Origin of the sequence: Mesorhizobium sp. LMG17149 (genome assembly GCF_024518695.1) — a bacterium.
Taxonomy (GTDB): Bacteria; Pseudomonadota; Alphaproteobacteria; order Rhizobiales; family Rhizobiaceae; genus Mesorhizobium.
The window spans coordinates 223,350-278,513 of the sequence record NZ_JANIFL010000006.1; the positions used below are offsets into that span (position 1 = coordinate 223,350).

General features: G+C 63.5%; 59 protein-coding genes and 1 riboswitch (2 of these 60 running past the window's edge). Of the genes, 50 read left to right on the forward strand and 9 right to left on the reverse strand.

The window, feature by feature from the left end:
- The 6 genes from NP945_RS15925 to NP945_RS15950 all read left to right on the forward strand — a co-directional run.
- Window positions 1–193 carry the final stretch of an EpsG family protein gene (locus NP945_RS15925; protein ID WP_256746888.1) on the forward strand. 812 nt of this gene lie to the left of the window's left edge, so 193 of the gene's 1,005 nt are visible here — the last part of the coding sequence; the start codon falls outside the window, past its left edge; the stop codon is at window positions 191–193.
- A gap of 548 nt (window positions 194–741) precedes the next feature.
- Entirely contained in the window at window positions 742–1,452 is a 711-nt protein-coding gene (locus NP945_RS15930) for a glycoside hydrolase family 108 protein (protein WP_256746889.1), read from the forward strand.
- Window positions 1,449–1,667: a hypothetical protein gene (locus tag NP945_RS15935; RefSeq protein WP_027035106.1), complete on the forward strand. Its 219-nt coding sequence runs from the start codon at window positions 1,449–1,451 to the stop codon at window positions 1,665–1,667. Before NP945_RS15930 ends, NP945_RS15935 begins: the two co-directional genes overlap by 4 nt.
- 1 nt (window position 1,668) lies before the next feature.
- Window positions 1,669–1,902 carry a hypothetical protein gene (locus NP945_RS15940; RefSeq protein ID WP_256746890.1) on the forward strand — a complete coding sequence of 78 codons (234 nt, stop codon included), beginning with the start codon at window positions 1,669–1,671 and terminating at the stop codon, window positions 1,900–1,902.
- Entirely contained in the window at window positions 1,887–2,072 is a 186-nt protein-coding gene (locus NP945_RS15945) for a hypothetical protein (protein ID WP_127271123.1), read from the forward strand. The genes NP945_RS15940 and NP945_RS15945 overlap by 16 nt, the downstream gene beginning before the upstream one ends.
- Window positions 2,072–2,395, forward strand: a complete 324-nt coding sequence (locus tag NP945_RS15950) for a hypothetical protein (RefSeq protein WP_127271121.1) — start codon at window positions 2,072–2,074, stop codon at window positions 2,393–2,395. The genes NP945_RS15945 and NP945_RS15950 overlap by 1 nt, the downstream gene beginning before the upstream one ends.
- A 126-nt stretch (window positions 2,396–2,521) precedes the next feature.
- On the opposite strand, the gene NP945_RS15955 is transcribed toward NP945_RS15950, so the two are convergent.
- Both NP945_RS15955 and NP945_RS15960 read right to left on the reverse strand, forming a co-directional pair.
- A complete protein-coding gene (locus NP945_RS15955; protein ID WP_127270889.1) occupies window positions 2,522–3,229 on the reverse strand; it encodes a hypothetical protein in 708 nt (235 codons plus the stop codon).
- A 38-nt stretch (window positions 3,230–3,267) separates the two neighbouring features.
- On the reverse strand, window positions 3,268–3,438 hold the full coding sequence (locus NP945_RS15960) for a hypothetical protein (RefSeq protein WP_256746891.1): 171 nt from the start codon (window positions 3,436–3,438) through the stop codon (window positions 3,268–3,270).
- A gap of 68 nt (window positions 3,439–3,506) precedes the next feature.
- On the opposite strand from NP945_RS15960, the gene NP945_RS15965 reads away from it, so the two are divergent.
- The 3 genes from NP945_RS15965 to NP945_RS15975 all read left to right on the forward strand — a co-directional run bounded on the left by NP945_RS15965 (window position 3,507) and on the right by NP945_RS15975 (window position 7,136).
- Window positions 3,507–5,072, forward strand: coding sequence for a glycosyltransferase family 39 protein (locus tag NP945_RS15965; RefSeq protein WP_256746892.1), 1,566 nt, complete (start codon window positions 3,507–3,509; stop codon window positions 5,070–5,072).
- Window positions 5,073–5,204: 132 nt separating this feature from the next.
- Complete coding sequence (msrA, locus tag NP945_RS15970) at window positions 5,205–5,723, forward strand: peptide-methionine (S)-S-oxide reductase MsrA (RefSeq protein WP_127272383.1); 519 nt, start codon at window positions 5,205–5,207, stop codon at window positions 5,721–5,723.
- 381 nt (window positions 5,724–6,104) lie between these two features.
- Window positions 6,105–7,136 (forward strand): formyltransferase family protein, encoded by a 1,032-nt coding sequence (locus tag NP945_RS15975; RefSeq protein WP_256746893.1) that lies wholly within the window; start codon window positions 6,105–6,107, stop codon window positions 7,134–7,136.
- 39 nt (window positions 7,137–7,175) lie between these two features.
- On the opposite strand, the gene NP945_RS15980 is transcribed toward NP945_RS15975, so the two are convergent.
- Window positions 7,176–7,496 carry a hypothetical protein gene (locus tag NP945_RS15980; RefSeq protein ID WP_127272385.1) on the reverse strand — a complete coding sequence of 107 codons (321 nt, stop codon included), beginning with the start codon at window positions 7,494–7,496 and terminating at the stop codon, window positions 7,176–7,178.
- Window positions 7,497–7,691: 195 nt separating this feature from the next.
- Window positions 7,692–7,805: riboswitch (TPP riboswitch) on the forward strand.
- Between NP945_RS15980 and NP945_RS15985 the strand changes: the two genes are divergently transcribed.
- From NP945_RS15985 to NP945_RS16015, 7 genes are all read left to right on the forward strand, one after another.
- Complete coding sequence (locus NP945_RS15985; RefSeq protein ID WP_127271736.1) at window positions 7,796–8,404, forward strand: YkoF family thiamine/hydroxymethylpyrimidine-binding protein; 609 nt, start codon at window positions 7,796–7,798, stop codon at window positions 8,402–8,404. Its footprint overlaps the riboswitch before it by 10 nt.
- A 103-nt stretch (window positions 8,405–8,507) precedes the next feature.
- The gene (locus tag NP945_RS15990; RefSeq protein WP_256747047.1) at window positions 8,508–9,260 is read left to right on the forward strand and encodes an ABC transporter permease; all 753 of its coding nucleotides are present in this window, start codon (window positions 8,508–8,510) and stop codon (window positions 9,258–9,260) included.
- A complete protein-coding gene (locus NP945_RS15995; RefSeq protein WP_127398783.1) occupies window positions 9,257–10,024 on the forward strand; it encodes an ABC transporter ATP-binding protein in 768 nt (255 codons plus the stop codon). Before NP945_RS15990 ends, NP945_RS15995 begins: the two co-directional genes overlap by 4 nt.
- Window positions 10,017–11,036, forward strand: coding sequence for an ABC transporter substrate-binding protein (locus NP945_RS16000; protein ID WP_256746894.1), 1,020 nt, complete (start codon window positions 10,017–10,019; stop codon window positions 11,034–11,036). The genes NP945_RS15995 and NP945_RS16000 overlap by 8 nt, the downstream gene beginning before the upstream one ends.
- A gap of 172 nt (window positions 11,037–11,208) precedes the next feature.
- Window positions 11,209–11,904 (forward strand): isoprenylcysteine carboxylmethyltransferase family protein, encoded by a 696-nt coding sequence (locus tag NP945_RS16005; RefSeq protein ID WP_127331094.1) that lies wholly within the window; start codon window positions 11,209–11,211, stop codon window positions 11,902–11,904.
- Window positions 11,905–12,283: 379 nt separating this feature from the next.
- Window positions 12,284–12,910: a hypothetical protein gene (locus NP945_RS16010; RefSeq protein WP_256746895.1), complete on the forward strand. Its 627-nt coding sequence runs from the start codon at window positions 12,284–12,286 to the stop codon at window positions 12,908–12,910.
- A 272-nt stretch (window positions 12,911–13,182) separates the two neighbouring features.
- On the forward strand, window positions 13,183–13,347 hold the full coding sequence (locus NP945_RS16015) for a DUF3309 family protein (RefSeq protein WP_127268780.1): 165 nt from the start codon (window positions 13,183–13,185) through the stop codon (window positions 13,345–13,347).
- 334 nt (window positions 13,348–13,681) lie between these two features.
- Here NP945_RS16015 and NP945_RS16020 read toward each other — a convergent pair whose 3' ends face one another.
- Window positions 13,682–13,939, reverse strand: coding sequence for a hypothetical protein (locus NP945_RS16020; RefSeq protein ID WP_127268781.1), 258 nt, complete (start codon window positions 13,937–13,939; stop codon window positions 13,682–13,684).
- Between the two features lie 84 nt (window positions 13,940–14,023).
- Here NP945_RS16020 and NP945_RS16025 point away from each other — a divergent pair, with 84 nt between their 5' ends.
- The 10 genes from NP945_RS16025 to NP945_RS16070 all read left to right on the forward strand — a co-directional run bounded on the left by NP945_RS16025 (window position 14,024) and on the right by NP945_RS16070 (window position 23,043).
- Window positions 14,024–14,293, forward strand: a complete 270-nt coding sequence (locus NP945_RS16025; protein WP_027035091.1) for a DUF982 domain-containing protein — start codon at window positions 14,024–14,026, stop codon at window positions 14,291–14,293.
- A gap of 229 nt (window positions 14,294–14,522) precedes the next feature.
- Complete coding sequence (locus NP945_RS16030; RefSeq protein ID WP_127268782.1) at window positions 14,523–15,248, forward strand: GntR family transcriptional regulator; 726 nt, start codon at window positions 14,523–14,525, stop codon at window positions 15,246–15,248.
- 3 nt (window positions 15,249–15,251) lie between these two features.
- On the forward strand, window positions 15,252–16,292 hold the full coding sequence (locus NP945_RS16035) for an ADP-ribosylglycohydrolase family protein (protein WP_256746896.1): 1,041 nt from the start codon (window positions 15,252–15,254) through the stop codon (window positions 16,290–16,292).
- A complete protein-coding gene (locus tag NP945_RS16040; RefSeq protein WP_256746897.1) occupies window positions 16,289–17,260 on the forward strand; it encodes a PfkB family carbohydrate kinase in 972 nt (323 codons plus the stop codon). Before NP945_RS16035 ends, NP945_RS16040 begins: the two co-directional genes overlap by 4 nt.
- Before the next feature lie 58 nt (window positions 17,261–17,318).
- Window positions 17,319–18,380 (forward strand): ABC transporter substrate-binding protein, encoded by a 1,062-nt coding sequence (locus tag NP945_RS16045; protein ID WP_127273265.1) that lies wholly within the window; start codon window positions 17,319–17,321, stop codon window positions 18,378–18,380.
- A gap of 65 nt (window positions 18,381–18,445) precedes the next feature.
- Window positions 18,446–19,309 carry an ABC transporter permease gene (locus NP945_RS16050; protein WP_256746898.1) on the forward strand — a complete coding sequence of 288 codons (864 nt, stop codon included), beginning with the start codon at window positions 18,446–18,448 and terminating at the stop codon, window positions 19,307–19,309.
- A complete protein-coding gene (locus tag NP945_RS16055) occupies window positions 19,309–20,097 on the forward strand; it encodes an ABC transporter permease (RefSeq protein ID WP_256746899.1) in 789 nt (262 codons plus the stop codon). The genes NP945_RS16050 and NP945_RS16055 overlap by 1 nt, the downstream gene beginning before the upstream one ends.
- Complete coding sequence (locus NP945_RS16060) at window positions 20,097–21,161, forward strand: ABC transporter ATP-binding protein (protein ID WP_127317865.1); 1,065 nt, start codon at window positions 20,097–20,099, stop codon at window positions 21,159–21,161. Before NP945_RS16055 ends, NP945_RS16060 begins: the two co-directional genes overlap by 1 nt.
- 209 nt (window positions 21,162–21,370) lie before the next feature.
- Window positions 21,371–22,621 carry an aconitase X gene (locus tag NP945_RS16065; RefSeq protein WP_256746900.1) on the forward strand — a complete coding sequence of 417 codons (1,251 nt, stop codon included), beginning with the start codon at window positions 21,371–21,373 and terminating at the stop codon, window positions 22,619–22,621.
- Complete coding sequence (locus tag NP945_RS16070; protein ID WP_256746901.1) at window positions 22,618–23,043, forward strand: aconitase X swivel domain-containing protein; 426 nt, start codon at window positions 22,618–22,620, stop codon at window positions 23,041–23,043. The genes NP945_RS16065 and NP945_RS16070 overlap by 4 nt, the downstream gene beginning before the upstream one ends.
- 242 nt (window positions 23,044–23,285) lie before the next feature.
- On the opposite strand, the gene NP945_RS16075 is transcribed toward NP945_RS16070, so the two are convergent.
- Both NP945_RS16075 and NP945_RS16080 read right to left on the reverse strand, forming a co-directional pair.
- Window positions 23,286–24,371, reverse strand: coding sequence for a siderophore-interacting protein (locus tag NP945_RS16075; protein WP_256746902.1), 1,086 nt, complete (start codon window positions 24,369–24,371; stop codon window positions 23,286–23,288).
- Between the two features lie 2 nt (window positions 24,372–24,373).
- Complete coding sequence (locus tag NP945_RS16080; RefSeq protein ID WP_256746903.1) at window positions 24,374–26,503, reverse strand: TonB-dependent hemoglobin/transferrin/lactoferrin family receptor; 2,130 nt, start codon at window positions 26,501–26,503, stop codon at window positions 24,374–24,376.
- Window positions 26,504–26,689: 186 nt separating this feature from the next.
- Here NP945_RS16080 and NP945_RS16085 point away from each other — a divergent pair, with 186 nt between their 5' ends.
- The 7 genes from NP945_RS16085 to NP945_RS16115 all read left to right on the forward strand — a co-directional run bounded on the left by NP945_RS16085 (window position 26,690) and on the right by NP945_RS16115 (window position 33,327).
- On the forward strand, window positions 26,690–27,634 hold the full coding sequence (locus tag NP945_RS16085; protein ID WP_127268612.1) for a hemin ABC transporter substrate-binding protein: 945 nt from the start codon (window positions 26,690–26,692) through the stop codon (window positions 27,632–27,634).
- Between the two features lie 283 nt (window positions 27,635–27,917).
- Entirely contained in the window at window positions 27,918–28,463 is a 546-nt protein-coding gene (locus NP945_RS16090) for a thioredoxin family protein (protein ID WP_256746904.1), read from the forward strand.
- 81 nt (window positions 28,464–28,544) lie between these two features.
- Window positions 28,545–30,170, forward strand: a complete 1,626-nt coding sequence (locus tag NP945_RS16095) for an FAD-binding protein (protein ID WP_256746905.1) — start codon at window positions 28,545–28,547, stop codon at window positions 30,168–30,170.
- Window positions 30,167–30,493, forward strand: a complete 327-nt coding sequence (locus NP945_RS16100; RefSeq protein ID WP_127255510.1) for a ferredoxin family protein — start codon at window positions 30,167–30,169, stop codon at window positions 30,491–30,493. Before NP945_RS16095 ends, NP945_RS16100 begins: the two co-directional genes overlap by 4 nt.
- 32 nt (window positions 30,494–30,525) lie before the next feature.
- Entirely contained in the window at window positions 30,526–31,362 is an 837-nt protein-coding gene (locus tag NP945_RS16105) for an ABC transporter ATP-binding protein (RefSeq protein WP_256747048.1), read from the forward strand.
- A 12-nt stretch (window positions 31,363–31,374) separates the two neighbouring features.
- Window positions 31,375–32,271, forward strand: coding sequence for an ABC transporter permease (locus NP945_RS16110; RefSeq protein WP_256746906.1), 897 nt, complete (start codon window positions 31,375–31,377; stop codon window positions 32,269–32,271).
- A 36-nt stretch (window positions 32,272–32,307) separates the two neighbouring features.
- Complete coding sequence (locus NP945_RS16115; protein ID WP_256746907.1) at window positions 32,308–33,327, forward strand: aliphatic sulfonate ABC transporter substrate-binding protein; 1,020 nt, start codon at window positions 32,308–32,310, stop codon at window positions 33,325–33,327.
- A 49-nt stretch (window positions 33,328–33,376) separates the two neighbouring features.
- Here NP945_RS16115 and NP945_RS16120 read toward each other — a convergent pair whose 3' ends face one another.
- The gene (locus NP945_RS16120; RefSeq protein WP_127269506.1) at window positions 33,377–34,405 is read right to left on the reverse strand and encodes a LacI family DNA-binding transcriptional regulator; all 1,029 of its coding nucleotides are present in this window, start codon (window positions 34,403–34,405) and stop codon (window positions 33,377–33,379) included.
- A 336-nt stretch (window positions 34,406–34,741) separates the two neighbouring features.
- Here NP945_RS16120 and NP945_RS16125 point away from each other — a divergent pair, with 336 nt between their 5' ends.
- From NP945_RS16125 to purU, 15 genes are all read left to right on the forward strand, one after another.
- On the forward strand, window positions 34,742–36,355 hold the full coding sequence (locus tag NP945_RS16125; protein ID WP_127331050.1) for an extracellular solute-binding protein: 1,614 nt from the start codon (window positions 34,742–34,744) through the stop codon (window positions 36,353–36,355).
- A gap of 81 nt (window positions 36,356–36,436) precedes the next feature.
- Window positions 36,437–37,297, forward strand: coding sequence for a carbohydrate ABC transporter permease (locus tag NP945_RS16130; RefSeq protein WP_127269508.1), 861 nt, complete (start codon window positions 36,437–36,439; stop codon window positions 37,295–37,297).
- The gene (locus NP945_RS16135; protein ID WP_256746908.1) at window positions 37,294–38,253 is read left to right on the forward strand and encodes a carbohydrate ABC transporter permease; all 960 of its coding nucleotides are present in this window, start codon (window positions 37,294–37,296) and stop codon (window positions 38,251–38,253) included. Before NP945_RS16130 ends, NP945_RS16135 begins: the two co-directional genes overlap by 4 nt.
- Window positions 38,250–39,344, forward strand: a complete 1,095-nt coding sequence (locus tag NP945_RS16140; RefSeq protein WP_256746909.1) for an ABC transporter ATP-binding protein — start codon at window positions 38,250–38,252, stop codon at window positions 39,342–39,344. The genes NP945_RS16135 and NP945_RS16140 overlap by 4 nt, the downstream gene beginning before the upstream one ends.
- A 202-nt stretch (window positions 39,345–39,546) precedes the next feature.
- Complete coding sequence (locus NP945_RS16145) at window positions 39,547–40,608, forward strand: ABC transporter ATP-binding protein (RefSeq protein ID WP_256746910.1); 1,062 nt, start codon at window positions 39,547–39,549, stop codon at window positions 40,606–40,608.
- Between the two features lie 35 nt (window positions 40,609–40,643).
- Window positions 40,644–41,729, forward strand: a complete 1,086-nt coding sequence (locus NP945_RS16150; RefSeq protein ID WP_256746911.1) for a Gfo/Idh/MocA family protein — start codon at window positions 40,644–40,646, stop codon at window positions 41,727–41,729.
- 55 nt (window positions 41,730–41,784) lie between these two features.
- Complete coding sequence (locus NP945_RS16155; RefSeq protein ID WP_127317901.1) at window positions 41,785–42,699, forward strand: sugar phosphate isomerase/epimerase; 915 nt, start codon at window positions 41,785–41,787, stop codon at window positions 42,697–42,699.
- 67 nt (window positions 42,700–42,766) lie between these two features.
- The gene (locus NP945_RS16160) at window positions 42,767–43,711 is read left to right on the forward strand and encodes a substrate-binding domain-containing protein (RefSeq protein WP_127382086.1); all 945 of its coding nucleotides are present in this window, start codon (window positions 42,767–42,769) and stop codon (window positions 43,709–43,711) included.
- Between the two features lie 82 nt (window positions 43,712–43,793).
- On the forward strand, window positions 43,794–44,774 hold the full coding sequence (locus NP945_RS16165; protein ID WP_245465924.1) for an ABC transporter permease: 981 nt from the start codon (window positions 43,794–43,796) through the stop codon (window positions 44,772–44,774).
- Window positions 44,771–45,553, forward strand: coding sequence for an ATP-binding cassette domain-containing protein (locus NP945_RS16170; protein ID WP_164761550.1), 783 nt, complete (start codon window positions 44,771–44,773; stop codon window positions 45,551–45,553). Before NP945_RS16165 ends, NP945_RS16170 begins: the two co-directional genes overlap by 4 nt.
- Window positions 45,554–45,569: 16 nt before the next feature.
- On the forward strand, window positions 45,570–46,751 hold the full coding sequence (locus NP945_RS16175; RefSeq protein ID WP_256746912.1) for an aldose 1-epimerase family protein: 1,182 nt from the start codon (window positions 45,570–45,572) through the stop codon (window positions 46,749–46,751).
- Window positions 46,752–46,800: 49 nt separating this feature from the next.
- A complete protein-coding gene (locus NP945_RS16180) occupies window positions 46,801–47,883 on the forward strand; it encodes a fatty acid desaturase family protein (protein ID WP_256747049.1) in 1,083 nt (360 codons plus the stop codon).
- A gap of 11 nt (window positions 47,884–47,894) precedes the next feature.
- Window positions 47,895–48,209, forward strand: coding sequence for a MocE family 2Fe-2S type ferredoxin (locus NP945_RS16185; protein WP_013530832.1), 315 nt, complete (start codon window positions 47,895–47,897; stop codon window positions 48,207–48,209).
- Window positions 48,210–48,243: 34 nt separating this feature from the next.
- On the forward strand, window positions 48,244–49,044 hold the full coding sequence (locus tag NP945_RS16190) for a 3-methyl-2-oxobutanoate hydroxymethyltransferase (protein ID WP_256746913.1): 801 nt from the start codon (window positions 48,244–48,246) through the stop codon (window positions 49,042–49,044).
- Window positions 49,041–49,922 carry a formyltetrahydrofolate deformylase gene (purU, locus tag NP945_RS16195; RefSeq protein WP_256746914.1) on the forward strand — a complete coding sequence of 294 codons (882 nt, stop codon included), beginning with the start codon at window positions 49,041–49,043 and terminating at the stop codon, window positions 49,920–49,922. The genes NP945_RS16190 and purU overlap by 4 nt, the downstream gene beginning before the upstream one ends.
- A gap of 11 nt (window positions 49,923–49,933) precedes the next feature.
- Here purU and hutH read toward each other — a convergent pair whose 3' ends face one another.
- Both hutH and NP945_RS16205 read right to left on the reverse strand, forming a co-directional pair.
- The gene (hutH, locus tag NP945_RS16200; RefSeq protein WP_256746915.1) at window positions 49,934–51,415 is read right to left on the reverse strand and encodes a histidine ammonia-lyase; all 1,482 of its coding nucleotides are present in this window, start codon (window positions 51,413–51,415) and stop codon (window positions 49,934–49,936) included.
- The gene (locus tag NP945_RS16205) at window positions 51,412–52,413 is read right to left on the reverse strand and encodes an ornithine cyclodeaminase family protein (RefSeq protein WP_256746916.1); all 1,002 of its coding nucleotides are present in this window, start codon (window positions 52,411–52,413) and stop codon (window positions 51,412–51,414) included. The genes hutH and NP945_RS16205 overlap by 4 nt, the downstream gene beginning before the upstream one ends.
- A gap of 121 nt (window positions 52,414–52,534) precedes the next feature.
- Here NP945_RS16205 and NP945_RS16210 point away from each other — a divergent pair, with 121 nt between their 5' ends.
- Both NP945_RS16210 and NP945_RS16215 read left to right on the forward strand, forming a co-directional pair.
- On the forward strand, window positions 52,535–53,968 hold the full coding sequence (locus NP945_RS16210) for a DHA2 family efflux MFS transporter permease subunit (protein WP_256746917.1): 1,434 nt from the start codon (window positions 52,535–52,537) through the stop codon (window positions 53,966–53,968).
- A gap of 270 nt (window positions 53,969–54,238) precedes the next feature.
- Window positions 54,239–55,164, forward strand: the 5' portion of a protein-coding gene (locus NP945_RS16215; protein WP_256746918.1) for an ABC transporter permease. The gene runs 61 nt beyond the window's last position; 926 of the gene's 987 nt are visible here — the first part of the coding sequence; the start codon lies at window positions 54,239–54,241; its stop codon lies off the right edge, out of view.

Genomic DNA, 55,164 nt, shown 5'->3' on the forward strand with positions numbered 1-55,164 from the left:
ATACTGCATTGTCATGACCGTGATCTACATGGCAGCGAGCGGCCTGCCTTATTACAATCGAGTGGCGATGATGCCGATGCTGCTGCTGCCGGTGGTGGTCGTGACCCTGTGTTCCCGAATAACTTTGCCTCGCTGGGGGCTGAGATCAATGCTTGATCCCGGGAACTATCCGTTCTTGCGGCGCGTCGGGTAAAGACGATCTCGCCAACCCTTCTTCGCAGGCCGGTTCATCGGCCATCGGCTATAGCCGTTCCGCAAGAATTGCCGGAATTTTCGCAACCAACCGAAGAACCGTCGCGGCTCGCTACCAAGGGCCAAATAGTGCGAGCGCCATCGTCAACCTTATGTAGGCTGCGCCGCTCGGCATGGGTATGCAGCCTCAGAGGGTCGTACCTGTTCCAGGCAAACCAGACAAACCAGACAAACCAGACAGTCTGAGAGCAATGGGACGTTCCCCGTCCCGTAAGCCGGCAGGGACGGCGGGCGCTCGGGTTGTGTCAGCCAGTTTCCGCGTTGCTGTCGCCGGGTCGAATGACTTCCCACCCGCCGTCGTAGGGAAGCAAGAGCCCGCCGTCTTGGGTTCTGATTTCGCCAGCCTTCGCCGCTGCGTTCGCACGAAACTTAGCGTTGTGCTTAGCCCACGGCGCGGCGAGTATCACTAGGTCCTTGCGTCGCTCATCATCCATCAGCCCGCTCCCCGGCGCCGACCATAGCCAAATCATCCGAAGAAGGAAAACCACCATGGACCGCAACTTCGCGCGGGCGCTTGCGCTTGTTCTCAAATCGGAAGGCGGGTGGTCGGACAATCCGGCTGATCCCGGCGGCGCCACCATGAAGGGCGTGACGCTTGCCAGCTTCCGCCGCTATGTGAAGGCCGACGCGACGAAGGCGGATCTGCGTGCGATCAGCGACGCGCAGGTCGCCACCGTTTATCGCCGCTTCTACTGGGACGCTGTGCTCGGCGCCGAATTGCCCGATGGCGTCGACCACGCTGTGTTCGATTTCGCCGTCAACAGCGGGCCTGGCCGGGCGGCCAAATATTTGCAGGCGGCCATCGGCGTTGCGCAGGACGGGCGGATCGGACCGGTCACCGTCGCGGCGGCCAAGGCAAAGCCGGCCGGTGTGACCATCGATGCGCTTTGCGATGCGCGGCTGGCGTTCCTCAAGCGGTTGCCGACATGGGCAACATTCGGGCGCGGCTGGTCGGATCGGGTCAGGTCGGTGCGGGTTCAGGCCCTGCTGATGTCGGCGCAGCGCCCCGCGGCACCGGTGACCGCGTCGCCGCCGGCCAGGGTCGAAACATCGCCCAATGGGGCGTCGTCGATCCAGCCCGTGCCGCCGGCGCCCGGCGGCAAGGCGGCTGCCGCGGCCGGCATCCTCGTTCTCCTGGCCGGAGCGCTCGCGGCTTTCCGGCATCACGTCGCCGATTTTTTCGGGAGCCTGTTTCGATGAGATGGTTCAACACCAATGCGCTGCACAATCTCCTCAACACGCTGATCGCCATCATCTGCGGCGGCGCGCTCGCCGGCTTCGACTGGACGCTGCTCGGCGTGAGCGACCGCACCGCGCTTCAGATCAGCGGCGCCATTGCCCTTGCCAAGATCATCATCAACGCGGTGCGTGACGGGCCGCGCGGCATGGTCGCGCCGCCGGCCAAGGAGACATGAGATGGGAACACTCACCCTCGCGCTGCTTGGCCAGGCCTGGCCGTATCTTCTGGCAATGGGCGCCGCGCTTGCCGGTGCCTGGACAGCCTATGCCAAGGGCAAGGCCAGCCAGAAGGCCAGGCAGGATGCCGCCGACGCCGCGGCGCGCACCGAAGCCCAGAAGATCGACGATGCCGTCGCCGGCCGGGCGCCGGACGACAACAGGGGGAGGCTGGCCAGATGGTCAAAATCATAGCGCTCTCGCTGCTGCTGGCCGGCTGCACCACATCAGGCGGGTCGTTCTGCGCGGCCGGGCATCCCCTCCGGCCGACAAGGGCGGAGGCGGCGACCCTTTCCGACGCGTCGGTGGCGGCGATCCTGGCTCACAACGAAAAGGGCCAGAAGCTTTGCGGCTGGAGGCCATGATGAACGATCTTTTCGACCTGCTCGGCATCAAGGGACCGGTCGTGGCGGCGGGCCTCGCCGGCGGCGTTCTGCGCGCGCTGTCGCGGCATCGCTACAAGCTGCGCGAAATGGTGGCCTCGCCGATCTGCGGCGCGCTTGCGGCGGCCTATCTGACGCTGCCGGCGGTTTCCTACGCCAGGATCGCCGGCCTGCCGATGCCCGATCCCGCCGACGACACCACCACGCTGGCGGCCGCCTTCCTGATCGGCGTCTGCGCCATGTGGATTTCGGACGTCCTGTTCGAGTTCGTGGTGCGGAGAGTCAGCCGCGCGCGGGACGAATAGCTGGTGCGGCGGCGATTGCTTGGCGGAATTGCCGAGGCACGTTTCCCGCGGCATCGAACCATCGAAGACAACCCAAAATAGCCCGTTCCGGTTCGCCGGGCGGGCCATTTTTGCGTTTTGGCCTGATCAAGCCAGAATGTTGACCGCGCGTGCCGCGACCAGCGCGATGGTCAGCAGCGAGATCATGGCCTCGGCCATCATCAGCAGCTTGGCGCGCTGGGAGAGTGGCAAGGTATCGGTCGGCGAAAATGCGGTCGCATTGGTGAAGGCGAGGAAGAAATAATCGACGAAGCCGGGCAGCCAATCTCGAAGCTCACGGTCGTTCAACGTCATCTGCGCGAACAGGAAATCGGCCTGTGCGAGCTTGACGAGGCCGCAGGTCGGCGGACCGCCGCGGTCGGTGCTCCAGAACCACAAGGCAAAAACGATGACGTTGGTGACCCAGATGTTGAGCGCGTCGATCAGCAGCGTCGTACCGCTACTGCCGGCATGGCCCTCCAGCAAGGCACGCACCAGCAGGACCAGCGAACCGCAATTGATGATGCTGATGATGGCGGTCATGGTCAGGGCTGTTCTGCGGATCATGACCCGAAACTGGCCGATCGCATGCCACTCGTGGTCCTCGACCGCCTTTCGGGTGGCGGCCTGCGTCCAGGCGGTGGCCACAGACAAGGGCAGCAGCAGGGCCGCCTCCAGCGCGGGCGCCACCCAGCGCGGCCCGAATGAGAGATTGTTGATGACCAGAAGCTGCAGGCAGATGATGACGAGAACGGCCGCACGGGCCATCCAGAAATCGAGCGCACGGTAGTGAATGACGGCATGGTGGTGGCGCATTTTTCAAATCCTGGATGCTTTTTGGGGACGGCAACCGGTCAGGCGTAGGCGACGCCTGCCGCGATCACGCCCAAGGCGCCATGCCCGGCATGTTCAGGGTGCTGCGCGATGGCGTGTTCCATTGTTGTCTTGCTGGCATGTGATGACGGGAGAGGCGGCATGGTGGCGCGAAACTCTGCCTCAATCTTGGTTTTGCCATGGTTGGCCAAGTATACATTTTCGTAAGCTTCAAGTTCTGGGCTGTTCGTAAAACCGTCCGGTGTGATTTATCCACCGCATGACGCGAATCGACGAAACCATGAACGGTTGGCTGCCGGTCGGCAGTTCTGTTCCAGGCGACTGGTGGCAGTCGTCGATCTGGCCGGGGCTGACGCGCTATCCAGAAGCCGGCCTAGCGCTTTTATGCCTGACGCAGATCCTGTGCTGGACCGTGATGCCGGCGCTTGTCGATGCCGCCCCGCCCGGCGATGTCGTCGAGAGCTTCATGTGGGGCCGCGAATGGGTGCTTTTGACCTACAAGCATCCGCAGCTCCCCGGCTGGCTGCTCGAGATCAGCCATCTTCTGACCGGATCGTTCCGCTGGCCGCAATATCTGCTCGCCCAGCTTGTCGTCTCGGCGACCTTCGTCTTCGTCTACCTGCTGGCCCGCGACATGCTCGGGAGAACCCGCGCGCTGGCCGCCGTGCTTTTGATGCCGTCATTGTATTTCTTCGGCTGGCCGACACCGCAGTTCAATCATGATTACGCGCAGATGCCCTTCTGGGCCGCAATCTGCTGGCTGCTGTGGCGTGCGGGCCGTGGCGGTGGGCCGGGCTGGTGGCTGGCGCTCGGACTGGTGTCGGGCGTCGGGCTCTATGCCAAGTTTTCCACCGGGCTGCTGTTGCTCTTCGGGGCGATCTGGCTGTTGTCGGACACGCGGGCACGCAATCGGCTCGCCACGCCCTGGCCCTGGCTTGGGCTCGCGGTTTTCCTCGCCGTCGCCGCGCCACTGGCCATCCAGCTCTACCGCATCGATTTCCTGCCGCTGACCTATGTCGCCGGCCGCGATGAATGGGTGTTGGTCCACCGCGCCCGCCTTTACTATATCGGTGTCCAAATGGCGGGGCTCTGCGGCTTATTGCTGGTGCTGTCGATATCGGGGCTGTTGCGGCGTTCGCCCGCGCCGGAACAGCCCATTGAGCGCGGCGCGCTGGCCTATCTCGTGTGGATGGGGCTTGGTCCGGCGGTGCTTGTCATGGTGGCCTCGCTGTTTACCGGCGCCGGCGAGGCGTGGGGCGCGCCGATGTACAATCTGATCGGCGTTGTGGCGATCGCCTTGCTGGGTCATCGGCTTGGCGCCGTCGAACTGCGACGGCTGGCGATCTGCGCGTTCGCCTGCATCCTCGGCATGTCCGGTGCCTATGCGGGCATCCGCTGGACGAGTTGCAATTTGCGCGGGCGCATGGATGCCGTCTGCTGGCCAGCGCGGCAGATTTCGGACGAAGCCGAGGCGGTCTGGCACGCGGCGGTGCCCGGTCGGCTCGACATCGTCGGCGGCGATACCCGCATCGCGTTGCTGGCGGGCCTCAACGCCTATGACAAGCCGTCGATCTTCACAGACCTCGACATGCGGCTCGCCCCCTGGATCACCAGCCAGCGGCTGCGCGATCACGGCATGCTCCTGGTCTGGCCCGGGAGCGGCGTGCCACCTCGGCTGCTGGCGTGGCTGGGAAACATCCCGGTCAAGACCGTTCTTTTCGACTGGTCGCTCAGGGCACCACCGGTGGCGATCAGCTTTGCCGCCATTCCGCCTGGCATGAAGCTACCGGGTTTGATCGACAGCCTCACCCAACCGAGCAATTGAGGTAGATCCACCGCGTCCGCTGGACGAAGCAGGTGACAATGCCCATTTATGGCGAGACCACTTGCTTTCACGCAATTCCAGACGGAAAACCGCTACACACTTTTCCTGGAATTGCTTTTGAGGAGACGTGACATGGCGACTTCGACCGAACGTGCAGTCCTTGCCGGCGGCTGTTTCTGGGGCATGCAGGATTTGATACGGCGCTATCCCGGCGTCATCTCCACCCGTGTCGGCTACAGCGGCGGCGACGTGCCCAACGCCACCTACCGCAACCACGGCACCCACGCCGAAGCCATCGAGATCAATTTCGATCCGGCCATCATAAGCTATCGCACGCTGCTGGAACGCTTTTTCCAGATCCACGATCCGACGACCCGCAACCGCCAGGGCAACGATGTCGGGACGAGTTATCGCTCGGCGATCTATTACACCAGCGACGAACAGAAGCGCGTCGCCGAGGACACCATCGCCGATGTCGATGCCTCGGGCCTGTGGCCGGGCAAGGTCATCACCGAAGTCGCACCCGTTGGTCCGTTCTGGGAAGCCGAGCCCGAGCATCAGGACTATCTGGAGAAATATCCCAACGGATACACCTGCCACTTCGTCAGGCCAGGCTGGAAGCTGCCGGTTCGCGAGACGGCGGTTTCGTAGATTCGCAACTGCGATTTGCCCTGCATTGCTGCTCGACGGTGTCGTCGAGCAGGTCATCGCATCCAAACCCCTTTCAGTCAGCGCACCGTGTCGCGTCGGCCATTGAGCTTTCACAATATCCGAGCGCTCTTCGAACGCCTTCGTCAACGACGAATGCGGATGCGGTAGGCAAACACGGTCAGGTGGTTGACAGCCTGCCGTATCGCAGTCCAATTGCGCAGGAAGAGCTGATTTCGGGAGACGGGCCGTGAAGAAAATCTGCGAAAAGCCAGTGTTTGTAAAACGCGAGCGTCTTTCGGTTGTCACTGCCTTGGCATCGCCTTCCACTCAGCCGACCTGACAAGCTCGCCCTGATCTGTCGGCCCGTTTGAGCCGCCGAAGATGAGGCCGATCGCATCGACCGATCACTCGGAGCCGATCACAGCCGTTTTTGTCCTCGATATCTCTAACCATACGGGGCCTCTGCTCGCCGGCTGGCTAGAGGCTGGAAATGCAATTGGCGCGATCATCGTGCCCGGGTTCCGGCGTCGTCCCACCGGTTTCAGCATCGGCAATTTCCGACGAAGGCTTCAACGCAAGCTACTGCTCAGGCGGTTTGTCGGTAACACGCCTGTCAAGTTGATCGAATTTGGCCGCCCTTACGATTGGAATGCGCTTGGTCGCCAATTGTCTGACCTCCGCGCCGATGTGCTGGTCTGCTACACTTTGCCTGTCTTGATCCCTCAAGAGGTTCTTGGCCATTTTTCCAAAGGCGGGGTCAACCTCCACCCGGCGCTGCTCCCCGACTATCGAGGGCCACATCCGACCCAGCGCTTGGCCGTGGACGGCCGGTGTGCGGCTCATGGCGGCGTCACGCTCCACAAGATGTCCGCCGGTTTTGACGAGGGTGACATTCTCGGGCAGGTGCCGTTTTCCGAAGCTGACTGGACCTCGAGAGAAGCCTTGGCCGACAGCACGGCAACCGCTATGCGGATCCTGGTGAGCGAGGCGGTGCCGGCCTACTGCCGGGGGCTGTTGTCAGGAATGCCGCAGCCGAAAGGCGACTTCGTCTGGGCACGGCTTCAGCCCAGCCACCTGATAATCTCGCCGGCCATGGCGGTCGAGCATGTTGTACGGCTATGGCATGTGCTCGGCCTTCTGCCAGGCATCTATCTTGAAATCGGAACGCGCAAAGTCAGACTGGGATTCCAGATCAGAAGGCTGGGGCCTTGCACAGGAAAGGCTCCGGTCAGGCGGTGGGGAACAGTGGAATTCGATCTCGCCAACGGTCGGGTCCTGTATTTTACCTACGGTAGAGTGCTCAAACGGCTGCTCAATTCAAAACACCTGTTTTTGCGCCCGCCCGCCGGAAAACCCGCTCCACAAATCCGGCTGTTCGGTAAAACGAGTGCTGCGGACCAGAGAAACGGATGAAGCCGCTGGGCGATGCCCAGCGGCTTCATCCGTGTGCGGTTACTTGCCACAATTATTATCGTTTACCGTTGGCGCCGTCGCGTTACCATCGGCGTCCGTCTGCGCGCCTTGCGGGTTGGTCGGGCAATTCTGATCCGCGTTCGAATTCATGTCCCCTACCGTGCCAGTCGTGCTGTTGGTCGTGCCCGGGTCGACAGTGTCCGGCTCGACCGTATTCGGTGAAGCCGGCGTGTTCGGCTCAACCGTCACCGATTTGCCGCTGCCGCTTCCATTTGCGTTGTTGCTGCCGGCGCTTTGCGCCATGGCTGACGTGGCCAGACCAATGGTGAGAACCGAAGCTGCGAGGATTTTCATGAACATGGTTTGTCTCCATTTCTGTGAAGTCGTCGCTTGTTTTCTACGAAAGTGATCGCGTTGCGACTGTGGGGACAACCGGTCGCGGCGGCGAAGGTTCCCGACAAAATTCCGCTCAGGCGCACCGTGACTGGCGCAATGCTTTTGGCGCAGTGCTCTGAAAAAACGGCTTTCCCTTGAACTCGAATGATGCTTTAAGGCGCACATCCACAGGGGTGCTCCGTACGGTCGGGGCTGAGACGGGGGCGGCAAGCCCACAGACCCTAGAAGCTGATCTGGGTAATACCAGCGGAGCGAGGCGGGCGATGTTTTCAGGCGCACAGATTTCCCTATACCCCATGACCGACGAATTCGTCGGTGTCATTCTTGGCGCGCTCGGTGCGCTCGATCCCTGGCGCGACAAGCTCAGGATCGAGACCGACGACATCTCGACCTTGCTGGTCGGGCCGCCCGAAGTGCTGTTTCCCGCCATGCGCGACCTCTTCGTGGCGGCGGCACGCAGCGGCAAACATTGCGTGTTGTCGGCCGCCATCTCGCGCGGGTGCCCTGGCGAGCCGGATGACCCGATCTGCCGCTCCGATGCACTTGGCGGGCCTGTCGGGCCACTCGGCCCGCGCAAGGATGCGGCCATTGCGGCGGTGCGCAATGCTGCTGCCACCGGCCAGCCGGCGGCGGCGCAGTTCTCGCTCTATGTGATGGGCACCGACGACCACATGGACGAGATCTACGGCTGCATCGATTTTCTCAAGCAGTCCGGCGTCTATGAGCGTTCCAAGCATTTCTGCACGAAACTGCGCGGTGATGCCGGTGCGATCTTTTCGGCGCTGGACGAGGCCTTCTGCCGCTTCGGACCAGGCGCCGGCCACGTAACCCTCGACGTCACGGTCTCGGCCAACAGCCCGTCGGCTGTCTGAACCAGCCGCGCTTTCGCGCTGCCGTCAAAGGTTGTCTCCCGTGGCCACATCATCAGTCGCTTCGCGCCCGATCGCGAGCCTTCTTGTCAAGGCAATGCCGGCCATGATCTCGGTCGGTTTGCTCCTGCTGGCGTGGGAGCTTTATGCCACCTATGCCGGCATCAGGCCGACGACACTGCCGGCGCCGTCGCGCGTTTTCGAACAAGCGCTGCTCAATCGCCAGGCGCTGGCCGACAACGCCATTCCGACCATCGGCGCCACGCTGCTCGGCTTTGCCTGTTCGCTCAGCGCTGCCTTCGTGCTGTCGATGCTGGTCGACTTCTTCCAGCCGCTGCGGCGTGCGCTGTTTCCTGTCTTAATCGTCAGCCAGACCTTGCCGCTGGTGGCGATCGCGCCGCTGGTGGTGCTCTGGTTCGGCTTCGGGCTGGCGCCCAAGATCATGCTGGTGGCGCTGGTTACCTTCTTTCCGATGCTGGTTGCATTGGTCGAGGGTTATGAGTCGACCGAGGCCGAGATCGGGCAAATGCTGCGCGCCATGGGGGCAGGGCGCTGGCGCATCTTCGTGCTGGCACGGCTGCCTTCGGCGCTGCCCTATTTCTTCGCTGGCTTGAGGATCTCCATCACCTACGCCGTGGTCGGCGCGATCTTCGCCGAATATGCGGGGGCCGCGAAGGGGCTGGGCATCTACATGCTCAACGCCAAGAACAATTTCCGCCCCGATCTGGTGCTGGCCGCCGTCGGTGTCAGCGCTGCCCTGACCCTTGTCCTGTTCGGGTTGACTGTACTGCTGCAGCGCCTTGCGATGCCCTGGGAGCGGGCCGGACAGGAGACCGCAGGGAAGAGGCCGCGGCGATGAACCGGCTCGAGCTGCGGCATGTGCGCAAGGCGTTCGGTGGGCTCGACGTGCTGGCCGATATTTCGCTTAGCGTCGGCGCTGGTGAATTCGTCTCGATCCTTGGACCCTCGGGCGCCGGCAAATCGACACTCTTCCAGCTCCTGACCGGCGCCGAGCATGGCGAGGGCGAGATGTTGTTCGACGGCGCGCCGCTCGACGACCACGGCAGGCATTTCGCCTTCATGCCGCAGCGTGACGCGCTGATGCCGTGGCGGCGCATCCTCGAAAACGCGACGCTCGGGCTCGAAGTGCAAGGCATGAGGAGACAGGCGGCGCGGGCGCGCGTTGCGCCGTTGTTTGCCGAATTCGGGCTTGCCGGCTTCGAGCGGCATTTTCCAGCGCAACTGTCCGGTGGTATGCGCCAGCGCGCGGCCTTGCTGCGCACGGTGGTGCAGCAACGCGACATGCTTTTGCTCGACGAGCCGTTCGGCGCGCTCGACGCGCTGACCCGCACGGCCATGCAGCGCTGGCTGGAACAGATGTGGCGGCATCATCGCTGGACGGCGCTCCTGATCACCCATGACGTGCGCGAAGCCGTGTTCCTGTCCGACCGCATCTATGTGCTGTCGGCGCGCCCGGCCCGCATCGTGCGTGAAATCAAGGTGCCGCTGCCGCGCCCGCGCAGCCTTGGCGGCGATGCCGCGCGCCAGGCAAGTACGCTCGAGGCCGAGATTCTCGACATCATCCTCAACGCCACCCCATCCAAAGGACACGATCATGACTGACTTGACGCGCCGGCAGGCCTTGTTGCTGACCCTTGCCACGGGCTTTCCGCTCGTTGCCGGATCGGGGCGAGCCCAAGCACAATCGGCACAAAAGGTCACCGTTGCCCTCGACTGGACTGTCAACACCAACCACATCGGACTGTTCGTCGCCCGCGACAAGGGCTTCTATCGCGAGGCCGGGCTCGAGGTCGACATCCTGCCTTACAGCGATACCGGTGCGGGCACGCTGGTTGCAAATCGCGTCGCCGATTTCGGCATCAACGGCACCATCAGCCTGTTCACCCAGAGAACCGCCGGAGCGGACCTGAAGGGCGTCTATGCGGTGGTGCAATCGGAAACCGGCCGCGTGGTCTTCAATGCGGCCCGCAGCGAGATCGTAAGCCCGAGAAACCTCGACGGCCTGACCTATGGCGGCTTCGGCAGCGCCTGGGAAAACGCCCTGATATCGACCATCATCCGCCATGATGGCGGCAAGGGCAATTTCGAGACGGTGACGCTCGGCACCTCAGCCTATGAGGCGCTGGCCAATGGTTCGGTCGATTTCACGCTCGAAGTCTCGACCTGGGAGGGTGTCGACGCCGAGCTCAAGGGCGTCAAACAACGCAGCTTCGTCTATGCCGATTACGGCGTGCCTGACGAGCACACGACACTGATCTCTTCGAGCGAAGCCTATCTCCAGGCAAACCCCAAGCCTGCGGCCGCCTTTGTCCAGGCGACGCGGCGCGGCTACCAGTTCGCGGTCGATCACCCCGAAGATGCGGCAGCCCTGCTGATCGCGGCCAACAAGGATGCGTTGACCAATCCGGCGCTGATCCACGCCTCACTGAAGGCGCTGATCGACGGCCATTATCTGCGCAGCCAAAGCGGCGCCATCGGGACGATGGATCCGGCCAAGATGGGAGCGATCGGCGGCTATCTCTTCGCGTCCGGCATTTTGCGTGATGCCGACGGCAAGCTGGTTGCTCAACGCCCGGATTTCGGGAGCTATTTCCGCAACGACTATCTGAGCTAGTCTGGCAAAACCAAATGAGATGGGTCGCCAGTCTTTCTGGGCGACCGCGTGGAGCAGGTCGTCTGGGAGTGGCGCCCTGGCTCCCCGATAGCCAGTTTAATGCCGATCTGATCTTGTTGATTAACTGCCCGGCAATGGTTGCGTGCAAAGGTCGCCCTGAGGGATCATTGGGGTGTTTGCATTGCTCATATCAAAAAGCGAGGCGCTTTCGCACATCAGTGACGGCAGGATTTTGTCCGCAGCCCGAACGCGCGAAATCCTGGTGGATTTGCGCGAAGGTTTCTTTCGGATCTGCGCGTTGGCCTTCGCGGGCATGTTCGTCTACCGCGGCGTATCTCACCTGATGCTCGACCCGACCCGCATCAATGTGGCGCTGGTGGCAATTTCCGAGATCCTGACCTTTACCTGGCTGCTTCTGTCGCGGCGACCACAGGTACGCGACTGGAACCCGCTGACGGTGGTTGTTTCGGTGGTCGCCAGCTTCGGTGTCGGCTTCATCGACCTGGAACCGGGCGTGGCCATCATCCCGATCTATGCCGCCGCGCCGCTGCAAGTCCTGGCGTTGGGGTTCGTGATCTGGGGGAAGATATCGCTAGGGCGTTCTTTCGCCATTCTGCCGGGCAATCGCGGCGTGATGACCGACGGTGCCTACCGCCTGGTGCGGCACCCGATCTATGCCGGATACCTTGCCGGTCATGTCCTGTTCCTGCTGTCGGCCTTTTCCTTCTACAATCTTGCTGTCTACGCCGCGATCACCTTCTTCCAGGTTCATCGCATCCTGCGCGAAGAGGCGCTGTTAGCCGCGACGCCGGAATACCGGGACTATATGAAGCGCGTCCACTACAGGCTGTTCTACGGGATCGTCTGACAAGCGGGCCAGCGCAGAATCGTTCGGCCTGCACTCACGCTTGCACTCTCTCGCTCCCGCATCCGCCGACAGACTCTGGCCACTTGCAATCATCGTGGCGGTCTTGCTGATCTTGCGAGAGGCTCATGCGCTGTCCGGTGTACGGCCTCGCAGTAAGACGAGCAGAGTAACGTCCGATTATCAATGGTCTTACGCACTGTTAGTGTAAAGAGAAATTATTCCAACTTTATTACAATTTTATTTCAGAAATTTTGTTGATGTATACCACGCTTCAGATCGAGTATTCTCTCTCTGAAACTGAAATTCATCACCTCGCGTAGTTGATCTTGCAATCGGCCTCTCGCCAATTGCTTTAGCGCAACGACAACAGGAGAGTGTTATGGCTCACACCATCAAGACAGTCGCCAACATGTTGGCGGGTAGTGCGGTAATCTTAGCCCTTTCCCTGCCCGCCAATGCTGCGGGAATCGGCCTTGGCGTTGGTGCCTCGGTGGGTGGTAGCGGCGGCGTCAATGCCGGCGTCGGGGCTTCCGTTGGCGGCAGTGGCGGCATCAGCGCCGGCGTGGGCGCCTCGGTGGGCGGCAGCGGTGGTGTAAAGGCCGGGGCCGGTGCCAATGTCGGCGGCTCGAGCGGTGTCAATGCTGGTCTCGGCGCTTCGGTCGGCGGCAGCAATGGCATCAATGCCGGCGCGGGCGCCAATGTTGGAGGATCTGGCGGCATTGCTGCCGGCCTCGGCGCCAATGTGGGCGGGACGAGCGGCGTCGGCGTCGGTCTCGGCGTGGGTATTGGGGGCGGCATCAATCCGTCCAATCCGTCGAACCCGAGCAATCCGTCCAATCCGTCCAATCCGTCAAACCCCAGCAGGCCGAGCCTGCCGGGTGTCGTGGCCCAGATGTCGGATAGCAACGTGGCGCGAATGAAGAAGCGCTGCGTCGACGTGCTCGGCAGCGAAGGCGCTTACGACCGCGACCTCCGGCAACTCTGCCTCCTGATCGCGCGCCGCTGATGCTGGAGGTGCCGGGACTGGAGGTGCCGAACCGGCCCTGAGGCCCGGCCGCATGTTCCTGGCCTCCGGCCGGTCGGAAGGCCCGCCACACTGGTGGGCTTTCCGCGTTCATTGGCGTGCCGGTATCAAAGTTCTGGCTTCCATCACGTTGGATGGCCGTTTCCGTTGCCACGATCGCACGGAACGGTAGAGCCTTGGGAACGTTCTCGTCCTCGAACATCGCGGCCGCGATGTTCGACCCAATGCGTCAGCGCTAACGGGAGCTGAAAGCCATGAGCCTTGGAACCATACTGATCATCATTCTTATCCTTGCCCTGCTTGGCGGCTTCAGCGGCCTCGGCGGAGGTCCTTTTTATGGCGCCGGCTACTATGGCGGCGGCGGCCTCGGGCTCGTGCTGCTCATCGTCATCGTGCTTGTCGTGCTCGGGCGCATCTAGCCAGGCCCGCCCGGTTGTCGTCGACAGATCGCAATCTCGTGAGCGCCCCCAATGTCGGCGCGCACCGGATTGTGATGCAGGCAAGCCGGCTTGTGATCCTGCACTCTGCAAAACTTTCGTATGGTCATTGCGGTCCACACCCCCCCCGTGGAAACAAGAGGAGAGGGTCCCACCCCTTATCCTCCTCCAAGGCCCGCTCCGGTTCACCGTGGCGGGCTTTTGCTTGATGGGCGAGGGAACCGGCTTGCATCAAGCTTCAAGGAAAGGCGGGTGTTTTCTGAGAAGTCTCCGTTCTGGCTGCGGCGTTGAGCGCAGGCCAGATCCTGACGCCAGATTACTCCATGTCAGGTACGTCGCCGCTGACGAAGAGCGTGTTCGGCGGGCCGTATTCGCCTAGCGTCGGATCGGCCTCACGGCTCCAGGCGATGACGCCGGCATGCTTTGCCGCCAGAGCCTTGGCGGTGCGTATAGCGCGGTCTTCGCTTTGCTGGTCGGCGGGTCCAAAGGCTGGGAACAGCTCGCCATCCTCACCGCGATCGAAGGCGACCACGACGATCAGCCTGGGATTTTTCTGGCCACTGGAATCGGACATCTTGCACCTTTGGCGCGGAACCTATCACATTGCTCGGGGTTGAAGGCCGCGAATCGATGAATGCCGACTTTGGGGAGTGGCATCGTGCAAGATCAGCGTTTCGATGAGCCGGTCAGGATTGCGCTCGGCCGATCGCGAAACTCGATCTTCAACGTGGAGCGGGTCGCTCAGGCTGCAGACATCCTGCTGAACCGCTGGCCGGTTGCGACCGGGCAAAAGCATATGGTTGCCCGCAAGGTCTGTCTGGCCGTGCTCGAGGGAAAGAAAGAAGTCTCGGCGGCAAGGGCGGCGTTCATCAACGCGGCGATCGAGGCGGACATCCTCGTCGAACCGCGTGAGGTGTCGATCCCGTAGCCTGCTCCGGTGAAATTGAATCAGGGTCTGGCTCCATCCCCTTGATGTATGCCTCTTTTTTGGCGATCGCCGACCGGCTTTTCGGGGGCCATATTGACCTGCCTCTCGGCGCGCCTTGCACGGTATTCCGCATATTCGCTGCCTTTTGGGCAGTCTTCAGTACCCGTTGACATAGCATCCCGGTCTCTATATTGAACAGGATTATACAGGTTCACTGAACAGGTACTATATGAAGCGGCGCGCGGTTCAGCTGTCTCCCGGCACGGGCAAACCCGAGCAGATCGCCACCGTTCTCGAACATGAAATCCGCTCCGGTGTTCTCGGCTTCGGCGACCGCCTGCAAAGCGAGAATGAACTTGTCCAGCGCTTCTCCGTCAGTCGCAATACGGTCCGCAAGGGCCTCGAGGAATTGTCCAGCCGGGGGCTGATCACGACCAGGGTTGGTATCGGCTCGTTCGTCACCTTCGACGGCAAGCCGGTCGATGACTCCATCGGCTGGTCGCGCGCGCTGGCCGATGCCGGCGCCAATGCCGAGACGCGGACGCTGCGGCTGGAGGTCATCGAAGACCCCGATCTGGCTGCGCTGCTTGCTATCGAAAGCCCGTTCTTCATTGCCGTTGACCGGGTGCGCACCAACGCCAGCGACGGCCATGCGATCTCCATCGAGCGCAGCCGGCTGCCATTGTCCTCCGAGCTTGAGGACGTACCGTTGCGCGGACTGCGCGAGGGCTCGCTGCACCAGACGCTGCGCGCCGCCGGCCTCATTCCCGACCATGGCGAGGAATGGGTCGAGATCGAGATGCTCAATGCCGAGGATGCGGCCATCCTCGGTTGCCCACAAGGCACGCCCTTCCTGCGCGGGCGCCGGCTGACGCGTGCGGCTGACGATCGGCCGATCGAGTATGTCACCAGCCTGCTCAATCCGGCACATTTTGCGCTGCATATGAGGTTCTGAGCGATGTCGGATGCAACCAGCAAGACCATCGATCGCGCCATGGGCGCGCTTGTCGGCGGAGCGCTGGGAGACGCGCTCGGCATGCCGACGCAGCTTTTGTCGCCGGCTCGCATTGCCGAACTCTACGGCCATGTAAAGGATTTCATCGAGCCTTTCGCCGATCATCCGGTGTCGAAGGGCCTGGCCGCTGGAACCATCACCGACGATACCGAACAGGCGCTGCTGCTCGGCCGCATCCTGGTCGAATCCGGCGACCGTTTCGACCACGCGCGCTGGGTCAATGCGCTGCTCGACTGGGAGCGCGAGGTCAAGGCGCGCGGCAGCTATGATCTTTTGGGGCCGTCGACCAAGCGTGCCATCAATGCCATCAACAATGGCGTACCGGCCGAGGAAGCGGGACGCAGCGGCGACACCAATGGCGCGGCCATGCGTATCGCGCCTGTCGGCATCATGATGCCGCTTGAACCGTTGGAGACGTTCGTCGGCAAGGTGGCGGAGACTTGCCGGGCGACGCACAACACCTCGATCGCCATAGCCTCGGCCGCAGCCGTCGCAGCCGCCGTCAGCCGCGGCGTCGCCGGCGGCGGTTGGCGCGATGCTTCGGCCAGCGCGGTCGCGGCGGCGAGGCGAGGGGCGACGCTCGGACATTGGGTCACCGGCGGCGACATCGCCGCGCGTATCGTCTGGGCGCAGGACATCGTGCGTGGCAAGGCGATGCGGGATGCGCTCCGGCTGATCACCGATCTGGTCGGCACCGGCGTCGCCAGCCAGGAATCCGTTCCGGCGGCTTTCGCCGTGCTGGAAGTCGCCCGTGGCGACCCCTGGCAAGCAGCCATCATCAGCGCCAATCTCGGCGGCGACACCGATACGATCGGCGCCATCGCTGCCGGCATGGCCGGCGCCTGCACCGGCTTTTCCCGATTGCCGCAAGAGCACATCCTCCGGCTTGTCGGCATCGACTTGTCAGAGGTTGGCGCGCTCGCCGCCGACCTTGTCGCGGCAAGGGCGGCGAAAGCCGGTTCCAGCAAGGACGCGGCGGCGTGAGCGGCCGTCTCGTCCATATCGGCAGTGCCGTGGTCGATTATGTCTACCGCATCGACGCTTTGCCGGCGCCCGGCATGGAAAAGACGGCGTCGAGCTTTGCCCAGGTCGCCGGCGGTGGCTTCAACATGATGGTGGCGGCCAGCCGCACCGGCATGCAGGTGGTGTTCGGCGGCCAGCTCGGCAGTGGGCCGAATGGCGACTTCCTGCGCACCGCCTTCATGGCCGAGAACATCGCGACACTGACGCCGCCATCGCCCTTGATGGACAGCGGCAATTGCGTCGCCATGATCTCCAGCGACGCCGAACGCACCTTCGTGTCATGGCCAGGTGCGGAGAGCATACTCAGCCTCGAAATGATGGCGCCCGTCGCGGTGGCACCGGGCGATTGGGTGTTCACCTCCGGCTATACGCTGAGCTACCCCAAGAGCCGCGATGCGCTCACCGACTGGATCGAGGCGCTGCCGGCGAATATTCCCTTCGTGTTCGATCCGACGCCGGTCATCTCGGACATTCCACGCTCCTTCCTGTCGCGGGTGCTTGCCCGCACCACATGGCTGAGCTGCAACACGAGGGAGGCGGCTGAGATCGCCGGTTCGGACAATGTCGAGGCTGTCGCTGCACGACTTCTGGGCGACCATTGCCCGCAGGCTGCTGGCGTGATCATCCGCTCCGGAGCAAAGGGTTGCCACGTACGGTTGGCCGATGGCTCAGCGCAGACCATTGCCGGCTTCAAGGTCAACGCCGTCGACACCAATGGCGCCGGCGACACCCATATCGGCGCTTTCGTCAGCGCGCTGGCGCACGGAATCTCGCCCTTCGAGGCAGCGCGCTATGCCAATGCTGCTGCTGCTGTTTCGGTCACCCGCCATGGCGGCTCGTCGGCGCCGACGAATCGCGAAATCCAGACATTCCTGAGCCATGCCGCCGACCCATCGGGAGCAGGCGGGACACAGAAGGCCAATGCATAACAGCTGGAAAAGCCTGACAAGCCCGGGAACCGGGCAAACCCACAGAGAGGAACCAACCATGCGCATGCCTGATTTGACTGCTCTGCTGACGGCGACCGCCGTCTTTACCTCCGCACTCGCGTTCGCCGCCAAGGCCGACGAAGTGCATGTACTCAACTGGAAGGGTTACGGCGCCGACGAACCGTGGGCCGTCGAGGCTTTCGAAAAAGCGACCGGCAACAAGGTCGTCAACGATTTCTTCAATTCCGAACAGGAAATGCTGACCAAGATCCGGACCAATCCCGGCCTCTATGACGTGGTCATGATCAACGCCGCCTTCAACGACCAGGCGATGGCCGGGAAACTGATCCAGCCGATCGACGTTTCCAAGCTGCCGAACTACGCCGACATCAGCAAGGACAAGGCGGGATCGCCAATGCTCGTCCACGACGGCAAGGTCTATGGCGTGCCGTGGGTATGGGGTCTAACCGCACTCGCCATCAACGAAAAGTCCTTCGACAAGCCACCGACGAGCATCGCCGAAATGTGGGATGCCGCCCACAAGGGCCGCGTCGTCATTCGCGACGATGCCGTCGAAGCGGTGCAGTTCGGCGCCATCGCCACTGGCCAGAACATCAACGACATCAAGGATATGGATGCGGTCAAGACGAAGCTGACCTCGCTGATGCCGCAGATCAAGACCTTCTGGAGCTCGGAAAACGACTGGAACCAGATGGTCGCCTCCAACCAGATCGACATCGGCACCTATTGGAGCGGCTCGGCCGATCGCGCCAAGACGCATTTCAAGCTGCCGGTCTCGCTGGTGGTGCCGCAGGAAGGCGCCGTCGCCTGGCTCGACGCGTTTTCCATTCCGGTCGGCGCCAAGAACGTCGCCGGCGCCGAGGCCTTCATCAACTACATGATCGACCCGAAATTCTACGTCGAATGGGTCACCAAGGTCGGTGCTCCCGTCTCCGCCAACACCAAGGCGGTGGAAGCGCTGCCCGAGGATGCCTTCAACCGCAAGGTCATGGGTGATCCCGAAGTGGCCAAGCGCATCCAGTTCCAGGCGCCGATCACCGATGCCCAGCGCGAAGCCTATCTGGCGCTCTGGCAGCAGCTTAAGGTCGACGTGAAGTAAGATCACAGCCAGGCCAGCCGGCGGTTCGCGTCGGCTGGTTCTTCCAATCCTGGGAGGAGGGTACCATGGCAGCTGCGACAGCGTCGCGAAGCGGGCTGAGATCGGCATTGCCGCTGCTGGCGCCGGCCTATCTCTGGCTGACGGTGGCGATCTTCCTGCCGCTATCCGCCATGGTCTTCTTCTCGTTCATGACCGAGCTGCCGCTGTCGGGAAAGCCGTGGGCGTTCACGCTTGGCAACTATGCCGCCTTCTTCTCGCAGAGCCTCTATCTGACGCTGCTGCTGGCCTCGCTGCGCCTTGGCCTCGAAGTGACGCTATGGTGCATCGTCATCGGCTATCCCGCCGCCTACGTGCTGGCCAAGGTGCTGAAGGGGCGCAGCCGCGAGGCGATCTTCCTGCTCGTCATCCTGCCGTTCTGGTCGAATGGGTTGGTGCGCATCTTTTCCTGGGCGATGGTTTTGCGCGAAGGCGGCATCCTCGACACCGCGCTTAATGCCGTGCTGCCGTTCAAGATCAACATCGACCTCATGTATTCCTATCCGGCCGTCATCATCGGGCTGGTGCATTCCTATGTGCCTTACATGGTGCTGACCTGTTATCTCACGCTACAGGCCATCGACGACTCGCTGATCGAGGCCGGGCGCTCGCTTGGCGCATCGCGGTTGCAGGTGCTGAAGCGGGTGATCATCCCGCTGTCGATGCCCGGATTGGTCGCGGGTGCGGCGCTGATCTTCGTGCCGGCCGTCGGCTCGTTCATGGAACCGCGCATCCTGGGCGGCCGCACCGGCACCTTCTACGGAACGGTCATCGAGGACCAGTTCGTCGCCGTGTTCAACTGGCCGCTCGGTGCCGCACTCTCCTTCATCCTGCTGGCGGTAGTGCTGGTCATCCTGGCGGTGGCGTCGCCAGTGCTGCGGAGGGCCGCGTGATGACGACGACCCGCATCCTCGAAGGACTCGGCCGCCTCTACATCTGGCTGCTGCTTGCCTTTCTTTATCTGCCGATCATCATCATGGCGCTGATGTCGTTCAACGTTTCTCCCTTCTACCAATTGCCGTTCGAATGGACGACTGAATGGTATGCTTCGCTGTGGCAGAACGACCAACTGATCGCAGCGACCTGGAACAGCGTCGAGATCGCGGTCATCACCACGATCATCTGCGTCGTGCTCGGCTCGGCGGCGTCGCTGGCGCTCTATCGCTACGAATTTCGTGGCAAGAAGTTCCTGCAGGCGCTTTTGTTTCCGCCGATCGCCATACCGTGGCTGATCACCGGCACGGCAATGCTGATTTTCTTCTTCGGCGTCGGTATCGGCCGTGGCCTGCATGCGATCCTGCTCGGCCATGTCGCATTGGCGCTGCCCTATGTCATCGTCGTCGTCTCGGCCCGGCTGCAGACCTTCGCGCCGGAGCTGGAAGAGGCGGCGCGCTCACTAGGCGCCAACCAGTGGCAGGTGACGCGCCGCATCACGCTGCCCTGGATCATGCCCGGCGTCATCGCCGGCGGGCTGTTCGCGTTTGCCGTTTCGTTCGACCAGTTCGTGGTGTCCTATTTCCTGGCGACGCCGGGCCAGACGACGCTGCCGGTCGAAATCTACGCCGCGATCCGCAAGGGTTTCACGCCCGAGATCAACGCGGTCTCGACCATCATCATTGTCGTGTCGATGGCGCTGATGCTGCTGACGGCGCGGTTCTTCAAATTCGGCGGAGAGAAATAATGGCCGGCGTGCAGGTATCCGATGTCTCGCGCAGCTTTGGCGCGCACAAGGCGCTGGACAACGTCTCCATCGACTTCGCCGATGGCGGCTTCTACGCGCTGCTCGGGCCGTCGGGCAGCGGCAAGACCACGTTGCTGCGGCAGATCGCCGGTTTCGATTTTCCTGACTCGGGTCGCATCACCATCGGCGGCGAGAGCGTCGAGCGGGTGCCCGTCGAGAAGCGTCGTATCGGCATGGTGTTCCAGAACTATGCGCTGTTTCCCAATATGAGCGTCGCCGACAATGTCGCCTTCGGCCTGTCGGTGCGCGGCGAGGCCAGGGCGATCATCGCTACCGAGGTGCAGCGCGCTCTCGATCTGGTGCAGCTTGGCAAGCTCGGTGGCCGCCGGCCGCATCAGCTCTCCGGCGGCCAGCGCCAGCGTGTGGCTCTCGCCCGCGCCATCGTCACCAAGCCGCGCGTGCTGCTGCTCGACGAGCCATTGGGCGCGCTCGACAAGGCGCTGCGCGTCGACATGCAGATTGAGCTCAAGCGCATCCAGCGCGAGATCGGCATCACCACCATCTTCGTCACCCACGACCAGGAAGAAGCGCTGACGATGAGTGACCGCATCGGCATATTGCGCGACGGAAGGCTGGTGCAGGAAGGGCCGCCCGAGGAAATTTATGATCGGCCAAAGAGCGAGTTCGCCGCCACCTTCCTCGGCGATGCCAACATCTTTCGCGGCGATACGACGGGCGATGGCATCCGGCTGCCGGACGGCACGGCGATTGCCGCCGGCGCGGGTGCCAAGCTTGCCGCCGGCGCCAAGGCGAGCTGTGCCGTGCGCCCCGAACGCATCCGCATCGCCACGGATGCCGGAGCACCGGATGGCACCGCCAACATGCTCAAGGGGCAGGTTTCCAAGCGCATCTTCGCCGGCAACAACAGCACCTATTTCGTCGAGCGTGGCGGCCAGACGTTGAAGGTGATTGTACAGAACACGGGTGTCGACAGGCTGGCGGAAGGTCAGGACGTCGTTCTGCGCTGGTCGCCGGAGAGTACGGTGTTGATCGCGGCGGGGTAGGTAGAGCGGTTCGCCCCCCTCTGTCCTGCCGGACATCTCCCCCTCAAGGGGGGAGATCGGCAGCCTCAACGCCGCCACTCTTTCTTCAACACTGGAAATTTGCGAAAGCGGCAATGACAGCTAATCTCCCCCCTTGAGGGGGAGATGCCCGGCAGGGCAGAGGGGGGCGCTGTCCCTCCGTCCTTTCCGACAACGAGCCCGGAGCTGCGATGACGCTGGAACTGACCGCACAGGACCGAGCCATGCTCGATGGCGAGCAGGGCCCGTCCGCCGCCGCCGCGATGAAGATCCTGGTCGCGTTTTCCAATGCGGTCGGGGCGGGCTGCCTGCTCGACATTGCCGGCGCCCATATCGATGGCTGTCTCTACCACGGCAAGGCCGGTCTCGATTTCGTCGAGCGGCTGGTCGAAGGCGGTGGCCGCGTTCAGGTGCCGACGACGCTGAATGTCGGTTCGTTCGATCTCATCCATCCCGGCATGGTCAAGATGCCCCTAGCGGAAGAGGTGCCGGCGCGGCGGCTGATGAAGGCGCATCTGGAACTCGGCTGCCAGGCGACCTTCACCTGCGCGCCCTACCAGACGCGCTTTCGGCCAAGCTTTGGCCAGCAGATCGCCTGGGGTGAGTCCAACGCCATCGTCTTTGCCAATTCGGTGATCGGCGCGCGCACCAACCGCTATGGCGATTTCATCGATCTGTGCTGCGCCATGACCGGCCGCGCGCCGGCCTGGGGCCTGCATCTGAGCGAGAACCGGCGCGGCCGGATCCTGTTCGAACTGGATGTTCCAGACGGCGAGCTGAGTGACAGCCTTTTCGTCGGCGTCGGGCTAATCATAGGGCAAGCGAGTGGCGACCGCGTTCCGGTGATTGCCGGTCTGCCGCGGCCGCGTGACGAGGACCAGCTGAAGGCGCTGGGTGCGGCGGCTGCAACGACGGGTGCTGTGGCGCTGTTCCATGCGGTCGGCATCACGCCGGAAGCGATGACGCTCGATGAGGCGTTCCAGGGTCATGCGCCTGACGAGACGATCCGCATCACCCGCGCCGATATCGACCATGCGCTGGCCAGGCTATCGAGTGTGCCGGACGGCTCGCCGCTGGCGGCCGTGTCGCTCGGCACTCCGCATTTTTCGCATGCGGAATGGATGCGGCTGTTGCCGTTGCTGCGCGAGGAAGCACCCGGCAGGGGCATCCCGATCTATGTCAACACGGGCCGTGCGACCCTGACGCGACTGCAGGAGGAGGGCGCGCTTGATGGCATGGCGGCGTTCGGCCTGATTCCGGTCGCCGACACCTGCACCTATGTCACATCGATTCTGGAACGCCTCGACGGCGTGGTGATGACCAATTCCGGCAAATGGGCGCATTATGCGCCCGGCAATATCGGCGTGTCCGTCGCCTTCGCCGAGATGGAGGACTGCATCCGCTCCGCCGCGGTCGGGCATGTCGTTCGGAGCGTCTCATGACGCGACTGGTGGAACGAACCGGCACCTTTCAACTGACCGGTGAGGCTGAGGGCCAGGCGCTGGTGTTTTCGCAACCGCTCAGCTTCTGGGGCGGCATCGATGCCGAGACCGGCGAGATAACAGACCATTCGCATCCCGGTCTCGGCCAGAATGTCGCCGGCAGGATTTTTGTCATGCCGAGCGGGCGCGGCTCATCGTCTTCATCCTCGGTCCTGGCCGAGGCGATCCGCAGGGGAACCGCGCCAGCCGGGATTCTTCTGGAGCGGCCGGACCCGATCCTGGCGGTGGGCGCCATCGTTGCCGAATTTCTTTATGACATCCGCATGCCGCTGGTGGTGTGCGACATTGCCGGCATAGCTTCCGGCGACAAGATCATGATTGGTGTTGGCGAGGATGGCGAGGCGGTCATTCGCAAAGTCTAGGGACGAGCGCTTGCTAACCGAACTCAGCGCCGCCCCTCATCTGGCTGCCGCCATCTTCTCCCCGTAAACGGGGCGAAGGGGCTTGTTGCAACGCCGGCGCTGTTTTTTGTGACGTTGGTGATTGGCGAAATCATCGGCGACAGTGTCCTTCGCCCCGTTTACGGGGAGAAGATGCCGGCAGGCAGATGAGGGGCACCGCCGACGCCTCTCACTTCACGCTGCCATCAACCGCGCTTCAGACCTCAACCAGCCATCAATCCGGCAGAGCCACGCCGCCAATAGGCAGCCGCCAGCGTCTGATCGCGACCAAGTCCCAGCGTGTCGCGCCAGTATTCGCGCACGATCTTGGCGGCAGCGGCTTCCGCCGCAAACCAGCCGAAGACCGAACCGTCCTGCGGCCACGCTACCGAGCGGACAGCCTCGGCCAGCCGTCTGTCCTCGCCCGCCGGCACGCCGTTCGTTGTCAGCCAATGCAACTCGATGCGGGTGGCATTGTTGATCGCTTGCCTTTCGCCATCATTGGCGATCTCGACAAAGGCGACGCCCTTTGTCTCGGCCGGCAGCGTCTCCAGCAGCCGCGCCAGCGCCGGCAGGCCGGTTTCATCGGCGCCCATGAGATACCACTGCGCCTGTCGTACCGGACGGCCGACCGGCCCCATGATGCCAACCTTCATGCCGGGCGCGGCCTGCATGGCCCAGGCGGAGCCGACGCTCTCGCCGGGATGGACGAGGAAGTCGACATCGATGATGCCCTTTTCCACGTCGAGCGCGCGGATGGTGTAGACGCGCGCCACCGGGCGCCGGTCATCGGCGGGCCAGACCGGCAAGCCATTGCCGCCCAGCACTGGCCACAGCGGATCGGGCACCTCCCTGGTCGGAAACAGCATGCGGATATGCATGCCGCCGAATTTGGCGAAACGCGAGAGATTCTCGCCGGCCAGGCGAATGCGGCGCATATGCGGAGTGAGGTCGCGAACATCCGTCACCACCATCTCGCGGAACTGGGCGAGGCTGGTTTCGCCTGAGAGATCGCCGGTCCAGACGATTTCGGGGTTTTCGTCCCTGGCATAGACTTGCACCGCCGTGGCGAGCAGATCCTTGATGCGGGCCAGCCCGTCGCGATCGGCGGCTTTGGCACGCATCACCAGCCGCTCCATGTCGATGGAGGCGTCGCCGAAGGCGAAGCGGAAATCGATGCGCTGTCCATGATGCGAGGCATCGGCCTCGAAGCTCCGCAGCCTGTCGCTGATGCTGTCCATGTAGTCGGGCAGATGTCGCAGGTTGAGCTGTGCCTCACAGGCCAGGTCACGCACCGATGCTTCGCTCATTGTCAGCTTCCGATCCTGCCGGTGAGCGCCACCTTGAAGGTGCGGCCCTTGCCCTGTTCGGTTGCCGCCGAGGTCGACCATGCGCTTTGCGGGTCGGTGTAGGCGGTGTTGAAGACGTTATCGACGCCGAAATCGAGCTTGAGGTTGTCATTGACGCGCCAGTTGGCGAAGACGTTGACCAGGTCGAAGGCGTCGTCGACAATCGGCACGGCGTTGGGATTGGTGCGGCTGGTGCGGGTGATCTTGCCGACGCTGAGATATTGCGCGCCGACCGTGAGCTGGTCTTCCAGCATGCGGAAGCCGATCGTGGCCGAGAAGCGGTCGAGCGGTGTGTTGTTCAGCGCCTGGCCGGAATAGATGCCGCTGACGGCCTTGGCGTCGATCAGCGCGCCGGAGAGGTTCACGAAGCCCCAGCCATAGTCATAGACCATTTCGGCCTCGACGCCCTTGAGGCGCGCGTCGCCGATGTTGATCGCCGTGCGCGTCACGCCGGGGCGCAGGTCGACATCGATATAGTCGTCGACGTCGGTGTGGAAGACGTTGAGCTTGGCGCGCAGCCGGTCACCCGCCGTCAGTACGTCGTCGTATTTCACGTTGATGCCGGCTTCCCAGCTCTTCGCCGTTTCCGGCTGCAGTAGCAGGTTGGGCCGGTAGCTGTCGCCGCCGCCATGTGCACCGCCGCCACGGAAGACATCCTGCAGGCCCGGCGCCCGGTAACCTTCGGAATAGGTGCCGTAGAGTTGAAAACCGTCGAATGGCGTGACGCCGACGGTGAGACGCGGCGACCAGCGGTCGCCGGAGATCGAGGCTTCCTGCGGCGGCACCGTGCGGGTCTCGCCGTCGAGCTGATAGCCGTCATAGCGCATGGCCGCGATCACCTGCAGCCACTCCTCGTAGTCGCCCTGCCATTGCAGGAAGCCGCCATAGCCCTGCTGCTCGCCGGCGCCGAAATGCGCCTCTTCCGAGGAGGCCTCGAGATAGTAATAGTCGAGCCCGTAGGTCAGCGTGTGGGCCAGCCCCCAAGCGTCGAAGCGCGAGGAGTTCTTCGCGTTGAAGCCCGAGGTGGCGACATCATAAAAACGGAAATTGCCGATCGCCGAGGTGGGCCAGACCTGTGTCTGCTCGGCGCGGGTGCGGTTGTGGTAGGCATTGGCGCTGAAGTCGATCAGATCGTTGTCGTCGGGCTTCCAGGTGTAGGCGACGGTGTAGGTCTGGTTGGTGGTGTTGGTGTCGTAGCGGCTCAGCGTTGGCGAGGTCGAGCCGCTGGATCCGGTGATCTGGTCGTTGTAGCGCTGCAGGATGGCGCCGAGCTTCAGCTCGTGGCCATCGGCCGGCCGCAGAGTCGTCTTCAGATAGCCGCTGGTCACCCGCTCGCCGGTCCACGGCACGGTGTCGCCATTGCCGTCGGTGTAGCTGTCGCGGTCGCGATAGATGAGGTTGCCGATGATGTCGGCATCGTCGCTGAAACGGTAGGCGCCGGTGGTGCTGGTGGTGAAGCCGTCGCCATTGTCCTCGTAGCCGAGCTTCTCGCTCAGCGCCCAGCGCTCGTCCTTCTTGAGGAAGTCGCCGGCGTCCTTGGTCTCGAAGGAAACAACGCCGCCGATGCCGCCTGAACCATAGGCATTAGACACCGGGCCACGAATGACCGTGGCTTCCTTGATCAGGTCGGGTTCGACGTAGAACGAGCCAGAGCCGTGGCCGACGCGCCAGTAATCCTGCCGGGCGCCGTCGAGCGTTACGACGACGCGGCCATACTGCTCCAGGCCGCGAATGTTGATGGCGGTCGCCGGGTCGTCGCCATTCATCGATGCGGCGACGCCCGGCGTGGTGCGAAAGATGTCGGCGGCGGTGTCGGGCTGGATGCGGTCGAGTTCGTCCTGATCGATGGCGCTGATGGCGGCCATCGATTCGATCACCGCCGTCTTGATCATCGTCGCCGAGATGGTGATCACGTCGAGCATGGTCGCCGGCTGGTTCTGCGCGGGATTGGCCGGCGCCAGGCGGCCGGCCTTGGCGGCGGCCTTTTTCTCCTGGTCCTGTTCCTGCGCGTTGGCAAAAGGCACGGCGCAGAGGCCGAGCACGAAGGCGAGCGCGGTGCTCGCCATCAAGGTCGTGTTTGTTGTCGTTGTCATAGTCATGCAGCCCCCAAGCAAAAGCAAAACTGCTGGCGGTGGCTGAAGGGCCTTGGCTGGCATGATCGAGAATCCCTCGACCAGGCGGGTCGGGGCAGGGGTCACATATTAAAACATGATGACATAAGTCAACTTTAAATTTATAGCCGACCGTCATCGAGAAGCATTTGGCACGGGAGCAGCGGCATGGTCGGAAGTGTGGGCGATGGCAAGAGGATCGGCTGGTTGCAACCGGGCAGGATCGCGGCGGTGCTGCTTCTGGCGCTGTCGGTGCTGGCGCCTTCCTGCGGCTTCAAGGCGCTGGCCGCCGAGACGGTTGTCGATGCGCTGGGGCGAAGCGTCGTGCCGGGCGCGGCGACCCGAATCGTGACGCTCGGCTCCGACGTCACCGAGATCGTGCACGCGCTCGGCGCCGGCGAGCGGATCATCGCCGTCGATCGCGGCAGCAAATATCCGCCATCCGTAACCGGGAAGCCCAATGTCGGCTACCGCCGCCAGCTTTCGGTCGAGGGGCTGGCCAGCTTGCGTCCCGATCTGATCCTGGCGGCCGAGGACAGCGGGCCGCCGGAGGCGGTCGAGGTGCTGAAGTCGCTGGCGATCCCGATCGTCTTCGTCCCGCAGGACAACACCCCGCAAGGCATCGAGCGCAAGATCACACTGATCGCCGCCAGCCTTGGGCTCGAGGACAAGGGCAAGGTGGTTTCCACCGAGGTGCTCACCGCCTTTCAGACGGCAGCCGACCTGGCAGCAAATATTCCGCCGGAGCGGCGCAAGAAGGTGGTGTTCTTCCATGGCCTTGTGAAGCTGAGCGCAGCCGGTGCCGGCACCTCGGCCGACGCCATCATCCGCTACGCCGGCGGCCGCAACCCGATGGATGTCGTGCAGGGCTACAAGGCGGCATCAGAGGAAAAGCTGATCGAGATGGCGCCTGATGTCATCCTGATGATGAGCGACGGCAAGGGTGGCCCGACGCCCGAGCAGGTGTTCGGCAACCGCGCGCTGGCGGCAACGCCGGCGGCGGCCAACAAGGCGCTGGTCGTGCTGGACGGCGCCTACATGATCGGCTTCGGCCCGCGCACATCAGATGCGATCCGCGACCTGGCGAAGGCGCTCTATCCGGAAGGGGAATGACGTCGCGAAAATCGCAAGGCGTTTCGGCTGGGCAGTACCAATTCGTCGTCGAACCCGTTGCGCTTGATAAATCCTGTCCGTCCGGATTTCTCCGGATCGGCTTCCGCCCGAACAAACTTGGCGGCTCGGCCTGAAACATTGACACGATATTCTAAGCCGCGCGGTTGACCGTGAATGTGCTCTCCAGCCTATAATTATACTAAATTCATAGACTAACTGCGAACGTTCGAGGCGCTCGCACCTTGGCCTGTGAAAACCGGCTGCACAAAGGGAGCGCGCATCAATGCCGAAGACAGAGTCCAATCCGATCGACCTCGGCACCAGGGCGGCCGATTTCCTGCTGCCCGACGCGCAAGGCGTGCTGCACCGCCTCGCCGATTTCGACGCCAAGCCGGCGTTGCTCGTCGCCTTCATCTCCAACCGCTGCCCGTTCGTCGTGCTGATCCGTGAGCAGCTTGCCGCTTTCGCCAGGGATTATGCCGGCAAGGGGCTGCAAGTGGTGGCGATCAACGCCAATGACCATGAGGCGCATCCGGAGGAGACGCTGGCCCGCATCGGCGAAGAGGCCGAAAAATTCGGCTATTCTTTCCCCTATCTCAAGGATGCGTCGCAGCAGACGGCGAAGGCCTACGGCGCCGCCTGCACACCCGATTTCTTCCTGTTCGGCACTGACCGGCGGCTCGCCTATCACGGCCAGTTCGACGATGCGCGGCCGGGTAATGGCAAGCCGGTGACCGGTGCCGATCTGCGGGCAGCGGTCGACACGGTGCTGGAGGGCGGCAGGCCCGCTGCCAGCCAGGTGCCGTCGATCGGCTGCAACATCAAGTAGAGCGCCGGCAACGAGCCGGTCTGGTCTTCCAGCGCGGCCCGCGCGGCCTAGCGCCGTCCTCGACGCATTCGCCAGGTATCCATGCCCAAGCCGCAAAAATCCGTTTCTGACAGGCTGCACCTCCAGGCCGACGTGCTGATTCTGGGCGGCGGCCCGTCAGCGGCCTGGGCGGCTGTCGCTGCGGCCGAGAGCGGCGCCAAGGTGGTGCTGGCCGACAAAGGTTATCTCGGCACCAGCGGCGCCACCGCGCCCTCCAACACCGGCACCTGGTGCGTGCCGCCGGGCGACAACAGGCATGCCGTCGTTGAGCGGCGTTGGCAGCGCACCGGCGAACTCGCCGACCCGCGCTGGATGCTGCGCTGCGTCGATACCGCCTACCGCAATTTGCTCAGGCTGTCCGAATGGGGCTATCCATTTCCGAGCGAGGATGACGGCCGGCTCTACATCGCCAATCTGCGCGGGCCGGACTACATGCGCTTCATGCGCCGCCGGGTGCTGTTGGCCGGCGTCACCGTGCTCGACCATCACCCGGCGCTCGAACTTCTGTCCGACGGCGATGCCATCGTCGGCGCCGCCGGTGTCGCCAGGCAGATCGGACAGGACTGGCGCGTCGATGCCAAAGCGGTGGTGCTGGCGACCGGCGGCTGCGCTTTCCGCGAGCGCATCCTCGGCGCCACCGGGCTGACCGGCGACGGCTATCTGATGGCGGCGGAGGCCGGCGCCAGCCTGTCGGGCATGGAGTTCACCGGCAAGTACACGCTGGCGCCCTATGGCTCCTCGCTGAACAAGGGGCTGCCGTTCCGCTGGGCCTCGTTCCATCGCGAGGATGGTTCGCCGATCCTCGGGCCGACCGGCGAGCCGTTGCGCAACGGCATCGGCGACCGCGAGGAGGAAGTGGCGCGCGCGCTGATCGACGGCCCGGTCTATGCACGGCTCGATCAGGCCGAACCGGCGCTGCAGGGCTGGCTGCGGCAGGGCCAGCCGAATTGCTTCGTGCCCTATGACCGCGCCGGCATCGACCCGTTCAGCGAACTGTTCCGCATCACCCTGCGCGCCGAAGGCACGGTGCGCGGCACCGGCGGCATCGACATCGTCTCCGACGATTGCGCCACCGGAGTGCCCGGCCTCTACGTCGCCGGCGACGCCGCCAGCCGCGAGATCATGACCGGCGCCGTGTCAGGCGGCGGCGCCGTCAATTCGTCCTGGGCGCTGGCCAGCGGCTGGTGGGCGGGCAAGGGCGCTTCGACCTATGCAAAGCGTCGGACCGGCAAGGCGTTCCGCAGTGCGGTGCAATCGCTCGGCCAGGCCGGCTTGCGTCCGGTTGGATCGCCGCTTGCCGACATCTCGGCGGGCGAAGTCATCGAGGCGGTGCGTAGCGAAGTCACGCCGCTCGACAAGAATTTCTTCCGCACTGGCGAGGGCCTGGAGAAAAGCGGCGAGCGGCTGGAGAGTGTCTGGCGCGACGTGCGCAATCATCTGCAAGGCGAGGGGCTGGACCGGGTCCGCACGCGCGAGGCAGCTTCGATCGCCGCCGCCGGGCGCTGGTCCGTGGCCGCAGCGCTGCATCGCACGGAAAGCCGCGGTATGCATCGCCGCACCGATTTGCCGGGCAAGAGCCCGGCCTTCGCGCACCGGCTGGTCATCACCGGTGTGGATGCGTTCCGCATCGCAGGCGCGCCTGAGCGGCTGGCGGAGCTGGCGTCATGATCGAGATCGTCTCGGCCACGCGCTGCGTCGAGTGCGACATCTGCGTCAAGGTGTGCCCGGCCAACGTCTTCGACGCGACCGACAATGGCGTGCCGGTGATCGCTCGCCAGGAGGACTGCCAGACCTGCTTTCTCTGCGAGATCTATTGCCCGACCGACGCGCTTTATGTGGCCGAGTTCGCCGAAGGGCCGACCGGCATCACGGAAGCTCAGGCCGACGCCCGACAGCTGTTCGGCTCCTATGCCCGCGCGCTTGGCTGGAAGCGCGGCAAGGCGGGCGGCTCGGAATTCGACCCGACGCACCGCATCCGCGTGGCGCAGTGAACCGATCGGAGACAGATATGGATCGCCCGAACATGGACCGGATCGTCGTCAGCGACATCAGCAAGACCTTCCAGCTCAAGCCGGGGCAGTTCGTCACCGTGGATGGCGAGGCGACCGACCGCGTCACCGTGCTCGATGGCGTCGATCTTTCCATCCGCAAGGGCGAGTTCATCACGCTGGTCGGCCCGAGCGGCTCGGGCAAGTCGGTTCTGCTCGATATCATTGGCGGGCTGACGCAGGCGACCGACGGCAACGTCCAGCTCGACGGCAGGCGCATCACCAGGCCCGATCCAAAGACCGGCTATGTCTTCCAGCAATATGCGCTGTTTCCCTGGCGCACGGCGCTCGCCAACATCGAATATGCGCTGGAAGTGCGCGGCGTGGCCAAGGCCGAGCGTACCGCCACAGCCCGCCATCTGTTGGCGCTGTTTGGCCTTGCCGGTTTCGAGGACCGTTTTCCCAACCAGCTGTCCGGCGGCATGCAGCAGCGTGTGGCGATCGCGCGTGCGCTGGCCAGCAACCCGGAAGTGCTGCTGATGGACGAGCCGTTCGCGGCGCTCGACCAGCAGACGCGCGAGCTTCTGCAAGGCGAGCTGCTGCGGATCTGGGGCAAGATCAACACCACGGTGATTTTTGTCACCCACTCGATCGACGAGGCGATCTTCCTCGCCGACCGCGTCGTGGTGATGACGGCACGGCCGGGCGCGGTGAAAGAGATCATCGACATCGACCTGCCACGACCGCGCGACGGCGACATCCGCGCCAGCGCCGAATTCAATCTATATCGCGCCCGCGTCTGGGACGTGCTGCGCGACGAGGTCAACAAGGCGCAGAAGGACTGGACCCTGTCGCCAGCCTTCAGTCGCTGAGGAGCTGGACCAATGGCCTATCTGACCGAGAAGTTTGGCTCCGCGGGAGCGCTCCACCTGTTTGCCGGCGCTGGCGAAACGGTAGCCGCCGCCAGGGTCCCGGCCATCAAGGCCAGCGCCAAGATCCGGAGCAAGAAAGCAAGCCACGGCACGTTCCTCTATGGCATGCCGCTGCTCGGCCTGTTCTTCCTGCTGTGGGAGATCGCGCCCCGACTCGGCTGGCTGAACCGCATCTTCTTTCCGCCGCTGAGCGAGGTGCTGGTCGCCTGGTGGGCGCTGCTCGCCTCGGGCGTGCTGATCGAGCATATCGGCATCAGCCTGCAGCGCGCCGCGATCGGCTTCGCACTCGGCGTGGCGGTGGCCATCCCCCTCGGTCTGTTGATGGGGCGCTATTCGCTGTTCGAGAAGGTTTCCGACCTCCTGGTGCAGACGCTGCGAAACACCTCGCAATTCGCACTGCTGCCGGTGTTCATCCTGTTGCTCGGCATCGGTGAGGAATCGAAGGTGGCGATCACCTTCTACTCCTCGGTTTTCTTTCTCCTCGTCAACACGATCAGTGGCGTCAAGTCGGTGGATCCGCTGCTGATCAAGGCGGCGCGCTCGATGGGTACGTCCGACTTCGATCTGTTCCGCAAAGTCATCCTGCCGGCCAGCATTCCCTCGATCGTCGCCGGCGCCCGGCTGGCGGTGAAATCCTCGCTGTTCGCGGTCATCGGCGCCGAGATGCTGGCGGCCAAATCCGGCCTCGGTTTCCTCATCCAGAACTCGCAGCTGATGATGGAAACGGCCGACATGTACGCCGGCATCCTGACGCTGACCGTCATCGGCCTGACCGTCAACTACCTGCTCGTCTGGTTCGAGCGCTGGGCAACAGCCTGGAAAGGCCAGTCCGAGACCTCGCTCATTTAAGCGGTCCATTCATTCCAACCAGGAAGGATTTTTCCCATGCCCAACATTCCATTCGACGCACTTCGCCGGCTGCTGCTGAAGGGCGCTATTGCCGTCGTCATCGGCCTTGGCGGCATGCCTGCCTTCGCGCAGGACAAGCCTGAAATTATCCGCATCGGCAGCACGGCGCCGGGGCATCTCAAATTCATCATCGCCCAGAAGGACGGCTGGTGGGAGAAGGAGTTCGCCAAGGACGGCATCAAGGTCGAACTGGTGACTTTCAATGGCGGTTCGGAGGCGACGACCGCGCTGGCCACCGGTGCGATCGAATTCACCTATACCGGCAACAATCCGGCGCTGCGGGTTGCTGCGTCCGGCGCCGACGTCAAGCTGATCGGCCTGTCGAGCTATGTGAAGGCCGGCGGTTCCTACATCGTCGTCAAGACCGGCTCGCCGCTGAAGACGCTGCAGGATCTCAGGGGCAAGAAGGTCGCCTATCTCACCGGCACGGTGCGGCATTCGAACTTCAGCAAGGCGCTGAACAGCGTCGGCCTGACCACCAATGACGTCGAAGGTCTGAACCTGCCGTTCGAGGCATCCGGCCCGGCGTTGCTGCGCGGCGATATCGACGCCATTGTCGAGACCGATTCGACGGCGGCCAAGCTGGTCGACACCGGCGAGGCGCGCGTCCTGTTCGACACCAGCACTCATCCGGAATGGAACGTGCCCAACGTCATCTCGGTCAACGGCGCCTTCGCGGCGAAATATCCCGATCTGGTCAAGCGGCTGCTGAAGGTCGATATCGAGATTTCGCGTTGGGCCGATGCCCATCCGGACCAGACGATCAAGACCTTTGTCGAGGCCACCAAGTCGTCCGAAAAATCCGTCCGCAAGACCTATGCCGACGGGGTGTTCCATCAGGATCCGAAACTCACGGACGGCGCGATCGCCGCCTTGCAAGGCGAGGAGAAATTCATGGCCAGCGCCGGGCTGCTGAAGGGCTCGATCGACTATGGCAAATGGGTCGACAAGAGCTTTGTCGATGGCGCCGCGGCTGAAGTCGCTGCCGTCCAATAGACTAGAAGCATCGAGCGGGCGGGCGCTTTGCGGCGCCGCCTCGTACAGGTCAAATCTCCGGGATGTTCTCCTTGAAGATCACCTGCAGCCTTGGTTGGTGCAGTTCATAGGGCAGTCCCCGGACCGCATGGATCAGGGTGTTGAGCGCTTCGCGGGCCTCGACGCGCGGGTTCTGGTCGATGACAGCGTCGAGCGTGCCGTCGAGCAGAAGGTCCTTGGTCCCGTCCGTCACTTCGTGGCCGAGGAAGACCATGGACTGGGCGCGGTCGCGCTCCTTGAGCGCGCGGGCGATGCCGGTGTTGCCGGCGCCGACATTGTAGATCGCGGCAAGGTCGGGGTGCCGCTCCAGCAGGGCCGATGCCTCCGAATAGGCCTTCTCGCGGTCGTCGAGCATTTCGCGCATTTCGACGATCTGCAGATTGGGTGATTCCTCGGTCAGCACGTGGCGGAACCCCATCTCGCGTTCTTCGTGGCCGCGATAGGACAGCGAACCTGCGAACAGCGCCACCTTGCCCGGACGCCCCGATCCCATGAAGCGGTTGAGCAGATAGCCGGCCAGCCGCCCGGCGGCGCGGTTGTCGATGCCGATATACGCGACCCTGGGCACATGCAGGATGTCGGAAGCGATGGTCACCACCTTGATGTCGTTGGCCGACAGGGAGCGGATCGCTTCGCGCACCGTCGGATGGTCGAGTGCGATGACGCCGACGCCTTGCGTCTGTCCGCGCAGATCCTGCAGCAGGCGAGCGAGCCGGTCAGGATTGAAGCCCTCTATGGTGGCGATACGAACATCGAGGTCGGGCCGCGCCAGAGCCTGTGCCTCGATGTGGCGGTGCAGCATCTTGATGAAGGAATTGGTGCCGGCCGGCAGGGCGAAGTCGAGCCGGATGACCTCGCCGGGCGAGGGCCGTGGCGGCGTGCCGTTCGGGCCTTCGGCGATGTAGCCGAGGCGCTGCGCCATTTCGAGCACGATTTCCCGCGTGCGCGCCCGTACGCCGGGCCGGTTGTTGAGCACGCGGTCGACGGTGGCGGCCGAGACGCCGGCCTCCCGGGCTATGTCAGTCAGGGTGGAACGCACCGTCTTTCATCTCCTGCATGCGTCGGATCGGCTGGTGACGGCTTCCGCGTCATCGGCGATTCTGATGGGAAATGATGTATCCGCCCTTGGCCGATGTGCAAGCCGCCGGGCTAAATCAAATGGTCCGGCAGGGCTGCGCAGGGCCGGGAAGGGTCGGGTGCCCTCAAATTGAGGCATCCGGCTTGACGGATGGATCCCGTTTTTGTGCATTTCCTTGCCCTATTGCGATGTTATGATGTGTTTTGATTATTTATGATGTTGACAGCCTTGCCATGCTGTCGTCAATATCCCTCATAAGGGTCGTGGAGGAAACGTGGCCCTGAGGGAGGAGTTTCAATGTCTGACTTGATCCGCATCTCGCGGCGCCGGCTGCTGGCATCTGGAGGAAAGGCGGCCGTCATGATGGCTGCTGCTGGTATCGCACCCCAATTCATTCGTCCCGGCCGTGCCTATGCGGCCGACGCGCTGGCGCCAGGCATGATCGGCGGCCCGACGGGCTTCGAAGGGGCCGAGCGCTACCAGTATGGCGCCGATACGCCGGAAGGCCGCGCCATCGAGGCGGCGAAGGCGCTGAAGGGCGCCGGCAAGGCGCCGACCAAGATCGTGCTCGGCCTGTCCGACGGCTCGATCGGCCAGCTCACGCAGCCGTTCCCGGCCGGTGCGCCGTCGATCAAGGAGCTGTGGGAAAAGGAAACCGGCATCGCGATCGAAATCGTCGGTCTGCCGAACGGCCAGGAATTCACCAAGACGATGCAGGACATCTCCACCAAGGGTGGGGCCTACGACATCTACTCGACCGAATGGAACCGCCTCGGCGACCTCGCCGAAACCGGCGGCATCGCCAAGCTCGACGACTTTGTCGCGCAGCATAAGCCTGAATGGGACGATCCCGTCAGCGGCTATGTCAACGGCGCCAAGGGCGTGTCGCTGCTCAACAAATACCGCGGCTCGAACTATGGCGTGTCGCTGGACGGCGACTTCCAGACCTGGGTCTACCGCACCGACCTGTTCGGCGACGAAGCCGAGAAGAAGGCCTTCAAGGACAAATACGGCTACGATCTGGCGCCGCCGAAGACCTGGAAGCAGCATGGCGACATCGCCGCCTTCTTCCAGCGACCGGACAAGGGCCTGTTCGGCTCGACCGACCTGCGCAACCAGGGCTGGGGCTACACGAACTGGTACCAGCGCTATGTCTCGATGGCTTCGCCCAACCAGTTCCTGTTTGGCGATGACGGCAAGCCGATGATCAATTCCGAGCAAGGCATCGCCGCCACCAACGAATATGTTGCTTCGCTCGCGCATCATTCGCCGGATGCGATCTCCTGGGGCTGGCCGGAGCAATACGGCAACTTCGCCAAGGGTGGTGCGGCGATGACCTGCGCCTTCTCCAACCTGCCGAAATTCCTCGACAATGCCGGCAACAAGGATTCAGCCGTCACCGGCAAGATCGGCTCGATGCTGCCGCCCGGCCGCGAGATCGGCGGCAAGCTGATCAGCCGTTCCGTGCTGTGGTTTTCGCTGACCGGCATGGTCTCGTCACAGTCGAAGAACCAGGAGGTCGCCTACCTCCTGCTGCAATGGCTGGGCTCGGCCCGCATCTATGCCTGGATGAGTGCCAACCCCGGCGGTTATCTGGACCCGTTCCGGCTTTCGGACTTCTCCGATCCGCTGGTGCGCCAGACCTATCATGCCTACCACATGGACGTCGTGCGCGAGACGGTCGCCCGCACCGTGCCGACCATCAACTATCCCGGCGCGACAGCCTTCCACAATGCGCTCGACGAGAACCTGATGGCGGCGCTGACCAAGGCCAAGACATCGGAGCAGGCGATGGCCGACACCGAGGCAGAGTGGAAGAAGATCGCCCGGCGCACCGGCGAGGACAAACTGCTCGAAGCCATCAAGACCAACAAGGAGGCCTGGCCGACAGTTCTCGATCCAATCGTCTGATCCTTCTCCCTGGATCATATCGAAGGAGGGGAGGAGCTTGCTTCTCCCCTCCGCCCACAACGCCACCAGCAAAGCCGCCAGATGAAGCGTTCCGTTCCTTTCCTGATATTCCGCTATGCGGCGATCTTCGCGGCCATGGCGGTGACGCTGGTGCCGATCCTGTGGATGGTATCGATGGCGTTCAAGCCGATCGCCGAATGGTCGGCGACCGGCGCCGAACTGACCTGGTGGCCGAAGAACCCGACGCTCAGCAATTTCCGTTTCGTCTTCGGCGAGTCGACCAACAATTTGATCGTCGCGCTCGACCGTAACGCGCTGAAGCCGATCCTCGCGTCGCTGCTGTCGGCGGTTTTCGGCACGGTGATCGCCATGTCGGCGGGCACTGCCGCGGCTTATGGGCTGTCGCGTTTCGGCTCCGGCCAGAACTTGCCGCTGGCGCTGATCCAACTCAGGATCTTTCCGCCGATGGCGGTCATGATCCCGGTGATGATCATGTGGGCTTTCCTCAACTTCACCGACAGCTGGTGGGGCCTGGCGCTGATCTACGGCATCGTCACCTTGCCGTTCGCCTTCTGGCTGATGAAGACCTTCTTCGACGACATGCCGCGCGAGATCGAGGAGGCAGCGCTTGTCGAAGGCTGTTCGCGGCTGCGCGTCTTCACCCGCATCACGCTGCCGATGATGCGCGCGCCGCTGGCCAGTGCCGCGCTCTTCGTCTTCATCCTCAACTGGTCGGACTATCTGATCGCGCTGCTTCTGACGACGCGCGAATGGGTGACGATCCCGGTCTACATGGCCTCGCTATCCTCCTCGATGACCGGGCAGCTCTATGGCGCCAAGGCGGCGCTTGGCCTGATCGCCGCCGTGCCGCCGGTCATCATGGGCATCGCCATCCAACGCCATCTGGTGCGCGGGTTGACGTTCGGGGCGCTCAAGCAATGAGCGCGGTGACTGCCATGACGTCCAAGGATGAGATGAAAGCCGTCGGAGCAAAGCCGGTTTCGCGCGATGAGGGCGCAAGGCTGGGTTTCCGGCTGACGCTGCCTGCGCAGATCCTGGTGCTGTTCATCTCGGCCTTCCCGCTGTTGATGCAGCTCTACATCAGCGTCACCGACTGGTCGCCCCTGTCGGGCACCGGCTGGTGGAACGCCTGGTCGATGTGGAACAGCTTTGCCAACTACACCGATCTCGCCGCCGACGCGCGCTTCTGGAGCGCGCTGAAGCGTACGGTCATTGTCATGATCGTCTGCGTGCCGGCGGAATTCCTGCTTGGGCTGGCGCTGGCGACGCTGTTTGCCGACGATTTCCCGGGCAAGCGCGCCTTCTATTCGATCCTGCTGATGCCGATGATGGTGGTGCCGGCGGTGGCCGGCTACATGTTCTTCATGCTGTTCCAGTCGGGAGGGCCGGTGAACGACATCTTGTCGGCGCTCACCGGATCTCCCGTCACCATCGCCTGGCTGTCGGATCCGACTCTGGCGCTGATCGCGGTGATGGTCGCCGACATCTGGCAGTGGACGCCGCTGATGTTCCTCATCCTGCTTGCCGGTCTGGTCGGCGTGCCGGAGGATCAGATCAAGGCGGCGACGCTGCTCGGCGCCAATCCCTGGCAGCGCTTCGTCACCATCGTGCTGCCGAAGATGAAGACGATCATCATCATCGCGCTGGCGATCCGGGTGATCGAGAACTTCAAGATCTTCGACACGCTCTACATCATGACCGGCGGCGGTCCAGGCGTCGCCACCGAAACCATCTCGGTCTACATCTACAAGCTCACCACTCAGGATTTGATCTGGGGCTATGTGGCGGCGATCGCGCTGGCCATTCTGGTCGTGCTGTCGATCGTCGCGGTGTTTGCCATGAAGCGCATGGCGCGGGCACGCGAGGTAACGGCATGAGCGCGATCCACTTGCAGAACCTGGTCAAGAAATTCGGCGACTTCACCGCGCTCAAAACCATGGACCTGGCAATATCAGACGGCGAGTTCATGGCGCTGCTCGGCCCGTCGGGCTGCGGCAAGTCGACGACGATGAACATGATCGCCGGCATGGAAGAGCCGACCGGCGGCAAGATCCTGTTTGGCGAGCGCGACATGGCCGGCGTGCCGATGGGCCGGCGCGGCGTCGGCTTCGTCTTCCAGAACTACGCCATCTTCACGCATATGACGGTGCGCCAGAACCTTGCCTATGGACCAAAAATGCGAGGGGCTGCCAAAGCCGAGATCGATCGCCGTGTCGGCGCTATCGCTGAGATGCTGCAGCTGACGCCGCTGCTCGACCGCAAGGCCGACAGGCTGTCGGTCAACATCTTGCAGCGGGTGGCGATCGGCCGCTCGGCGATCATGGAGCCGGCGATCTTCCTGCTCGACGAGCCGCTGTCCAATGTCGACGCCGCTTTCCGGGCCGTCATGCGCACCGAACTGAAGCAGCTGCAGCGGCAGTTCCGCCAGACCATGGTCTATGTCACCCACGATCAGCTCGAGGCGATGACCATGGCCGACCGCATCGCGGTCATGGATCATGGCGTGCTGCAGCAGGTCGGCACGCCGCTCGAGGTCTACAACGATCCGGCCAATGTCTTCGTCGCCCGCTTTATCGGTGCGCCGGGCATGAACCTGCTCAAGGGGAGGCCGGCGGAAAGCGACCGCGGACTGGTCGTCGATCTCGGATCGCTGGGCGTCACGCCGCCGCTGCCGGGCGAACTCGCGACGGCCATGCGTGGTGCACGCGGCGAGGTGCTTTACGGATTCCGGCCTGAACAGGCGACGTTGGTGCAGAATGGGCAGGGCCTCGCAATGCCGGTGACCTTTGTCGAACGGATCGGTGCGCGCACCATCGTTCATCTCGGCCAGGGCGAGGCTGCTGTGAAAACGGTGTTCGACAATGATGTCGGACTGGCTATCGGCGACACCGCTGTCATCGCCCCCACTACGTCGTCGGTGCGCGTCTTCGACGCTGCCACCGGCCGCGCCATGAGGGTGGGAGGCTGAGATGTTGGTCCGGCAAATTTTCGCAAGTTGGCGCCGCCCCTCACCCTTACCCTCTCCCCGTGTAGAGACGGGGAGAGGGGGGCGTCATCGTTGGAGCTTCTCCCTTCTCCCCGTCCCTATACGGGGAGAAGGTGCCGGCAGGCGGATGAGGGGCGGCGCCGGCGTTCGCTGCCTGTCACTGATCCGTGGAGCGACCTGAGCCATGGCCGATATCGTCTTCCGTAATGTGACCAAACGCTACGGCAATACACTCGCCGTCGACGACGCCTCGTTCACCGTCAACGACAATGAGTTCTTCTGCTTCTTCGGTCCGCCGCTGTCGGGCAAGTCGACCATCCTGCGCCTCGTGCTTGGGCTGGAGACACCTGACACCGGCGAAATCCTGATCGGAGGCAGGCCGGTCAACGCGATGTCGCCAGCCGAGCGCAACGTGGCGATGGTGTTCCAGAACCTGGCGCTGTTTCCGCATATGAGCGCGCTCGACAATGTCCGCTTCCCTCTGGTCGAACGCCGGGTCGCCGAGGTCGAGATCAAAAGGCGGGTCGCCGACGTCGCGGCGAAGCTGCATATCGGCCATATCCTGCACAAGCCGCCGGGACAGCTTTCGGGCGGCGAGCGGCAGCGCGTGGCGATCGCCCGTGCGCTGGTGCGCGATCCCAATGCCTATCTGATGGACGATCCGATCTCGGCGCTCGACGCCAGGCTGCGCGAAGAAACGCGCGTCGAACTGAAGCGCATCCAGCGCGAACTCGGCAAGACGCTGATCTATGTCACGCATGACCAGGAAGAGGCGATGTCGGTCGCCGATCGCATCGCTATCCTGGAAGACGGCAAGATCAGGCAGATCGGTACGCCGGCGGAGATTTACGACCGCCCGGCCAGCACCTATGTGGCAAGGCTGCTTGGCTCGCCGATGATGAACATCCTGAGATCGGCGCGCGGCGAGGGCGGTGTCGAAGCGGCTGAAGGCACGATCCGCATCGAAGACAAGACAGCGCCCGCCGACGCTGTGGAGATCGGCCTGAGGCCGGAAGACATCAAGGTCAGACCGTGGGCGGACGGGGGCCCGGGCCGCCCGGCGCGAGTGTTCGAGGTCGAGCCGCTTGGCGGCTACACCGTGGTGACGCTCGCTGCCGGGCAGGCGCGCCTGAAGGCATTGCTGCGCGGCCAGCCCGACATCCGGCCGGATGCCATGGTGGCGATATCCTGCGAGCCGGCCAGAGTGCATTATTTCGAACAGAGCGGCGGGGCGTTGGCACGATGACGGCCGCCGCAAGGAAAGAGTTTCGGGAGGAAGAGATGGCAAACAAGGGCTTCGAGCCGGACGTGAAGGTCCGCACGAAGGAATACAGGATCGGCTGCGTCGGCGCCGGCATGATCATGGCCGAGTGCCATCTGGCCGCCTACAAGGAAGCTGGATTCCCGGTGGTGGCGATCGCCTCGCGCACCAGGACCAGCGCCGAGAAGGTGGCGACGCGCTGGAGCATCCCCACGGTCCACGACACGCCTGAAAAACTGATCGAGGACGAGAATGTCGAGATCATCGATCTTGCTTTCCCGCCCGACCTGCAGCCGGCGCTGATCCGTCACGCACTGAAGCAGAAGCACATCAAGGCGATCCTGGCGCAGAAGCCATTGGCGCTGTCGGTCGACGAAGCGGTCAAGCTGCGCGACGAGGCGGCCAAGGCCGGCAAGATCCTCTCGGTCAATCAGAACATGCGCTACGACCAGTCGATGCGCGTCTTGAAGCAGATCATCGACAGCGGCGCGCTGGGCGACATCGTCTTCGCGCAGATCGACATGCACGCCATCCCGCACTGGCAGAGCTTCCTCGAGGATTATGACCGGCTGACGCTCGCCAATATGAGCGTGCATCATCTCGACGTGCTGCGCTTTCTGTTCGGCGATCCCGACGAGATCACCACGCTGACACGCAAGGATCCGCGCACGACATTCGACCATTCCGACGGCATCACCGTGTCGACGCTGCGCTTCCCGTCCGGTGTGCTCGCCGTGTCGCTGGAGGATGTCTGGTCCGGTCCGCGCCAGGATGGCTATAAGGACGACCAGAACATCAACTGGCGCGTCGACGGCAGCAAGGGGGTCGCGAAGGGCACCATTGGCTGGCCTACGGGCGCTGCCTCGACGCTGACTTACGCCTCGACCGAGACGACCGGCGGCGAATGGGTCAGCCCGAGCTGGGACACGATGTGGTTCCCGCATGCCTTTATCGGGGTGATGGAGCAGCTCCAGCACGCGGTGAAGACCGGCACACCGCCGGCGCTGTCGGTCGCCGACAACGTCAAGACCATGGCGCTGGTCGAGGCGGGGTATCGCTCGATCGACGAGGGCCGCACGGTCAAGCTTTCCGAAATCGCTACCTGATCACCGCAACTGAAACACCAGACAACTGAATCGCTTACAGGGAGGAATTCACACCATGATGCAGGCAGGTATTTTCACGGGCTATTTCCCGTACGGCCTCGAAGAGACGGCGAAGAAGATCCGTGGCCACGGTTTCAACACCGTGCAGCTCGACCTTCATTTCAAGGATATCGACCTGTCGGCCGGCCAGATCACCAAGGATAAGGCCAAGAAGGTTCGCGACACGTTCCGTGCCCACGACCTGCCGATCTGCTGCATCTCGGGCTACACCAATGTCATTCATCCCGACCTCGCGCACCGCAAGGCGAATGTCGATCGGCTGAAGGAAATCATCCGCAACGCCCGCCAGCTCGGCAGTCCTTACGTGATCTCGGAGACCGGTACCTACAACACCGAGAGCGAGTGGATGAGCGATCCCAAGAACAAGTCCGAAGAGGGTTTTGAGATGTGCCGCAAGGTGATCTCCGAACTGGCGCAGGAAGCCTATGACCACGGCTCAATGTTCCTGCTCGAAACCTACGTCAACAATGTCGTCGGCTCGGTCGAGGAAACGGTGAGGATGTTCGCGCAGGTCGACCATCCGGGCCTCGGCCTGCTGATGGATCCGACCAACTACTTCGAAAGCCACAACATCGACCAGATGGACAAGGTGCTGAACCAGGTGTTCGACACGTTGGCCGACAAGGTCAAGATCGCGCATGCCAAGGATGTCGCACGAGCCGGCGACGACAAGAGCGAGAAGCATGCGGACATCGGCGATGACGACGCGCTGGCCTCGCACACCTTCCGCGGCGTTGGCGAGATGGTCCTCAACGCGCCGGGCACCGGCTCGCTGAACTACGACCTCTATCTGCAGCGCCTGTCGCAGAAGAACCCGAACATCCCGGTGATCATCGAACACCTTTCGGAAGACGACGTGCCGAGGGCCAAGAAATTTCTCGACGACAAGTTCCGCGCCAACGGTCTCTGACCAGCTGTGCGCCGCCCTTTGCCGGCGGTGCATCCGGCTTGGAAGCAACAACAAGGGAGGAATTGCAGTGTTGAAATTCGGATTGAAACTGGCAGCGGCCGCGACTGTGTTCGCGGGCATCGCATTCGCCTCGCCGGTAATGGCGCAGGATGGCCAGAAGACGTTCTACCTGCTGTCGCATGGCGGCCCATCGGATGCGTTCTGGCTCGACTGGAATGCCGGCGCAACCAAAGCCTGCGACCAGCTCAAGGTGACCTGCAAGATTTCCTTCAGCGGCGGCGACATGGCGGCGCAGAAGGAGGCCTTCAATTCCGCGCTTGCGGCCAAGCCCGACGGCATCGCCACCACCTCGGCCCAGCCGGGCCTGTGGACCGAGGAAGTGAAGGCTGCCAAGGCGGCCGGGATCCCGATCGTGTTCTTCAACACAGACGATCCTGCGACCGGACGGCAGGCCTATGTCGGCGCCGATCTCAAGGAGGCGGGCGTGATCTGGGCCAAGTATCTCGTCGACCACAAGATGGTGAAGCAGGGCGACAAGGTGTTCCTGCCGGTGGAAGTGCCTGGCGCCAGCTATCAGCAGCTGGAGACCGAAGGCATCGCCAGCGTCTTCGATCCGTTGGGGATCAAATATGATGTGGTCGATTGCGGCACCGACCCGGCCGGCATCATTGCCAAGATGACCGACTACATGGTGGCCAACAATCCGCCGGCGATCATCGCGCTCGGCGATTCCGTCGCGGCCAGCGTCAAGCGGGTGTTCGACGGCGCAGGTGTGCCGGCCGGCAAGATCCCGGTCGTCGGCTGGGGCAATTCGAAGGAAACCGCGGAGGCCGTCAAATCCGGCTTCGTCAACGCGGCCGCCTGGCAGTTCCCGTCTGCGCAAGGCTTCATGCCGGTGGCGCTGCTCGGGCTCGCCGCGTCGGGCGAACCGATCGGCTACGACATCCATACTTTCAGCCTCTACGATGCCTCGAGCGTCGAACCGATCCTGAAACTCTACGACACGAAGTGAAAACCGGTGCCCGCGGCGCAGGCCGCGGGCACCATTTCAAAGCATGGTTCAAGCAGTCATGATGATCGCCGCAGAAGACGAAATGCCTGTCGGGAAACGTAGATCGAGCCTTATGCGCTCGCCGCAATTCTCCTCGCTCGTCATCCTCATTGTCCTGCTCGCGGTGTTCGCCATCGCCGATGCCAATTTCCTGTCGCCGCTCAACATCTCCAACATGATGGCGTTCCTGCCCGAGCTCGGCATTATCGCGCTCGGCATGACGCTGCTTCTGACGGCGGGCGAATTCGACCTGTCGGTTGGTGCCGTGTTCGGGCTGGCGCCGGTCGTCGTCATGCTTCTGGTGCAGAACGGAGGCGTCGATATCGGCATCGCGCTTCTGGCCGGGCTTCTGCTGTGCATCGCCATCGGCGCCATCAACGGGCTGATCGTCACCAAGATCGGCATTTCGTCCTTCCTGGTCACGCTGTCCATGCTGCTCGTGGTGCGCGGGGCGGCGCTCTACATCACGCAGGGCTTTCCGCTGAAATCCTGGGACCAGCCAGGCTTTTTCGTCACGCTGCTGGCCGGTAGCTTCAATGTCGGGTCGTTCCGGTTCTACACCTCGCTGTGGTGGTTCATCGGTCTCTCGCTGCTGGCGATCTACGTGCTGCGCTATGCCAAGCTCGGCAACTGGATCAGCGCCATCGGTTCCAACCGGAACGCGGCGGTGGCGCGCGGCGTGCCGGCGGACGCCGTCAAGGTGTGGCTGTTCATCCTGACTTCGGTCCTTGCGGGACTGGCCGGCATGATCAGCGCCTTCCGCATCTCGGCCGCCTCACCGGTGGCCGGCACCGGCTATGAGCTCGAAGTGATCGCCATGGTGGTGGTCGGCGGCACGGCGCTGACCGGCGGGCGCGGCACGATCCTCGGCACCATCGTCGGCGCGCTGATGCTGCGCGCGATCCGCAACGGCATCGTGCTGATCGGCGTGCCGGGCCTCGCCTACAACATCTTCGTCGGCCTCATCATCCTCGCCATGCTCATCCTGCACGCTTTGCTGCAGAAGAACGCCGCAAGGGGCTGATCATGGAAGTTCTCCGGCTGCAGAATCTGCAAAAATCCTTCGGCAGCGTTCGGGCGCTGAAGAATGCGTCCTTTGCTCTCAAGGAGGGCGAGGTGGTGGCCTTGCTCGGCGACAATGGCGCCGGCAAATCGACGCTTATCAAGGCGATTTCCGGTGTGTTTCCGATCGACCGTGGCGACATCTATGTGCGCGGCGAGAAGGTCTCGATCCGCTCGACGCGCGATGCCATGGACCTCGGCATCGAGACCATCCACCAGGATACGTCTCTGGCGCCGGATCTCAGCATTGCGCGCAATCTTTTCCTTGGGCGCGAACCGGTCAAGCTGAAATGGCTGGGCGTGTTCGCGCCGCTCGATTTCGCCAAATTGCGCGATGCGGCGTCGGCGCTGTTGAAGCGCGTCGGCATCTCGAAAAAACTCGACGCCGATGCGCTGGTCTCGACGCTGTCGGGTGGCGAGCGGCAGTCGATCGCGATTTCTCGCGCCATGCAGTTCGCCGCCAAGGTCATCATCCTCGACGAACCGACCAACAATCTCGGTGTCGAGGAAACCCATGGCGTGCTACGCTTCGTCAAGGAAGTGCGCGACGCCGGTCATTCCGTGCTTTTGATCACCCACAACATCCACCACGTGTTCCAGGTCGCCGACCGCATCATCGTCATGCGCCGCGGCGAGATCGTCGCCGAGCAGACCGTTGCCGATACCGATCTCCTGACCGTGGAGAGCATCATCACCGGCGCCGATATGTCGGCCCTGCTGAAAGAGACGAGAGCGAAGTGAAGAAGTTGGCCGTCACATGGTAGAACTCTACGGCAAGACGCTTTCGCGCCGGCAGGTGTCGGAACGTTCGGGCATGCTGTCGCAATTTGCCGGCGTGCGGCTGATGACGCTTGGCGACGGGGTGGAACGCGGCATCCGTATGCTGGAGTTCCGCACCGGCACGGGGCTGCGCTTCACCGCGCTGGTCGACCGGGCGCTCGACATCGCCGATTGCGACTATAGGGGACAGGCGATCGGTTGGCATTCGCCGAGCGGCTTTCGTCATCCCGGCCTGCACGATTATGGGGGGGAAGGCGGGCTGGCCTGGGCCCGCTCGTTTTCCGGCCTGCTTGTCACCTGCGGCCTCGACCACATATTGGGCCGCGAAGAGGTGCCTGCCGATAGCTACAACTACCCGGGCAAGAAGACCGTGATCCATTCGCTGCATGGCCGCGTCGGCACCATTCCAGCGCGGCTGACCGGTTATGGCGAGGCCTGGGATGGCGACCGCTGCGTGCTTTGGGCCGAAGGCATCGTTCAGCAATCGGCGGTGTTCGGCGAGGATTTGCATCTGATCCGGCGTATCGAGGCCGATGTCGGCGGCAACGAGATCCGGCTGTCGGACCGCGTCGTCAACCATGGCTTCAATCGCACGCCGCACATGTATTTTTACCACGTCAATGTCAGCCACCCCTTGCTTGACGAGGGTTCGCGCTATCTGGCGCCGATCCGCGACGTCGTCTGGGCTGGCCATGCAGGCGAACGCTACGAGGCGCAGAAGGTCGGCTACCGCACCGTGCCGGCGCCGCGACTGGGCTTCAGCGAGCAGGTCTGGCAGCATGAGATGGCGGCCGACGCCAATGGCGAGGTGCCGGTGGCGGTGGTCAATGACGGCATAGGGCTTGGCCTGGAAGTGATCACGCGCAAGGATCAGCTGCCTTGCGCCTACCAATGGCAGAATTTCCAGGCAGGGCAGTATGCGCTGGGCATAGAGCCCTCGACACACCATGTCTTGGGCAATCTCGCGGCGCGCGAGCGAGGCGAGATGATCTGGCTGGAGCATGGCGAAGGCCGTTCTTACGACGCGGTGTTCCGGGTGCTCGACGGCGCCGGCGCGATCGCCGCGGCCGAAGCAAAGATCGCGTCGATCGCCAGGCAGCCGCAACAGGATTATCCTGTGCCGTCGGGCAATTTTCCGGGATTGGCGGACAGGGCATGATGCGAAACGAATGCTCCGGCTGGCGGGCCGGAAATCGGAGGTCGATGTGATGGAGAAAAAGCGCGACTACAGCCTGGTCGGGGAAAGCACGCGCATCGCGATCGAGACCGGGCTGGCCTCGGCCGAGTGGTACCACACCGATGTGCCGCGCAAGGCGATGAAAGAGCTGATGCAACGCTCGGACGGGCCGGCGATCCGCGACACGATCATCTGGATCGTTGCCATATTGGGCTCTGCCGCCGGGATCGTCTGGTTCTGGGGCACGTGGTGGGTGGTGCCGTTCCTGCTCGTCTATGGCGTGCTCTACGGCTCGTCCAGCGACTCGCGCTGGCACGAGTGCGGCCACGGCACCGCCTTCCGCACGCGCTGGATGAACGATGCCGTCTACCAGATCGCCAGCTTCATGCTGATGCGCAACCCTGTGACCTGGCGCTGGAGCCATGCCCGCCATCACACCGACACGATCATCGTCGGCCGCGACGCCGAGATCGCGGTGATGCGTCCGCCGGACCTGCTGCGCGCCGCACTCGCCTTCACCGGCATTCTCGATTTCCGCTATTCGCTGCCGACGCTGGTGCGCAATGCGTTCGGCAGCATCTCGCCCGACGAGAAAAGCTTTATTCCCGAGATGGAGCTTCACAAGGTGGTCACAGCCGCGCGCTGGCATGTCGCCATCTATGTCGCGGCGATCGCGCTGGCGTTCTATCTGTGGTCGTTCCTGCCGCTGGTGCTTATCGGCCTGCCGCGCCTCTACGGCAGCTGGCACATGGTGCTGACCGGCCTGCTGCAGCATATCGGCCTGGCCGATAATGTCACCGACCACCGGCTGAACACGCGCACCGTCTACATGAACCCGATCAGCCGCTTCATCTACTGGAACATGAACTACCATGTCGAACATCACATGTTCCCGATGGTGCCGTATCACGCGCTGCCGAGGCTGCATGAATTGATCAAGCACGATCTGCCCGAGCCGAACCCTTCGATGTGGCATGCCTATCGCGAGGTCTGGCCGGTGCTGCTGAAGCAGCTTCAGTACGAGGACTATTTCCTCAAGCGCGAGCTGCCGCCGACGGCGCGGCCGTATCGGGACGAGTTCCATGCGCTGACCGTTCCGGCAGCGGCGGAATAGGGGAGAGGCAGATGGCCGACTGGGTTGAAGCGTGCGGCGTCGACGATGTCGAGGAAGAGGATGTCATCCGCTTCGATCATGGCGGCCGTACCTTCGCCATCTATCGCAGTCCCGATGACGAGTACTTCGCAACCGACGGATACTGCACGCATGAGAAGGCGCATCTGGCCGATGGGCTGGTGATGGACGACATCATCGAATGCCCCAAGCACAATGGCCGCTTCAACTACAAGACGGGTGTGGCCCGAGGCGCACCGGTATGCGTCAATCTCGCCACCTATCCAGTGAAGGTCGAGGCTGGCAAAGTGATGATCCAGATCGGCTGACCTGCCGCCGAATGCAACTGAGGGAACCCATTTGATGAGCCGGAAAAGACCGACGGTGGCGGATTTGCGCGCCATGAAGGGCAAGCGACAGCTGACCATGCTGCGTGTGCTGACGATGGACGAGGCCGAGGCCGCGGAGCGCGCGGGGGTCGACATCGTCTCGGTGCCGCCCGAACTGGTGCTCAACCCGCAATACCGCGACGCCGCCCCCAGCCTGTTCACCATGCCGGGCGACAATTTCTACGAGATCGGCACGGCGGACGATTTCGTGCGCTGGGCTTTCCGGCTCTACAAGGCCGGCGCCGACGCGGTCTATTGCAGCGCCGGCTACGCCACGATCAAGCGGATGGCCGATGACAATATCCCGGTGATCGGCCATGTCGGGCTGATCCCGTCACGGGCCACCTGGACCGGCGGCTTCAAGGCGGTAGGCAAGACCGCCGACACCGCCATGGAGGTCTTCGCGGCGGTGAAACAACTGGAGGCCGCAGGCGCCATCGGCGCCGAGATCGAGGTCGTCCCGGTCGAGGTGGCCAAGGCGATCTCGGAACGCACATCCTTGATCATGCTGTCGATGGGGGCGGGCACCGGTTGCGATGCGCAATATCTGTTCGCCGACGACATCCTCGGCCAGAACCGGGGCCACATGCCTCGCCATTCCAAGGTCTATCGCAATTTCGCCGCCGAATATGATCGTTTGCAGGCCGAGCGCATCGCCGCGTTCTCGGAGTATGTTACCGATGTCAACAGTCTCGCCTATCCCGAAGACAAGCATGTGGTGCATATGGATCCGGCTGAGCTCAGCCTGTTCATGAAAATGGTCGACAGGGCGTGAAATCTCAAGGCAATGATGCGACGGACGAGGCCGCGCCGGTTCATATTCTCACGCTTTCCTGCGAGGATCGGCCGGGAATCGTCGCCGCCGTCACGGCGGAGCTTGCCGCGAACGGCGCCAACATCGCCGAAAGCAGCCAGTTCTGGGACCGGCAGACCAATCGCTTTTTCATGCGGATCGCCTTCATCAGCCCGCCTGGCTCGACCAGGGACAGCCTGGAGCGGGCCTTGAAATCAAGCGTCGACCGCTTCGGCATGAAGACCGCGCTCGTCGATCAGGCGCGCCGCCCGAAGATCATCGTCATGGTCTCCAAGTTCGACCACGCGCTTCTCCATCTGCTGTACCAGATCAGGGTCGGCTGGCTGAACGCGGAGGTTGCCGCCGTCGTCTCCAACCACGAGGATGCCCGCCGCTTCGCCGAGCTGGAGGGCATTCCCTATCACCATTGGCCGACCACCAAGGAGAACAAGGCCGAACAGGAACAGAAGCTGCTGGACCTGGTGCAGCGGACGGGGGCCGAACTGGTCATCCTGGCGCGCTACATGCAGGTCTTTTCAAAAGGCCTGTCGGACCGGCTGTTCGGACGGGCGATCAACATCCACCATTCGTTCCTGCCGAGCTTCAAGGGCGCCAAGCCGTATCACCAGGCCTTCGACCGCGGCGTCAAGCTGATCGGTGCGACGGCGCATTACGTCACCTCCGACCTCGACGAGGGTCCGATCATCGATCAGGAGACCGAACGCGTCACCCATGCGATGAGCGCCGAGGATTTCGTCGCTGTCGGGCGCGACATCGAAAGCCGGGTTCTGGCGCGCGCGGTCAAGCTGCATCTCGAAGCCCGCGTCATGCTCAACGGCCACAAGACCGTCGTTTTCTGAGCGAAGCCGCGTCAGGCCGGCCAACTGCCGCCGGCGAGCGCAGCGTAAAGCGTCTCGGCGTCGATACCGAGCGGCCGGTCCTCTTTCAGCATGGGGACGAGAGCGCGTATCGCCGCGTGAAGTGCTGATGTGCGCGGCGCCAATGTGAAGCCGTCGCGCAGGTCTATGGCCTGTGCGGCGGCCATCAGTTCGAAGGCGATCAGCCGCCGCCACAGCGCGATCATCCCGGCGCATTTCGCAACCGCCAGAGGTGTCTGCGTGGCGTGATCCTCGACGCCTTCCGAAACCGGAAGAAAGTCGAGCATCACCGGATTGGCCTTGTGGCGAATGGCGGCCAGGATCGAGGTCACCGTCTTCTGCAGTGGCACGAAGCCGGCCGAGGCGCCGCCGACCGGCGACAGATATTTCGGCAGGCCATTGCGGCCCGAACCGGTGAGCTGGATGAAGCGCGCGGCACTGGCCGCGGCACATTGGGCGATCGCCAGGCCGAGCGTCTCAAAGGCGAGCGCCAGTGCGGCGGTGTGGAAATTGCCGGTCGACAGCACCAGCTCATCATCGCCCAGCACCAGCGGATTGTCGGCGGCGGCGTTGAGCTCGATCTCGACAGCCTGTCTCGCCTGACCGATCGCCTCGATCAGCGCGCCGTGGATCGACGGCATGCAGCGGATCGACAGCGGGTCCTGCAAGGTGGTCGGCGCCGGCGCCTCGTCGCGGACGAGCAGATCGTGCAGCACCTTGGCTGCTTCCTGCTGGCCTGCCGCCGGACGCGCCCTATGCAGGCGCGGATCGAGGATGGTGCGGTTGGCACCGATGCCTTCAATGGTCAGCGCCCCGGCCTGCTGTTGCTGGGCAAGAGCCGACAGCGCATCCGTCACCGCAAGCGCGCCGCTGCCGGCGGACACCGCCGAGGCATTGATCAGCGACAGCCCGTCCTTCGGCGCCAGGCTGATGGGGGCGAGGCGCGCCATCATCAGCGCCTTGGCTGCCGGCATTCGACGGCCCTGATAGTCGGCTTCGCCTTCGCCGGTGAGCATGCGGGCGAGTGCCGTCATCAGCACCAGGTCGCCGGCGCCGATCGAGCCGAGCGACGGCATGACGGGATGGACGCCGGCGTTGAGCGCGTCGACCAAAGCGACGAAGACGGAAGGCGAAAGGCCGGAGCCTGCGGCTGACAGCATTGCTGCACGCGCGACCATGGTTGCGCGAACGGCCTCGACCGGCAGCACCTCGCCGACGGCGCCGCTGCGCCCTTCAAGCAACTGGCGCTGGAAGGCGCCGGCGTCGCCTTCGACCGCAGTGCCGAGATTGGCGCCGAGTCCGGTGTTCAGGCCATAGATCTGCTGGCCGGACGCGGCGGCCTGGTCGAGCACTTTTCGTGCCTTCTCCAGCCTGCCGATGATTTCGGGTCCGATCTCCACCTTGCGCCCATCGCGGGCGACCGCAGCGACATCGCCAACGCTGACGCCGGTTCCGGTGAGGACGAGCGCGGTCATGCGAAGCGCAGCCTCTGGCCGATGCCTTGCACTTGCGCCTTGGCCAGCATCGCCTTGCCCAGCGCAATATCGGACAGCGACAGGCCGCGATGCCAGAACAGGATCGTTTCGTCGTCGCTTTCGCGCCCGGCTTTCAGGCCGGCGGCAATCTGGCCGAGTTCGGCATGCAGCGTCTTCTCGCTCAGCCGCCCGGTCTCGACATGGGCGCGCAGCGAGCCGAACTTGCCGCCCTTGCACTGGCCCCAATCGTCGACGACCATTTTCTGCATGATGTCGGTCAGCGACAGTTCGACCGCGCTCATCGTGCCATAGGGCACGACCAGTGCGCCCGGCTTGATCCATTCGGTCTTCAGCAGCGGTTGCGGCTCCGGCAGGCGCGAGGCTTCGACGACGATGTCGGCGCCCTCGATGCAGCTTTTCCAGTCGGCCACCGCCGTCACTGTCTTGCCGAGATCGGCGGAGAGTTTGGCGGCAAAACCGTCGCGGCTTTCCGGGCGGCGCGAATGGACGCGGATCTCTTCGAAATCGAAGAGATGGTCGAGCAGGCGCACATTCCAGTAGGCGGTGCCGCGCGCGCCGATATGGGCCAGCACCTTCGAATTCTTGCGTGCCAGATGCCTGGCGCCGATGGCGGTGACGGCGCCGGTGCGCATGTCGGTGATGACGGTGGCGTCGAGGATGGCGCGCGGCGCGCCGGTGCGCGGGTCGAACAGGTTGAGGATGCCGAATTCGGAAGGCAGGCCGTGCAGGTAGTTGTCGACATAGTCGCCGACGATCTTGACGCCGGCGGTGTCGAGCGGCGCGACGTAGCCGCGCAGCACATTGAAATGGCCGTGGAAGGACGGGTCCGGCTCGAGATGGACGCGCGGTTCGATCACCGTCTGGCCATTGCCTTGCGCCACCAGGCCAGCCTCGACGGCGGCAATGATTTCGCCATCGGTCATGGCAAGGGCGTCGATGTCGAGGGCATTGAGGTAGTCGATATAGATGGGCTTCATGTTACGCGGACACTTTCCTCGGCCACCCCGTTCATCCCATAGCAGGCCATGGCGGCACACGAAAGTTTGTTGCGACGTCTCTGGACGCGGCCGGTGAGATGCTGTTCAAACCGGTTCCGTCATGACTGCCATTCCCGAGACCGCAACCTTATCCGAAACGGCCACCAATGCGCGGCGCGTGGCGCTGATCGTCGCCATCGCCTTCTTCATGCAGTTTCTGGATTCGACGATCATCTCGACCTCGCTGCCGCAGATGGGGGCTTCCTTCGGCGTGTCGGCTGTGGCGATCAGCATCGGCATCACCGTCTACATGCTGACCATGGCCGTATTCGTGCCGCTGTCGGGCTGGCTCGCCGACCGGTTCGGCGCACGCAACATCTTCCTGCTGGCGATCGTCCTGTTCACCCTGGCCTCGCTTGCCTGCGGCGTCTCGCAAAACCTGACCCAGTTCGTCGCCGCACGTGTCGTGCAAGGGCTCGGCAGCGCGCTGATGACGCCGGTCGGGCGCATCCTGGTACTGCGTAATGCGTCGAAGTCGGAGCTGCTGAACGCCACGGCACTGATCACCTGGCCGGCGCTGTTTGCGCCGGTGATCGGGCCGGTGCTCGGCGGCTTCATCACCACCTATCTGTCCTGGCACTGGAATTTCTTCATCAACATCCCGCTTGGCGTGGTCGGGTTGGTGCTGGTCGCCCGCTTCATTCCGGGCGATCGCGAAGCCGACCCCAAGCCGCTCGACTGGCCGGGTTTTTTCCTGACATCGGCGGGGCTTGCCTTGCTTCTCTATGGCCTTGAACGCATCGCGCACCCGGAGGACGGCGTTCTTCCGACGGTGCTGCTGGTCGTAGCCGGCATCGTCATCGGCTGGCTGGCGGTGCGGCATCTCAGGCGCGCGCCGCATCCGCTGCTCGATCTCTCCTCGTTCAAGGTGCTGACCTTCGCCATCTCGACGCTTGCCGCCGGCACCATTTTCCGGGTGGCGATCAACGCCACGCCATTCCTGTTGCCGCTGCTGTTCCAGGTCGGCTTTGGCCTCTCGTCCGTCGATGCCGGCTTGATGATCCTGGCCTATTTCCTCGGCAATCTCGGCATGAAGACGGTGACGACACCAACGCTGCGCCGTTTCGGCTTCCGGTCGGTGCTGGTCGTCAACGGCCTGATCGCTTCGGCGGCGATCATGGCATGTGCTGCGATCTCGCCGCAGACGCCACAGGTGCTGGTGGTGGCGTTGATGCTGATCGCCGGCCTGTCGCGCTCGATGCAGTTCACCGCGCTCAACACACTGGCCTTCGCCGACATCGATGCGGCGCAACGAAGCTCGGCGGCGACGCTGTCCTCGATGCTGCAGCAGGTGGCGATGTTGTTCGGCGTCGCGGTGGCGGCGGCGATCCTCAATTTGTCGCAGATCGCCAGGGACCGGCCGGCCCTCGATCTTGTGGATTTTCGAGTAGCCTTCCTGGCGATCGGCGCCATCGGGCTGGTGGCGGCGTTGCGTTTTCTCGTGCTGCCGCCAGGTGCGGGCGCGGAGGTTTCCGGCCACTCGCCGGGAAATTGAGATCGATTTTTCCGCCTGATGCGGAGATAAATTCCGTCTTGTCCTTTCGCCTTGGTGCAGCCTTTTCGCGAGTGGCGGCAATGGCGCAAGCAATTGCCAAAAGTGCAGAGTTTTCCGAGCATTGCGCCAGCTTCGGCAATCGACGCGTCCATTTGGCAAATATCGCTGCCGGCCGGGGTTCCGAGCGCGGATTCATTTGACGAACCGGCGTTGGGCCGATTAGCGTTCTTTCCCAGGGATGGCAGCGCTGCCATCGGGGCAAACGCAGACATGAACACGATCGGCTGGCCGAATTTCAGGAGCCTGAATCAGGAAGGCATTGTCTTTGCCATAGCGGTGGTGCTGTTCGTTGCAGCGGCCATAGGCCTGCCAGGTTTCATCGACCCCAACAATCTCGTCGCCATCGTCCGCTCGGTGTCGGTGCTGGGCATCCTTGCGCTCGGCATGGCCGTCGTCATCATCGGACGCGGCATCGACCTCTCCGCCGTGGCGATCATGGCGATGTCTGTCGCCTGGTATCTGCAACTTCTGAATTCGGGAACGCCGGAGGGGCTGGCTTTCGCCTATGTGCTGGCCGGTGTGCTGGCCATCGGCCTGCTCAATGGCTTTCTCGTCGCCTATGCCGATGTGCCCGCGATCTTCGTGACGCTGGCGACAGGCTCCTTCGTCTTCGGCTATGTGCGCTCGCAACTGATCACGCAGGATGCCGTGCCGGTGCCTCAGGGCCACTGGGTCGAGCTGCTCGGTGGCCTGCGCTTCCTCGACATTCCCATCGAGGTGTTCGTCTTCGCGGGGCTGGCCTTCCTGTTCTTCCTGTTCCTGCGTTACACCAAATGGGGCCGCTACATCTATTTTGCCGGCGACAATCCGGTTGCCGCCCGAAACATCGGCATTCCGGTGCGGCCGATGCTGGTGCTGCGCTATGTGCTTTCCGCCTTCGTCGCACTGATCGCCGGCCTGCTGACGGCGGCCAGCCTGCATTCGATCAACACCCGCGTCGTCAATTCGACGCTACTCTACGACATCGTGCTGGTCGCCGTGATCGGCGGCATCGGCCTTTCGGGCGGGCGGGGTGGGGTGCGCAACGTATTGGTGGGGGCGGCGCTGATCGGCATCCTGCTCAACGCCATGACCATTATCGACATCCCGCTGCTCTACCAGAACCTGATCAAGGCGGCGATCCTGCTCGGCGCCAT

Bases quoted from the DNA above. Each gene is read 5' to 3' on its own strand.
- NP945_RS16180 (WP_256747049.1), top strand. From the start codon at position 46,801: ATGGAGAAAAAGCGCGACTACAGCCTGGTCGGGGAAAGCACGCGCATC.
- NP945_RS16020 (WP_127268781.1), bottom strand. From the start codon at position 13,939: ATGTCCGATTCCAGTGGCCAGAAAAATCCCAGGCTGATCGTCGTGGTC.
- NP945_RS16050 (WP_256746898.1), top strand. From the start codon at position 18,446: ATGGCAGCTGCGACAGCGTCGCGAAGCGGGCTGAGATCGGCATTGCCG.
- NP945_RS16100 (WP_127255510.1), top strand. From the start codon at position 30,167: ATGATCGAGATCGTCTCGGCCACGCGCTGCGTCGAGTGCGACATCTGC.
- NP945_RS16110 (WP_256746906.1), top strand. From the start codon at position 31,375: ATGGCCTATCTGACCGAGAAGTTTGGCTCCGCGGGAGCGCTCCACCTG.
- NP945_RS16095 (WP_256746905.1), top strand. From the start codon at position 28,545: ATGCCCAAGCCGCAAAAATCCGTTTCTGACAGGCTGCACCTCCAGGCC.
- NP945_RS15980 (WP_127272385.1), bottom strand. From the start codon at position 7,496: ATGTTCATGAAAATCCTCGCAGCTTCGGTTCTCACCATTGGTCTGGCC.
- NP945_RS16010 (WP_256746895.1), top strand. From the start codon at position 12,284: ATGGCTCACACCATCAAGACAGTCGCCAACATGTTGGCGGGTAGTGCG.
- NP945_RS16190 (WP_256746913.1), top strand. From the start codon at position 48,244: ATGAGCCGGAAAAGACCGACGGTGGCGGATTTGCGCGCCATGAAGGGC.
- NP945_RS16185 (WP_013530832.1), top strand. From the start codon at position 47,895: ATGGCCGACTGGGTTGAAGCGTGCGGCGTCGACGATGTCGAGGAAGAG.
- NP945_RS15950 (WP_127271121.1), top strand. From the start codon at position 2,072: ATGAACGATCTTTTCGACCTGCTCGGCATCAAGGGACCGGTCGTGGCG.
- NP945_RS16210 (WP_256746917.1), top strand. From the start codon at position 52,535: ATGACTGCCATTCCCGAGACCGCAACCTTATCCGAAACGGCCACCAAT.
- NP945_RS16130 (WP_127269508.1), top strand. From the start codon at position 36,437: ATGAAGCGTTCCGTTCCTTTCCTGATATTCCGCTATGCGGCGATCTTC.
- NP945_RS16035 (WP_256746896.1), top strand. From the start codon at position 15,252: ATGTCGGATGCAACCAGCAAGACCATCGATCGCGCCATGGGCGCGCTT.
- hutH (WP_256746915.1), bottom strand. From the start codon at position 51,415: ATGACCGCGCTCGTCCTCACCGGAACCGGCGTCAGCGTTGGCGATGTC.
- NP945_RS15975 (WP_256746893.1), top strand. From the start codon at position 6,105: ATGAGGCCGATCGCATCGACCGATCACTCGGAGCCGATCACAGCCGTT.
- NP945_RS15995 (WP_127398783.1), top strand. From the start codon at position 9,257: ATGAACCGGCTCGAGCTGCGGCATGTGCGCAAGGCGTTCGGTGGGCTC.
- NP945_RS16000 (WP_256746894.1), top strand. From the start codon at position 10,017: ATGACTGACTTGACGCGCCGGCAGGCCTTGTTGCTGACCCTTGCCACG.
- NP945_RS16070 (WP_256746901.1), top strand. From the start codon at position 22,618: ATGACGCGACTGGTGGAACGAACCGGCACCTTTCAACTGACCGGTGAG.
- NP945_RS16115 (WP_256746907.1), top strand. From the start codon at position 32,308: ATGCCCAACATTCCATTCGACGCACTTCGCCGGCTGCTGCTGAAGGGC.
- NP945_RS16075 (WP_256746902.1), bottom strand. From the start codon at position 24,371: ATGAGCGAAGCATCGGTGCGTGACCTGGCCTGTGAGGCACAGCTCAAC.
- NP945_RS16045 (WP_127273265.1), top strand. From the start codon at position 17,319: ATGCGCATGCCTGATTTGACTGCTCTGCTGACGGCGACCGCCGTCTTT.
- NP945_RS15965 (WP_256746892.1), top strand. From the start codon at position 3,507: ATGACGCGAATCGACGAAACCATGAACGGTTGGCTGCCGGTCGGCAGT.
- NP945_RS16205 (WP_256746916.1), bottom strand. From the start codon at position 52,413: ATGAAGCCCATCTATATCGACTACCTCAATGCCCTCGACATCGACGCC.
- NP945_RS15990 (WP_256747047.1), top strand. From the start codon at position 8,508: ATGATCTCGGTCGGTTTGCTCCTGCTGGCGTGGGAGCTTTATGCCACC.
- NP945_RS16125 (WP_127331050.1), top strand. From the start codon at position 34,742: ATGTCTGACTTGATCCGCATCTCGCGGCGCCGGCTGCTGGCATCTGGA.
- NP945_RS15935 (WP_027035106.1), top strand. From the start codon at position 1,449: ATGAGATGGTTCAACACCAATGCGCTGCACAATCTCCTCAACACGCTG.
- NP945_RS16015 (WP_127268780.1), top strand. From the start codon at position 13,183: ATGAGCCTTGGAACCATACTGATCATCATTCTTATCCTTGCCCTGCTT.
- msrA (WP_127272383.1), top strand. From the start codon at position 5,205: ATGGCGACTTCGACCGAACGTGCAGTCCTTGCCGGCGGCTGTTTCTGG.
- NP945_RS16150 (WP_256746911.1), top strand. From the start codon at position 40,644: ATGGCAAACAAGGGCTTCGAGCCGGACGTGAAGGTCCGCACGAAGGAA.
- NP945_RS15940 (WP_256746890.1), top strand. From the start codon at position 1,669: ATGGGAACACTCACCCTCGCGCTGCTTGGCCAGGCCTGGCCGTATCTT.
- NP945_RS15930 (WP_256746889.1), top strand. From the start codon at position 742: ATGGACCGCAACTTCGCGCGGGCGCTTGCGCTTGTTCTCAAATCGGAA.
- NP945_RS15985 (WP_127271736.1), top strand. From the start codon at position 7,796: ATGTTTTCAGGCGCACAGATTTCCCTATACCCCATGACCGACGAATTC.
- NP945_RS16145 (WP_256746910.1), top strand. From the start codon at position 39,547: ATGGCCGATATCGTCTTCCGTAATGTGACCAAACGCTACGGCAATACA.
- NP945_RS16155 (WP_127317901.1), top strand. From the start codon at position 41,785: ATGATGCAGGCAGGTATTTTCACGGGCTATTTCCCGTACGGCCTCGAA.
- NP945_RS15955 (WP_127270889.1), bottom strand. From the start codon at position 3,229: ATGCGCCACCACCATGCCGTCATTCACTACCGTGCGCTCGATTTCTGG.
- NP945_RS16065 (WP_256746900.1), top strand. From the start codon at position 21,371: ATGACGCTGGAACTGACCGCACAGGACCGAGCCATGCTCGATGGCGAG.
- NP945_RS16090 (WP_256746904.1), top strand. From the start codon at position 27,918: ATGCCGAAGACAGAGTCCAATCCGATCGACCTCGGCACCAGGGCGGCC.
- NP945_RS16175 (WP_256746912.1), top strand. From the start codon at position 45,570: ATGGTAGAACTCTACGGCAAGACGCTTTCGCGCCGGCAGGTGTCGGAA.
- NP945_RS16105 (WP_256747048.1), top strand. From the start codon at position 30,526: ATGGACCGGATCGTCGTCAGCGACATCAGCAAGACCTTCCAGCTCAAG.
- NP945_RS16055 (WP_256746899.1), top strand. From the start codon at position 19,309: ATGACGACGACCCGCATCCTCGAAGGACTCGGCCGCCTCTACATCTGG.
- NP945_RS15945 (WP_127271123.1), top strand. From the start codon at position 1,887: ATGGTCAAAATCATAGCGCTCTCGCTGCTGCTGGCCGGCTGCACCACA.
- NP945_RS16165 (WP_245465924.1), top strand. From the start codon at position 43,794: ATGCCTGTCGGGAAACGTAGATCGAGCCTTATGCGCTCGCCGCAATTC.
- NP945_RS16140 (WP_256746909.1), top strand. From the start codon at position 38,250: ATGAGCGCGATCCACTTGCAGAACCTGGTCAAGAAATTCGGCGACTTC.
- NP945_RS16080 (WP_256746903.1), bottom strand. From the start codon at position 26,503: ATGACAACGACAACAAACACGACCTTGATGGCGAGCACCGCGCTCGCC.
- NP945_RS16085 (WP_127268612.1), top strand. From the start codon at position 26,690: ATGGTCGGAAGTGTGGGCGATGGCAAGAGGATCGGCTGGTTGCAACCG.
- NP945_RS16060 (WP_127317865.1), top strand. From the start codon at position 20,097: ATGGCCGGCGTGCAGGTATCCGATGTCTCGCGCAGCTTTGGCGCGCAC.
- NP945_RS16135 (WP_256746908.1), top strand. From the start codon at position 37,294: ATGAGCGCGGTGACTGCCATGACGTCCAAGGATGAGATGAAAGCCGTC.
- NP945_RS16030 (WP_127268782.1), top strand. From the start codon at position 14,523: ATGAAGCGGCGCGCGGTTCAGCTGTCTCCCGGCACGGGCAAACCCGAG.